Genomic DNA, 57,671 nt, shown 5'->3' with positions numbered 1-57,671 from the left:
TGAAGGGGTGGAAAGAGTGGAAAGAAGGCCGCTATGGGCCTTCATTTAGTAATGAAAAATTTCCCTTACGATAAGCTTGGTCTTTATACCAACCTACATAAATATTTGATCAGTCTTGCTGGTTAAAATCGCTGTTCTCTGCGTTAGATATTTTGTAATTAGAGCCACTAGTGACTGCAATATCTGCCTTGATAACAACGACTTTTCCAGTGCAAATACTTGATCAACTACTTATCCAGATTGGTATTAGCGTTCTTTATGGGTCAACTGGCTAAGCAGATCTTTACGAATTTCACTCAGCTTAGGCTGCTGCTCGGGTTGCCATGGCAGCGGACGCATCAGGTTAATTGCCTTGAGTCCTAACCTGCCAGTCAGCAGACCAACACCGACACCTTGGGCAACGCGGGTCGACATTCTGCCCGCCAAGTCCATCGAGAGCATATCCATACCGCTATCAGCAATGACTTCACTGGCACCAGCTACCGCCATATTGGCAAGCACTAACTTTACCAACTTGATCCGCGACCAATACCCCAACTCGACGCCATAGACCTTAGAGACTTGGTCAATCAATCGGAAATTTCTCCATGCCACCAGCAACATATCCGCCAAGGCCAACGGACTGACCGCCACCATAACGGCGGCTTCACTGGCATATTTCGCCACCAGTTTACGTGCCAGCTTATCTTGTTGCCCCAGTACCATACGATCATAAAGCTGCATCACCTCACGGTCATTATGGGTGGCCGCCAATGACTGCAACCATTTGTCATAGCCAGCATGCTCTTCCATCACCTTGCCCTGCTTGGCTAGCCGGGTACAAAACGCTTTGGCTTGACCGATACCATCGGCCTCAAGCAAGGCTTGCGCCTGCTCTCGCTCACTCTGACGACGCTTAAGGCGACGCAAGCTCATTAGCTCACGTCCCAGTGCCGTGATCCCCGCACTGGCAATACCGGCAACAATGACACTCCAGCCCAAGGCAAGCCAATCACCGCCCTGATAGGCCGTCACGACATAATCCACCGTTTGCCAACCCACCATGGCTGCACCGCCAACCATTAAGCCTTTTAGCCAACCAGAACGGCGCTTGGGCTTACTGCGCAGGGCTCGGTCGAGCTCTGCTTCAACATCCGGTTGTTCGGTATCCATTGCCTCGGGTAAGAAACTCTTGTCCTGCTCGGCAAACTGCAACTGTGACGTCAACTCAACCTCGACGGTATCCGCCTTTGGCTTTGATGGCTCATCAAAAACGATCTTGCTTTTTAACGACTCACTCATCGCAATTTATCTCCCAGCAGGTATTCCATTGCTTTATCCATCCGGATATGTGGCAATGGTTCGTCGCTTTGCATTTCAAGCGGACGGAAATTAATAAAATCAAAGCCCGATTGCTGCCAGAAAGTGTCGTTTGGCAAACGGCGTGGCACTTCACCAGGAAATAAGGTCTTGGCATCACCGTCAATTTGGTGCCCTCGCAGGGCTGGCACCTGTCGACCGTGATAATCGACGAAGCCCGGCTCGGTGGCCTGAATCGAAGACAGGCTGACACAATCCATCTTGATCCCCTCAAATGATGCGGTTTGCCATGCTTCATTGACAAGCTGCTGTAGCAAACTCACCAAGTTAGGATGTTGCTCAGGCGTGACATGATCGGCTTTAGTTGCCGCAAACAGTACCTTATCGATTCTGGGTGAGAACAAACGTTTTAGCATTGAGCTACGACCGTAACGAAAGCTCTGCATCAGCTGGTCTAGCGCCTGGCGCATATCATTGAATGACTCAGGCCCAGCATTGAGCGGCTGCAAACAGTCAACCAAGATGATCTGGCGGTCGAATTTGGAGAAGTGCTCCTTATAGAACGCCTTCACAACATGCTGCTGATAATAACGGTAGCGGCTTTTAAGCATACCGAGATTGGTCTCTTCATTGGCATCAGCCCATTGCTGCTCGGTGATTTTTTCGAGCCAGACCATCGGGAAGAACTGCAATACCGGTGCACCCGCCAGCTCACCCGGTAGAACAAATCGGCCCGGTTGCACCCAATGTAATCCACCTTCTGCTTTGCACTTATACAAATATTCGGTAAAACGCGCCGAGACCTGTTCAATCAACGTCTCGTCTGCCGGCGCCAATGGGTCGAAAGATTCGGCCATCGCCAACCAATCCGATGCCAACTCGGCACGCTTACCTTTCAGGATCTGGGCCTGCTGACGTGACCACGCCATAAAATCCAGCTCTAACAACGGTAAGTCCAATAACCATTCACCTGGATAATCGACAATATCCAAATACAATGTTGCCGTCTCTTGCAACAGCTTCATCGGCCCACGCTGGGGCTTGTAACGCAGTGCCAAACGGGTCTGGCTAACATCGCGCGTCGGCTCGGGCCAACTTGGCGGTGCCGAGAGCAGTGCGCCCATCCCTTCTTCGTAAGCAAATTTAGGCACATGCATATCAATTTGTGGCACCCGCTTGGCGCCCAGAAGTTGATCATCCCTAACGGCGGTGAACAGCGGCAATCGCGGGTTAGTACTCACATGCATAAGCTGATTAACCAGTGAAGTAATGAAAGCGGTCTTGCCCGCCCGGGACAGGCCCGTCACCGCCAAACGGACATGGCGGTCTAGACTCCGGTTCACCAATTTATTCAACTCATTGCTAAATCGATTCATAAACTTTCCTGAAAATGTCAAACACAGCACAGAGTGGGAAACGATAACCCTGACTATAAACCCCGGCTTATTAACCTCTGATGAATTGGCTTGTTAACCACATAGACACCAAGTTAACATCATCGAACCAAGTCAACCTCGTGCCCTCCGCCTTGGTTGGAAATGGTTTGCTGGAGACAAGAAAAGCAGGCCATTGCCTGCTTTTCTGGTTACTCATTAGTTATAGGTTGCGAAACTCTCGGTCGACTTTGAACGCCGAAGAGGTCACATAGGCCTCCATATCGCGCAACTCATGTTCCATATTGTCGAGCTCATTCTCGACATTCTGTAAGATTTGGCCTGCTGGTTTTCCTGCTTGCCATGGTTTTTGCTTAACCTGATGCTCGCGAAAAACCGTCTGTTGCTGAATGCGCTCCTCGGGCATTTTGTCGAGGATCAGCCAAGCGGCAACATAGGCCAGGGTGACGATGAATCCCACCCCGAGTAAAAAAGCTGACACAGTGAGGATCCTCACTAACCAGATTTCCATACCAAAGTATTCGGCAACTCCGGCACAAACGCCACCTAGCTTGCCGTTTTTCGGGTCGCGAAAAAGGGTCTTATTCATGACTTGCGCCTCCACTGCGGAACTTCCGAATCCAAGATACGCTCCAAAGTCACAATACGATCTTGCATCTGCTCTGCGCGAGCCACCAGCTCCTGTAGTTTCTGCTGATCATCACCAGACAACCCTTCACTTGCGTGCTTCTTGCTACGATAGTGGAGGATCAACCACAGTGGGGCAACAAAGATCATGAATACGACTAACGGCCCTACAATAAACCCCATAGACATTACTTTTCTCCTTTTATCCGCGCAGATTCAATTCATTAGATTGTCATAATAGCCACTGCCATCATAACAACCAATTTCTGTTAAGGTGAATTACTCTTTGTCCTTGAGGTTGGCTTTCATGCGCTCAAGCTCTTTTTCGATTTCATCTTGCGCCTGCAGATCAGCAAACTCATCATTCAAGTTCTTGCCGCGTCCAATGCTGTAACTGTCAGCTTCTGCTTCCATCTCATCGATACGGCGTTCGTACTGCTCGAATTTCGACAACGCTTCATCAACCTTACCGGTATCCAATTGACGGCGCACATCACGACGAGTATCGGCCGCTTTATGACGCATCACTAACGCCTGCTGGCGGGCGCGGGTCTCTTGCAGCTTACGCTCTAACTCAGCCACTTCCGTTGCTAGCTTCTCGATGGTCGCTTCCACCAGTTTGTACTCTTCATTTAATGTCAGCGCGACATCGTTAAGCTTCTGCTTTTCAATCAGTGCAGCACGAGCGAGATCTTCACGGCCTTTCTGAATGGCCAGGCTAGCTTTATCTTGCCAGTCACGGCTCTGAGCCTCAATCGCCTGAATACGGCGCTGAAGTTCTTTCTTGTCAGCCAATGCACGCGCAGAAGAGGTACGCACTTCAACCAGCGTATCTTCCATTTCCTGAATGATAAGACGGATCATTTTCTGCGGATCTTCAGCCTTATCCAACAGTGAGTTGACGTTGGCATTCACAATATCGGCAAAACGAGAAAAAATACCCATAATTACATCTCCTAAATATATTTGCGTTCTGTTCCAAAACAGTAACTATGTTGACTATTACAACAAACATGCCAACTTTATGTCTTTTATATATCATACACTTAGCTTTGCACCTCAACAGTCGCCCTGCTAAGGTATAAGTAATTACGCTAACTATTAGTGAGATTTACCATGCGAAAGACAGATAACCTCATCGGCGAATCCGAGGCGTTCCTCACGGTACTGGATCAAACGTCACGTCTTGCACCGCTTGATCGCCCTATCCTGATCATCGGCGAACGAGGAACCGGTAAGGAGCTCATCGCTCAACGCCTGCATTATCTGTCGCGCCGGTGGGACCAGCCCCTCGTCTCGCTAAACTGCGCCGCGCTGAGTGAAGGCGTAATTGACTCCGAGCTGTTCGGCCACGAGGCCGGCTCATTTACCGGCGCTAAAGGCCGACACCAGGGGCGGTTCGAACGCGCCGAGAACGGGTCCTTGTTCCTCGACGAGCTAGCAACAGCACCGATGGGAGTACAAGAAAAACTGCTCAGGGTGATTGAATACGGCGAATATGAACGAGTGGGGGGCAGCAAAACTTGCCAGGCCAATGTCCGGTTGATCTGCGCTACCAATGAAAACCTGCCGCAACTGGCCGCAGAGGGTAAGTTCCGTTCCGATTTGCTCGACCGCCTTGCCTTCGACATCATTCACTTACCGCCATTGCGCGAACGACAAGAAGATATTTTACCCCTTGCCGAATACTACGCCGTGAAAATGTGCCGCGAGCTCAACTTCAGCTTTTTCGCCGGGTTCAGTCAGCAAGCCCAGCAGCAACTGCAAACCTACCCCTGGCCCGGCAACATCCGTGAACTTAAAAATGTGACTGAACGCTCCGTCTTTCGCCACAGCCTCGAGAATGAGCCGGTCAATACCATTATTTTTGACCCGTTCACGCCACCTTGGCAACAAGAGAAAGACAATGAGAGCAGCAATAAAAACCATACCGAACCCAGCTCTTCCACTCAAGAGCTAGCGACCAGCAACGGCAACGGCAACGGCAACGGCATGTGGGAACTCCCCATTGATTTTCGCCAGTGGCAACAAGATCAGGAGGTTGCCATTCTTCAACAGGCTCTCGAGCAAGCACAGTATAATCAGCGTAAAGCCGCTGACTTACTCAGCTTGAGCTACCATCAACTGAGGGGACTGCTGCGCAAGTACCAGTTGGTCGGAAATGACTAAAGCAATGATCTGTACACTTTCTGGCCATAAAGAACCTAGAAATAACAGGTATTTTAATGAGGTGACTTGGTGGCAGGCTGGGTTAATGGTAAATTTATAATCTTGTTTCCAAAAAATTTCTTATCCTATGAGCGCCTATACTCGTCTTTTGCTTTTGTGCGTCAGCCTTGCCGGCCTGATTGGCTGTAGTGATGACCCGCAGCAGGATAGCAATATTCGCAGCCGTGGTTTCGTCTATTGCGGACAAGATAAGCCAACAACCTTTAATCCACAGCTAATCGATGGTGGATTGACGGCTGATACCTTGGCTGCGCAACTTTTCGACCGTTTGTTACTCCTCGATCCTGTTAGTCACCAGCCTCTTCCATCGCTCGCCGATGGCTGGAGTAGCAGTGATGATGGCTTAGTCTATACCTTTAACTTAAGACAAGGTGTTGAGTTTCAAACCACTGATTGGTTCAAACCTACACGCCAGTTCAACGCTCAGGATGTGGTGTTTAGCTTTAAGCGAGTCATTCAACCGGATCACCCTTTCCATGCGATCTCCGGCGGTCGCTACCCTTGGTTCGACAGCCAGGGGTTTGCCAACCTGATTGAAGATATTGAGGTTGTTGCCCCTCTCACAGTAAGGTTTACCCTAAGCCGGCCTGATAACGCTTTTTTGTCCAATTTGGCAACGACCTATGCGGTGATCCACTCGCAGGAATATGCCCAGCAAACGCTTCGCGCAGGCAAGCCCGACCAACTGGACTCCTTACCCGTTGGTACCGGGCCGTTTTTCCTCGATAGCTACCAAGCCAATGATTTTGTTAGGCTTAACCGCCACGAAAACTACTGGCAGGGTAAAGCGGCGATGGAGCAAGTGGTGTTCGACATTGCCAGCCGTGGTACAGGCACACTGGCCAAACTGCTGAGCAACGAATGTGACGTACTGTCATCACCCGTTGCTAGCCAACTGCCCGTTATCAGTGCTGACGATAATTTTAGCCTTGATGCCCAAACAGGTATGAACGTGGCGTTTCTGGCCTTGGATAGCAACCAGCCAGAGCTGAGTGATATTCGGGTTCGTAAAGCCATCAACCATGCCATCAACCGTGAAAATCTGCTCAATTCAGTCTACTACGGTACTGGCACCAAGGCCCGCAGCCTCTTGCCGCCAATGTCTTGGGCTTACAACCATGGTAGCCAGGCGCTGGATTATGACCCAGCAAAAGCACTTGACCTACTTAAAGAAGCCGGTTATGACAAAAACTTAGCACTGACTTTATGGGTGCCGCTTGAGCCACGCCCGTATAATCCAAGCCCTCGCAAAACGGCAGAATTAATCCAAGCGGATCTCAATGCTGTCGGGATCAAGGTAGACATCATCACCCAAGATACCGTCAACCGCTTTAGTGCGATTGATAAGTACAACAGTGATTTGATCTTAACGGGCTGGGTTGCCGATAACGGCGATCCGGATAATTTTCTGCGTCCGCTGCTATCTTGCGATGCCAAAAAAGCCGGCCTGAACGTGGCCAACTGGTGTAACCTCAGCTTTGATAATCTACTCGAGCTGGCATCCAGAACCCCTAAACTGAACCAGCGGCTTAATTATTATCACCTTGCCCAAGATATCTTGGATACCGAGGTACCGATTGTCCCATTGGCCCATGGCGTCCATTTCCAAGTTCACCACAAGTCCCTGGAAGGCTTGCAGATGAGTCCGTTTGGCACCCGCTCCTTCTCGACAGTCTTCCGGAGCGAGATCTAATATGTTTATCTATACCATTCGTAGGCTAAACCTCTTTCTGATCACCCTGCTGATCCTAACCTTGATCGGCTACAGCATTTTGCGGCTAGACAATGCGCCACTGTGGAGCACCGGGTCATTCTGGTCTGGTTGGGTGATATACCTCGAGAACCTAATGGCCGGCCACTTAGGCATGAACCTCCAAGGCGAGCCAATCGTCAACGAAGTGATGGCGGTTTTCCCTGCCACACTAGAACTGAGTTTCTTTGCTTTTGTGCTTTCACTGATCATTGGTATCCCTGTGGGTACCCTTGCAGGAGTCAAGCGCGGAAAATTCATAGACACCACCATCTCATCCATCACTCTTGTGGGTTACTCAATTCCACTATTTTGGTTGGCGATGTTGCTTATTATGCTGTTTTCTTTGAAATTAGGCTGGCTCCCCGTCTCTGGCCGCTACAGTTTGCTGTACGAGATTGACCATGTCACCGGTGTTGCCCTAATCGATGTGATGCTATCTGACAAGCCTTACCGTGCTGAAGCCCTGATGGATACCATCAGACACCTTGTACTGCCCACTGTGGTGTTAGCAATGGCACCGACCACCGAGGTGATCAGGCTGACCCGTGCATCGGTGTCAGATGTCATGGATCAGAACTTTATCAAAGTTGCCCAGACCAAGGGCCTGTCGATGTTTGAAATCATTATCCGGCATGTGCTGAGAAATGCCATTCCACCGATCATCCCGAAACTGGGTATGCAATTTTCGACCATGATGACCTTTGCAATGCTAACCGAATCCATCTTCAACTGGCCGGGGATCGGCCGCTGGTTACTTGATGCCATTTCAACTCAGAACTATGTCGCCATTCAAGCCGGTGTGATCACCGTGGGTACCTTTATCCTGATTGCCAATATCCTGTCTGACTTGACCGGTGCCCTTGTCAATCCCCTCGTACGGAAGGAATGGTATGCTATCAAATAACATCTATCAGGAGACCAAGATCCCAACCCAGCGTGAGCGGGCTTGGCAAAATTTCAAAAACAACTCCTTGGCGATGTTTGGTCTATGGTGCTTGGCTCTCCTCAGTGTCATTACATTGCTGGCATCTTGGCTCACGCCCTACGATGCCTTCAGTCAGGTCGGTGAGCTGCTCATGCCACCGTCATGGGATACCACAGGTAAAGTCGAGTACTTCTTCGGTACCGACGACCTTGGCCGTGATATGCTGAGCCGCTTACTGCTCGGTTCGCGTCTGACTTTTGGCTACGCCGTGTTGGTGGCGATTTGCTCCGCGACGATTGGGATATTGATCGGCGTATTGGCCGGTATGACCCGAGGCTTAAAATCAAGCTTCCTCAACCACGTTCTTGATACCGTACTGTCTATCCCTTCTCTGCTGCTGGCAATCATCGTTGTCGCATACATGGGCCCGGGCGAGATCAATATCCTGCTGGCTATTTGGCTGGCACTCATCCCGCGCTTTATCCGTGCCGTGTATACAGCAGTACACAACGAGGTAGAAAAAGACTACATCATGGCGGCACGCCTTGATGGTGCCAACAACTTCTACCTGCTGTACAACTCTATTTTGCCCAATATCCTGACCGTGCTGACCAATGAGTTCACCCGGGCAATTTCGATTGCAATTCTAGATATAGCTGCACTGGGTTTTCTTGGCCTTGGCGCTCAGGCACCGATGCCGGAATGGGGTGCAATGCTGGGTGACTCCATCGAGCTGATCTATCTTGCTCCATGGACGGTTACCTTGCCAGGACTGGCCATTACATTCAGTGTTTTGGTTGTAAACTTAGTAGGAGAAGGACTCCGCCAAGCCATCAATGCGGGGATTGACTGATGCCACTCTTAGATATTCGTAACCTGACCATTGAGATCGATACGCCGCAAGGCATGGTCAAAGCCGTTGAACGGATGAGCTTAACCATTAATGAAGGCGAGATCCGTGGCTTAGTAGGCGAATCTGGCTCGGGTAAAAGCTTGGTTGCCAAAGCCATCGCTGGTGTGGCCAAGAGCAACTGGCGGGTCAGTGCCGACCGCCTACGCCTCGGTGATGTTGACTTGCTGACCCTATCTGCGCGCGAGCGTCGTCGCGTTGTCGGCCGGGAAATCGCGATGATATTCCAAGAGCCGTCCTCATGCCTTGATCCGTCTGAGAAAGTCGGTGCGCAGTTGGAAGAAGCGATTCCCTCTGCGTCATTCGATGGCTATTTCTGGCAGCGGTTCTACTGGCGTCAGAAACAGGCTATCGCCCTGCTGCACAAAGTCGGGATCAAAGATCATCGTCGAGTGATGCGGAGTTACCCTTACGAGCTGACCGATGGGGAATGCCAAAAGGTAATGATTGCCATGGCTATCGCCAACCGTCCACGCTTGCTGATCGCCGATGAACCAACCAATGATCTGGATCCGATCACCCAAGCACAAATTTTCCGCTTATTAAGCCGAATGAATCAGCTGGGTAATACCACCATCTTACTGGTCAGCCATGATCTGACCACCGTGACCCAATGGGCAGACCGGATCACTGTTATGTACTGTGGTCAATCTGTCGAATCCGCCAATCGACAACAACTATTGGAATCGCCGCATCATCCCTATACCGAAGCTTTGCTGCGGGCCATGCCGGATTTCAACCTCGATAAGCTGGCCCATAAAAGTAAGCTGGAAACCCTACCGGGATCGATTCCTCCGCTTCAGCACCTTCCTATTGGTTGCCGACTTGGGCCCCGCTGCCCGCATGCACAACGTAAGTGTGTTGAAGTGCCAAAACGCAGGAAGATCAAAAACCACAAGTTCAGCTGTCATTTTCCGCTGAACATGGAGAGAAATACCAAATGAGTGCGTTACTTGAAGTCGAGAATCTCAAAAAAGACTACCATTACCGCTCAGGCTTGTTTCGCCGCCGCACCATAGAAGCAGTAAAACCGGTCTCGTTTAGCTTGGAAGCCGGGGAAACCATCGCTTTTATGGGAGAAAATGGCTCAGGTAAGTCCACCTTAGCGCGTATGCTCTCTGGGGTGGTCGAGCCTACCGAGGGAGTGATCCGGGTGAATGGCGAGCCGCTAACGCACCGAGATTATCAGACCCGCTGCAAGCTGATCAGGATGATCTTCCAAGATCCCAACACATCGCTCAATCCGCGGATCCAGATCGGTAAAATCCTCGAAGGGCCGCTGAAACGAAATACCAACATGACACCGCAAGCCCGTGAGCGCCGGATCATGGAAACCCTAAAGCGTGTGGGTTTGCTGCCTGAACATGCTTATTTTTACCCGCAAATGCTGGCGACAGGCCAAAAGCAGCGCGTATCACTGGCACGAGCCTTGATTCTGCAGCCTTGTATTATAGTGGCGGATGAAGCACTTAACGGCCTCGATATGTCGATGCGCTCTCAGATCATCAACCTGCTGCTTGAGCTTCAGGAAGAAATGGGTCTGTCATACATTTATGTGTCGCAGCATATGGGGGTGATCAAGCATTTCTCAGATAGGGTTATCGTGATGCAACACGGTATGATTGTTGAGGAAGGCAAAACCAATGAGGTGTTCGACAACCCGCAACACGCACTGACCCAAAAGCTGCTCGACAGTCACTTTTCCGCCCCATCCCATGACAGGAGCAACCGTATTAGCCGGTCAACCCCGAAAATAGAATGCTAATTCTGTGCTATCAAACGGGGCACTGCACTGGGCGATCAAAAACGGGCCTCTCGCCCGTTTTTATCTCTACTTGGTCTGATATTGGCTAAGCCAACATCACCGCCAAGCCACCAAGCATCACTGCACTGATCACAGGCAAAGCAACATATTTTCGTAATCCAGGCTCGCCGACAAACCACGCCATCCCCATTTTTACCAAGCTGTTCACAGCAGCTGCGATAAAAATCCCCATCGATGCTGTTGCTAACATCTGGCCACCGGCACTGGCACTCTGCCGGCCCAACGCCAGAGTGATAGCATCGACATCAGTGATCCCTGAAATAGCCGCCAGCAACAAAGTCCCGGTATTACCAAACCACTCCTGCAACCCGTTAGCCAGCAAGATAATCAGTAGCAATATAAGCCCAAAGCCCAGTGCTGACGTCAGCGCCAGCGGGTTTTGCTTCATCTCGGGGTTGGTCTGGTTATCGACTTTGTTCCGCTGCCATATCCACCACGCCGGCAAGTAGAAGCCAAGCATCATCAACAACATAGGTATCCACAGCAACTCGACCAGCTGCCGGTTTACCACTGAGCATACAAAGAGAATACGAGGAAACATGGTCCCACAGCTGAGCAAGATCCCACTGCCTAGCAAGCCATTAAGTTGAGGCTGCTGCTTCGACAAGTGGGAAAACTGTAATGTCAGCGCGGTCGACGAACTGAGCCCGGCAAACAGGCAGGTCAGCAAAATACCTTTTTGTGTCCCGCCGATTTTCATTGCAAAGTAACCGACAAAGGAAATACCGGCGATCAATACCACCATCCACCAAATTTCGTAGGGATTGATGGCTCCCCACGGTCCCATCGGTTCATTGGGTAGTAATGGCAGCAATACAACAGAGATAAGCAACAAACGGAGGGCGGCATCCAGCTCATACTCCTGCAACCGCTGCAGGGCTGCGTGCAGCTCTTGTTTGTTATCAAGAATGATCGCGGTGATCACCGCAGCAGAGACAGCCAAAGTAGGGTCACCAACAATCGCCAGTACCCCGAGCAGAAAGGTAATTAACGCCCCCACCAAACCAGTGATACTGAGGTTAGTTTTCCACTTTAGACGCTGGGAATAAGCGACGGACAAGACAATGGTCAGTGCAACAAACGACAAGCCGAGAAATAGTTCAGAGAAATGCTCAGCCAGCAGCCCGCAAATACCACCGAGCAGACCCACTAGCGAATAGGTACGGATCCCGGCAATTCGGCTCCCTGCCGCTTCATTACGATCGACCCATCCACGCTGGATACCAATGATAGCACCAAGTAGCAAGGCAATAGCCAACCGAATATAAGGGGACGTTAACGCTAAATCCGAGTCCATAGACCACCTAAACTAGATTTCCTTAATCTAGTTTAGGATGAGCAACGACGAGCAACCGTCTGCTCTATCACGAATTTTATATTGATATATAAAAAAACAGGCCCTCATGAGGACCTGTCTTTACAAAATAAGCAGCTGTCAGTTAAGCAAGTGTTTTGTTGATTTCAGCTAGAACCGCTGCTGGATCAGCCGCTTTGGTAATTGGTCGACCGATAACCAAGTAGTCAGAGCCAGCCTGCACCGCTTCAACTGGGGTCATGACACGGCGCTGATCGCCTGCTGAGCTACCTGCAGGGCGGATACCCGGGGTAACCAGCTTAAACTCGCTTCCCAGTTCCGTTTTCAGCATAGTTGATTCATGGGCAGAGCACACTACACCGTCAAGGCCGCTGTTCTTCGTCAGACGAGCAAGATTCAAAACATGATCTTTTGGCTCAGCTGTAATGCCGATACCTTGCAGATCTGAGGCTTCCATACTGGTCAGTACCGTCACACCGATAAGCAGCGGGCGATCTTTGCCAAACGGCTCAAGAATTTCGCGTGATGCTGTCATCATCCGCTCACCACCACTGGCATGAACATTCACCATCCATACGCCCAGATCAGCAGCCGCAGCCACTGCGCGTGAGCAGGTATTAGGAATATCGTGGAATTTCAAATCAAGAAATACAGAATGGCCCCGATCATGCAGTTTACGCACAAAGTCAGGGCCAAAAAAAGTAAACATCTCTTTGCCAACTTTCAATCGGCAACTTCCCGGTTCAATCCGGTCAACAAAGGCGAATGCTTCGTCTTGGCTTGGGTAGTCGAGAGCGACAATTACTTTTGGATCTAACATGGCATCTCCTGCTTAGTTATAAGGTCAAACTGGCCCAGCTTGCTGAGCGCGCTCAGGATTGTACAGCAAAATAGTTTTTTTTCGAGTACTAATTGAAAAATAGCACCAAGCAGCCAAAATATGCACTCAATACATTTAGCAATCGTTTATTTAACTCACTAAAATTTTCACCACCATTTTCAGAGTCAAAATGAGCGTCAAAAAAATTAACTTTCAATATTTAGTCTAAAGTAGCCGACTTTAGTTATAAAAAAGCCCACTTGAATATCAAGCAGGCTTTTTATAATCATTTTAACACGTAATGAAGGTAACAGCCCTTAGGCTTATTCACCATCCAAACCTCGGATAGGTTTTATTGCGCCCCACCCCTTGCAAGATGGACACTGCCAATACAAAGAGTGCGTTGCAAAGCCACACTTACGGCAACGATAGTGAGGCTTAATTTTAAGTTGCTCCCCTACCAATCCACGTAACGTGGTCAAGCTGTCTTTTGCCCTGCCGTCCTCAGCTTCGTCCAAATGATAGTCCATCAGTTGATAGAAGCCCTTCATCGTCGGGTTTTTCTGCAACTGACGGGTCATGAACGTCTGGGCCATGGTTGGGCCTTCCCGCTTGGCTATCTCATCGGCCAACATCAGCTCAGCTGTTGAACCGGCTTTTTGCTCAACACAGTAACGCAAGTACTTAAGCCAACCAGATTCGTTGTCCATCGCTTCGTAGCACTGCAACAGAAGTGGCAACGCCTCACCGATAAATTCGAGATCCTGCTCAGCAACACGCTCAAGCTGTTTAGCAGCCGCTTTAAACTCTTCTTCGGCTATAAAAATTTTCGCCAGCATGATACTGGCCCTGACACAGGTTTTATCAGCCGATAAAGACTTCTTGAGCAGCTGCTTCGCTTTATCTGGATTCTGCGCACTCATTTCAAGCATCGCCATTTCACACCAGTAATGAGCAATATCATGCTTGAGCTTACTCTTACCCATTTTGACCAGGTGGGTAGCAATATTGATTGCCTTTTCCCATTCACGGGTCTGCTGGTAGATGGTCAGAAGTTGCTGCAAGGCTCCTTTGCGATGATCAGGTTCGTCTAGCAGCTGCTCAAAGATTTTTTCGGCGCGATCAAAAAAGCCTGCAGCCATGTAGTCCTGCGCTAATTGCTGCAAAGCGAGGTTACGCTGGTCGATGGTGAGGTTTGGGCGGGCAATTAAATTCTGGTGAATGCGAATCGCACGATCAACTTCTCCCCGGCTTCGGAACAGATTTCCCAAAGCCAGGTGTGTATCAATAGTTTCGCTATCAACCTGAAGCAGCTCAATAAACACATCGACTGCTTTATCGGACTGATCCGATAACAGCAAGTTCAAACCTGTCACGTACTGACGTGACATGTGATGAGACTGCTCTTGTTGCTTATTACTAGCGCTCCTGTTACCCATATACCAGCCGTAAGCGGCTGCGATAGGCAATAGCAGGAACAACAGTTCTAGCATTAAATGTTATTCCTTAACTGGTTCGGCTCGCAGCTGATCCAATTCTTGTTTCTGCTTTTGTACTTTCTTGCTCAGGCGGTTTTTGGTGAAACGGGTCTTGAGGTATAACAAGCCACAAATCAGCCAGCCGATCACAAACCCGGAACCGAAGGCGATACCCAGCAAAGTAGAAAGCTGGAATTCTCCCTGGGCTAACAGAAAGTCAAAGTTAACCAACTGCTGGTTTTGGGCACCCAGTGCAAGGGTAACCAAGAAACATGCAGCCAGTAAGAGTACAGTCAGTATCTTCATCGTGAATCCTTCTCACTTGAACGAAATGGAGATGATACCTATCTGGTAAAGGCAATGCCCCAAAACAGAAAAACATCTGGTATAAACACAGAAGGGTATGGCCTGATTATGCAAGATTTTACCTCATCAGACCATGATCAATACGCATAAAAAAACGGCATACTTAACAGCATGCCGTTTTTTTGTTCTAAACGCGGTTAACTAGCAATTGACAAGTTAACACGGTCGCGTAATTCCTTACCAGGCTTGAAGTGAGGAACGTACTTGCCGTCCAACTCAACTTTGTCACCTGTTTTCGGGTTTCGACCTACACGTGGAGCGCGGTAATGCAACGAGAAGCTACCAAAGCCACGGATTTCGATCCGGTCACCCTCGGCAAGTGTCGTAGCCATATGCTCAAGGATTTCCTTAATTGCATCTTCTACCTGTTTGGCAGAAAGATGTGTTTGTTGACTACATAGTCTTTCAATTAATTCAGACTTTGTCATAAACACTCCGTTTTTAGTATGTTTCTCAATAGTATAACCGCTTGGGAGGAAAAGTGATCCCCCCTCGCTCAATTATTCGCCTTTAGCCGCTTTGAAAGCGTCAGCCATTGCGCTACCGAAAGAAGCATCATCTTGCTTGTTCAGGTTAGCCATAGCTTCTTGCTCTTCAGCAACGTCTTTAGCGCGTACAGATAGGTTGATTACGCGGTTCTTACGGTCAACGCCTGTGAATTTAGCTTCAACAGAATCGCCAACAGAAAGAACTAGAGTTGCGTCTTCAACACGGTCAACAGATGCTTCAGAAGCACGTAGGTAACCTTCAACACCTTCGATTAGCTCAACAGTTGCGCCTTTAGCATCAACTGCAGTAACTGTACCAGTTACTAGTGCGCCTTTCTTGTTAACAGCAACGTAGCCGTTGAACGGGTCTTCTTCGATCTGCTTAACACCTAGAGAGATACGCTCACGCTCAGCGTCAACCGCTAGAACTACAGCAGAGATCTCGTCGCCTTTCTTGAAGTCGCGAACTGCGTCTTCACCAGCAACATTCCAAGAAATGTCAGATAGGTGAACTAGACCGTCGATGCCGCCTTCAAGACCGATGAAGATACCGAAGTCAGTGATAGACTTGATCTTACCAGTTACGCGATCGCCCTTAGCTTGCATTTCTGCGAATGACTGCCATGGGTTAGCTTTACACTGCTTAAGACCTAGGCTGATACGACGACGTTCTTCGTCGATATCAAGAACCATAACTTCAACTTCGTCGCCCACGTTAACAACTTTAGATGGGTGGATGTTCTTGTTAGTCCAATCCATCTCAGAAACGTGTACAAGACCTTCAACGCCTTCTTCGATTTCAACGAAGCAGCCGTAGTCAGTTAGGTTAGTTACGCGGCCAGAAAGCTTAGTGCCTTCTGGGTAACGCTTAGCGATAGCTACCCATGGATCTTCGCCTAGCTGCTTAAGACCTAGTGATACGCGAGTACGCTCACGATCGAACTTAAGAACTTTAACGTTGATCTCGTCGCCAACATTAACGATTTCAGATGGGTGCTTAACGCGCTTCCAAGCCATGTCAGTGATGTGTAGAAGACCATCAACACCGCCAAGGTCAACGAATGCACCGTAGTCAGTAAGGTTCTTAACGATACCTTTAACTTCCATGCCTTCTTGTAGAGAAGCAAGAAGCTCATCACGCTCAACGCTGTTTTCAGATTCGATAACTGCGCGACGAGAAACAACTACGTTGTTACGCTTCTGGTCTAGCTTGATTACTTTGAACTCTAGCTCTTTGTTTTCTAGGTGAGCAGTGTCACGAACTGGACGCACGTCTACTAGAGAACCTGGTAGGAACGCACGGATGCCGTTAAGTTCAACTGTGAAGCCGCCTTTAACTTTACCGTTGATGATACCAACAACAGTTTCAGCGTCTTCGTAAGCTTTCTCAAGAACGATCCAAGCTTCGTGGCGCTTAGCTTTCTCACGAGATAGCTTAGTCTCACCGAAGCCGTCTTCTACTGCATCTAGTGCAACGTCAACTTCAGCGCCAACTTCGATTTCAAGTTCGCCAGCAGCGTTCTTGAATTCTTCAGCTGGGATAGAAGACTCAGACTTAAGGCCTGCGTCAACTAGTACGTAACCGTTTTCGATAGCTACAACAGTACCTTTAACGATCGCGCCTGGACGTGTTTCTAGTTCGTTTAGAGACTCTTCAAAAAGTAGAGCAAAAGATTCAGTCATTATTTAATCTTCAATGTGATTAACAACCATGGGTATCCTACCGCATGGGGTTGGTAGTAATGTCAGTTATCATCCGTGACACCGACTCCATCTGCCGAATTATTCGGCTGATAATTTCGTTTCAATATGGGCCAATGCCAGTTCAATGACTTGGTCAATAGACATCTCTGTAGAGTCTAGCACCAAAGCATCAGCCGCGGGACGTAACGGTGCGACCGCACGGTTGCGATCTCGATCGTCACGTTCCTGAATTTCTTTCAAAAGGTGGTCAAAGTTAACATCTAACCCTTTCTGTTGCAACTGCTTCATGCGACGACTCGCACGTTCTTCAGCACTGGCATCAAGAAAGAACTTGACTTCTGCCTGAGGAAAAACAACGGTGCCCATATCGCGACCATCCGCGACCAAACCCGGAGCCTCACTGAAGGCTCGCTGGCGACGAAGCAACGCTTCACGAACACGTGGCAGCGCTGCCACCTTAGAGGCTGCCATACCGGTTTCTTCTTTACGAAGCTCACCCGACACATCTTCCCCTTCAAGGATCACCTTTACCAACTCGCCTTCGGCCACGAACTGCACATCCAAGTGGGCTGCCAAAGGGACAAGTGCGTCTTCAGACTCAAGATCAACACCATGGTGCAACGCCGCAAGGGCCAGCACGCGGTAAATAGCGCCAGAGTCCAATAGCTTCCAGCCCAGTTTTTCTGCCAATAGCATACACAGCGTGCCTTTACCGGCTCCGCTTGGTCCATCGACAGTGATCACTGGTGCGTGAGTAGACATAGGTAATCTCCAAACTTGTTTAAACCAAAGCAGTAATACCCATCGCCACGCCATCAAGGACATACCGATACTTATTACCACTCTCAAACGGGGGCATATTATACGAGAAAAAAGTTGTGATACCAATCAGTAATCAGACTTAAAACCAAATCCCCTTTGGGAAAAAGAAAAAACCCGCCAGCAAGCGGGTTTTCTTTATAGATTGACAGACACCGTAACTAGTTGCTTAACGCAGCCAATTTTTCGAAGTAATCCGGGAAGGTTTTGGAGGTACACTTCGGGTCATTAATGGTCACCGGTGTATCACTTAGCGCCACCAGCGAGAAACACATCGCCATACGATGATCGTCATAGGTATCGATCGCAGCATGAGTAAGCTGTGCTGGCGGGGTAATGGTAATAAAATCCTCACCTTCGAGAACCTCAGCTCCGACTTTACGCAGTTCGGTCGCCATCGCCGCCAAGCGGTCCGTTTCTTTCACGCGCCAATTGTAGACGTTTCGGATTGACGTCGTACCTTCTGCAAACAAGGCCGCGGTGGCGATTGTCATTGCTGCATCGGGGATATGATTGAAGTCCAAATCGACCGCTTTTAGTTCACCGCGGCGGGCAATCACATAGTCATCACCCCACTCAACGTCAGCACCCATCGCTGCCAGTGCATCGGCAAACTGAACATCCCCCTGAATACTCTTCTTACCAATACCTGTTACTTTGACTTCACCGCCTTTAATCGCCGCAGCGGCAAGAAAGTATGATGCGGAAGAGGCATCGCCTTCCACCAAGAAATCACCCGGTGCCTGATAGGTCTGGCCGCCTTTCACCACAAATTCTTGGTAATCGCGGTTTTCCACCTCAACACCGAACTGGGCCATGATGTGCAAAGTAATATCAATATAGGGTTTCGATACCAGTTCCCCTTTAATACGGATCACCGTATCTGCCGATGCCAGCGGAGCAGACATCAAAAAGGCCGTTAGGAACTGACTCGAGATTGAGCCGTCGATTTCGACTTCACCACCTTTCAGGCCAGTGCCTTTGATCTTGAGTGGTGGATAATTGTCGTTTTCCAAATAAGTAATATCGGCACCCGCGGTACGCAGAGCATCAACCAAGTGGCCAATTGGACGCTCTTTCATCCGTGGCTCGCCGGTCAGGATATATTCGCCAGTCCCCAAGCATAGCGCCGCCGCTAATGGACGCATTGCGGTACCGGCATTACCCAAGAACAATTCCATTGCTTCGGCCGGCTTGAACACGCCGCCTAGGCCAGTGACTTCACAAACGTTTTTGTCTTCAGACAGTTGATAGCTTACTCCCAGCTTGGTCAAGGCTGTTAGCATATGACGGATGTCATCACTATCAAGGAGGTTAGTCAGTCGGGTCTTACCGCTTGCTAACGCTGCCAATAGCAAAGCTCGGTTCGAGACGCTTTTGGAACCAGGCAAATTTACGGTGCCATTAATTTTACTGATCGGCTGTAACGTTAAACTTTCCATCTGTTATTTCATTAATCCTGTTTGGTCGCAGTCATTGCAGATTAACCAATAATGCCTCAGTTCGCTAGTACTGAATTGAGTTTCTAAGCGACCATTTTGCTATGCTATTTAAAGCCACCAAGGACGGAGGAACCATGAAGAAAAAACTCATTACCATTACCCGAGCAATGTTCGCGTTATTATCATCTATTCTACTTGCAGGCTGTACCGGCATGCCCCAATCGGTCGAGCCTGTCTCTCCCTTCAGTGTCGATAAGTACCTTGGCACCTGGTACGAAATTGCCCGACTCGACCATAGCTTCGAGCGTGGCCTAAGTCATGTCAGTGCCGTCTATACTCTCAATGATGACGGCTCAATAAAAGTTATCAACCGAGGCTATGACACAGAAGAACAACAATGGCAGCAAGCTGATGGCCGGGCTGTCTTTGTTGATGATACCGACAAAGCGCACCTCAAGGTCTCTTTCTTCGGCCCCTTCTACAGCAGTTACGTGGTGTTCTTTCTCGAACCAGACTATTCGATTGCCCTCGTCAGCGGTTATAACACCGATTATCTATGGCTACTCGCCAGAGAGCCCGTCATGGATGAAGCACGAATCGACCGCTATGTTGCCATCGCTGAGCAAGCGGGGTTCGCAACAGACAAACTGCTATACCCTGACCAGTTGCAGAAAATGTAGCAACTCATACCAATCTGGATAAGTAGTTGATCAAATATTTATGCCGGCTGGTATCAAATAAGGTACCTATGAAAAAGCCGCTTCATCAAAGCGGCTTTTTCGTTTTAATTAGCGGCGGTGATCATTCCCTGCCGCTTAGGCATTTTCGTGCTCGAATTTTTTCATAAAATCGACCAGTGCTTGCACGCCTTCAAGCGGCATCGCATTATAAATAGATGCACGCATACCACCAACAGCGCGGTGACCTTTGAGCGCTTTCAAGCCTGCTGCATCAGCTTGCTCTAGGAACAACCCATCTAGCTCAGGTTTTTTAAGCTGGAAAGGGACATTCATCAAAGAGCGGTTGTCGGCATGAACCTCATTGCGGTAGAAGTCGGATTGGTCAATGTAGTCATACAGCACATTGGCTTTGGCGACATTACGTTGCTCCATCACCTTCACACCACCAAGCTCCTTCAGCCATTTGAAGACTTCGCCAGCAAGATACCAAGCGAACGTTGGCGGGGTATTGAACATCGACTCTTTGTCTACCTGCACGCTGTAATCAAGAATACTCGGTAGAATAGACTGGGCCTTACCCAGCAAGTCGTCACGAACAATAACAATAGTCAGTCCAGCAGGGCCGATATTTTTCTGGGCACCGGCGTAAATCACACCGTACTTCGATACGTCAATCGGGCGCGAGAGGATAGTTGATGACAGATCCGCCACAATCGGCTTATCCGTCACTGGCAAATCACGGATTTCCAGCCCATCAATGGTTTCATTCGGGCAGAAATGGACAAATGCCGCATTATCAGACAAAGGCCACTCTGCCGCAGGCAGAATCGCTTTTTTACCATCGCGATCACAAGTGATATCCACCACATTCGGTTGACAGTACTTCGCGGCTTCCTGGGCGGCGCTGTGAGCCCAATAGCCCCCATCCATATAATCGGCACTGTCAGCAACTCCCAACAAATTCATCGGTACTGCGGCAAATTGGGCACGCGCACCACCGTGGCAGAACAGAACATGGTAGTTATCAGGAATGGAAAGCAGGTCACGTAAGTCTTGTTCGGACTGTTTGGCCACAGCAATGAATTCTTTGCCTCGGTGGCTGACTTCCATCACCGACGTACCTAATCCATTCCAATTGATCAGTTCTTGTTGGGCCTTTTTCAATACGTCTGCCGGGACCATCGCTGGACCGGCACAAAAGTTATAAACGTTGTCCATGGTGAAAGACTTGCTCCTGCTGGAAAAACATAGGGTTGTGGTCATGTATGTGACCCATGTCTTTTTTTACACCTTTATGACGATGCTGAAAAGAGGCTATCGGAAAATACTGATACTTTGTCTTCGCTATTATGTTTAGACATAAAAAAACGCAGCCTAAAGGCTGCGCTTTTATCAGATTAACTAACTAGTTAGTTATTCTTGTTCAGAAGAGTCGTCTGCAGGAGTGTCCGCAGCTGGCGTTTCACCCTCAGCCGGAGCTTCTCCTTCGACCAGTTCCGCGTCTTCGATAAACTCGTCTTCTTCCGGCTCATCGATACGCTGCAGGCCAACAACCAGCTCGCCTTCAGCGGTACGGATCAAGGTAACACCCTGGGTATTACGACCGACACGGCTCACTTCTGCCACACGAGTACGAACCAGCGTACCACCGTTGGTGATCATCATGAACTCATCGCCGTCTTCAACCTGAACAGCACCGACTACGCTACCATTACGGTCTGAAACCTTGATCGACACAACACCTTGAGTCGCACGGCTCTTCGCTGGGTATTCCTCAAGCTCTGTACGCTTACCGTAACCATTTTCGGTTACTGTTAGCACATCGCCATCGTTATGAGGAACGATCAAGGAGACAACCTTATCGCTGTCAGCCAACTTGATACCACGAACACCGGCAGCCGTTCGGCCCATGCCACGTACCTGCTCTTCCGAGAAGCGAACCACTTTACCCGCTTTCGAGAACAACATGATGTCATCGCTACCTTTGGTGATATCAACACCAATCAGCGAGTCACCGTCACGTAGGTTCACCGCAATGATACCCGCGCTACGAGGACGGCTGAAGTCAGTCAGCGGCGTCTTCTTAACGGTACCGTCTGCGGTAGCCATAAAGACAAACTTGTCTTGCTCGTATTCTTTCACCGGAAGGATCGCAGTAATACGCTCACCTTCTTCCAGCGGAAGGATGTTCACAATTGGCTTACCACGGGCGGTACGGCTAGCCAGTGGCAACTGGTACACTTTCAGCCAGTACATACGGCCACGGCTTGAGAAACACAGGATAGTATCGTGGGTATTGGCCACCAGCAGACGCTCGATGAAGTCTTCATCCTTCATGCGCGTTGCAGCCTTACCTTTACCACCACGACGCTGTGCTTCGTAATCGCTCAGAACCTGGTATTTCACGTAACCTTCGTGAGAAAGAGTCACAACAACATCTTCTTGGTTGATCAGATCTTCCAAGTCGATATCGTGGCTAGCAGCTGTGATTTCAGTACGACGGACATCGTTAAACTGCTCTTTCACCGCTTCTAGCTCTTCGCGAATCACTTCCATCAGGCGTTCAGAACTACCAAGGATATGCAGCAGCTCTGCAATTTCTTCAAGTAGTGTCTTGTATTCGCCAAGGATCTTCTCGTGCTCTAGACCAGTCAACTTGTGTAGACGAAGGTCAAGAATTGCTTGTGCTTGCTGATCAGTCAGGTAGTACTGACCATCACGGATACCATACTGCTCTTCCAGCCATTCTGGACGAGCGGCATCGGTCCCTGCGCGCTCAAGCATTGCAGCAACATTACCAAGCTCCCAACCGCGCGCAACCAGGCCGGCTTTCGCTTCGGCTGGTGTTGTCGCGTTTTTGATCAGTTCGATAATCTCATCGATGTTGGCCAGTGCCAGTGCCAAACCTTCAAGAAGGTGAGCACGTTCACGGGCTTTGCGTAGCTCATAGATAGTACGGCGAGTCACCACTTCACGGCGGTGGTTGACGAAGCACTTCAACATGTCTTTCAGGTTGAATGTCTTCGGCTGGCCGTTGTCCAGTGCCACCATGTTGATACCGAATGTGGTCTGCAGCTGAGTTTGCGCGTAGAGGTTATTTAGAACCACTTCGCCCACAGCATCACGCTTACATTCGATAACAATGCGCATACCGTCTTTGTCAGACTCGTCACGCAGGGCACTGATACCTTCAATCTTTTTGTCTTTAACCAGCTCGGCGATTTTTTCGATCAGGCGAGCTTTGTTAACCTGGTAAGGGATCTCGGTGACAATAATGGTTTCTTTACCATTCTTCTCAACTTCGATATTCGCTTTTGAGCGCAGGTAGATTTTACCACGACCTGTCTTATAGGCGTCGATAATACCTTTACGGCCACTGATCATCGCTGCAGTCGGGAAATCCGGACCTGGGATATACTCCATCAGCTGATCAATGGTGAGACTCTCATCATTGATATAAGCCAAACAGCCATCAATGACCTCACCAAGGTTATGAGGCGGAATATTCGTCGCCATACCAACCGCGATACCCGATGAGCCGTTAACCAGCAAATTCGGGACCCTAGTTGGCAGTACCGCAGGGATCTGCTCGGTACCATCATAGTTAGGAACGTAATCTACCGTCTCTTTGTCAAGATCCGCCAACAATTCATGGGCGATCTTGGACATACGCACTTCGGTATAACGCATTGCAGCGGCAGAGTCACCGTCAATCGAACCGAAGTTACCCTGACCATCTACCAGCATGTAGCGTAGAGAGAAAGGTTGCGCCATACGTACAATCGTGTCGTAAACCGCGCTATCACCGTGCGGGTGATATTTACCGATTACGTCACCGACCACACGGGCAGATTTTTTATATGCTTTATTCCAGTCATTGCCCAGCACGTTCATCGCGAATAAAACGCGACGGTGTACCGGCTTAAGGCCATCACGCACATCAGGAAGAGCACGACCCACGATAACTGACATCGCGTAGTCGAGATACGAGCCTTTCAGCTCCTCTTCAATGTTTACGGGCGTGATCTCTTTTGCAAGATCGCTCATGGAGCCAATATCCCTCAGGTAATTTCTGTCGTATACGTATACCAAACGGCATAGTTAGCGCTAAAACGGGCTGAGAGCCAATTTAAGGCGATATCTATAACGTCTGGTACCATACGTGCAAGGTGCGAGAATATAGCATATTTCAGCCCAGATAGGCACACCTTTCACTATTATGTTGTGAGTAATTTAGCTGATTGAAAAAAAATCGAAAGCACTAATCTAACTATTACCTTTCCGATAGCCTGTTTTTTACTCAAAGCTTGTTTTTTATTACTTTTCTTGGTTTTGATTCTGGCACGCTTATTTTGCAACCAATTGTAAATTATTGACCAAGATCGTAATTACACCAGTTCTTCAAAATCCTGACCAAAAGCTGAACGGAAAACTGATCATTATCAATTTTGTGTCCAAGCAATTAGGTACAATTGAACCCGCAAGAACAAAAACTAAGATTTCAAAAATAACCAGTTAAGCGAGGTCAATTATGTTAGGCAGAGTAATCACAACACTAGGTATGTGTATCATTGGTGGCAAATATCTTCTCATGCTCATTATCGCAGGTATTGCGATGACATCAGGTGGCGTACAGCCTGATATGATGCAGTTAGCTATGCTAGAACCAACTGAGTAAAACCTATGCAAACACGGATTGTTTATCAGGCTTAGAAGTCGTAATGCAACACAATGCGTCACTGCTTTTGAGCCTGAATTGTTTATAAGGGCAGCGAAACACATTTTATTCCTCCTTTTTCAAAACTGTTCGCCTCTCTTATTACTGCATATGGCTAATTCTGTCGCTCTACCTCCTTTCAGAGCGACAGCCACTCCCCTAGACATCATTTTCTTTACATGCCAATAATTTTCCTCTAACACCTGCATCTTCAATAAGCTTGGGTATATAATGCCGCTATCAAAAAGGAATATGGCAAAGATTCATGACCAAGCAGTTGAATGTAGACCCAGCAGAAATTAGCAAATTCGAGGAAATGGCGTCCCGTTGGTGGGATTTGGAAGGTGAATTCAAGCCGTTGCATCAAATCAACCCTCTACGCCTCAACTACGTGATTGATCGTGCCGAAGGGATCTTTGGCAAAAAGATACTCGACGTCGGGTGCGGCGGTGGTATTTTGGCCGAGAGTATGGCCGTTGAAGGCGCTGAAGTGACGGGGTTGGATATGGGTAAGGAGCCGTTGACCGTGGCTCGCCTCCACGCACTGGAAACGGGCACCAAACTTGAGTATGTCCAGCGTACGGCGGAAGAGCATGCCGAGCTTTATCCAGAAACCTACGATGTGGTGACCTGCATGGAAATGCTGGAACACGTACCGGATCCGGCATCAGTCATCGCCTCTTGTGCCAAAATGGTAAAACCTGGCGGCCACGTGTTTTTCTCGACACTCAACCGTAACTTCAAATCATACCTGTTTGCCATTGTCGGCGCCGAACAGCTACTGAAGCTGGTTCCCAAAGGGACCCATGACCACGAGAAATTTATCCGCCCGTCAGAATTATTAGACATGATTGACGCCACACCGTTGCAAGACCGCCATATTACCGGCCTGCACTACAACCCGCTGACCGACCGCTACTGGCTAGGCAACAATGTCGATGTAAACTACATCGTTCATACCACGATGTTGTAGCTTCTTTTCGCTAGGGTGGTTCCACCCTAGCGACTGCGATTTCCCGCACTCTTTATTCATTACGCACTAACCTCAGTGCCCGCCTTACGCCGCTTGGCTATCGACAGAACAGAAATTTATTGCAATAGATCGCACTGATCGCTTTTTCCTCTATCGCCACGTATATACTTATTGAAGCCCCTTTTTCGATACAAGGACATGTACATGGCGATGACAAAAAAAGCGATATTGTTCGATCTGGATGGCACCTTACTCGATACGGCTCCGGACATGGCGGATGCGGCTAACCGAGTACTTGCCGATCACAACCAACCACCGCTGACCCATAAACAAATCCAGGCCAACACCAGCATGGGCGCCAAGGGGTTGCTGACAGCCGGGTTTGGAACCATTCCTGCACACCTTGATATCATGGCGTTAAGAGAAGATTTTTTGCGCTATTACCAAGACAACATTTGTGTCAATACATCCCTCTACCAAGGCGTGGTCGCCCTGTTAGAGCAACTGGATGAGAAAGAGATAAATTGGGGGATCATGACCAACAAACCCGGCTTTTTGACCGACATGCTGCTCCCCTTTTTTCCCGAACTGCTCCGCGCCAAAACGGTTGTCTGTGGTGATACTCTTGCTGTCGCCAAACCTCACCCCGAACCATTACTCCATGCCAGCAAGCAAATGGGTGTGGATCATCGCGACTGCATTTACATTGGTGATATTGAAAAAGACATGATTGCCGCCAAAGCAGCCAACATGGCAGGCTATGTTGCGGGTTGGGGATATATTGGCGATGAGCACACGCCCTCAGACTGGCAGGCGCTTGGTGTACTGACCCACCCAAGTGAGATATTAACGGTCGTCAGCAGCTAGAACGACGAGGTCAAACCACTAACAACGTGCCACTAACTAACCAATAAATAACCAAAAGATATGAACCTTGTCAGTACGTATAATGCCTGCAAGAAATCAAGAATTTTTTTTTTGCAGGCGCTTTTTTTGACCTCAAAAAATTTTGATTTTTCTTATGATATTGTCACAACTGCGCAAATCAGTTAGTAGGTACTAACTTAAATTTATGAATCCCCATGTTATCCACAGCCAGTTAAAAATTACCGCCTTGCATTACCCCGCTCCCACCACTATCTTGTAACACCATAAGCTCAACACCCCAATATATAGTGTTTTAACAGGCAATCAGAAATCCAACAAAGATCACAATCTTTGCTAGCCTTATTGCTAAAAGATACAAAAAAACACTGCTATTGATGGAAATCCGGGAAAACGACCAAAAATGAATCAACAGCTCACTGTTACCAAGCGTGATGGACGCACAGAAAATATCGACCTCGACAAAATCCACCGAGTCATTACTTGGGCCGCCGAAGGCTTAGAGAATGTCTCGGTTTCGCAGGTCGAACTCAAATCTCATATTCAGTTTTATGAAGGGATCAAGACTGAAGACATTCACGAGACCATCATTAAAGCTGCAGCTGATCTGATCTCTGAAGAAACACCAGATTACCAATATCTGTCTGCTCGCCTAGCTATCTTCCACTTACGTAAGAAAGCCTATGGCCAATTCGAGCCACCAAAGCTGTTTGACCATGTAACGAACCTTGTCAGTAAAGGTAAGTACGACAAGCATTTGCTTGAAGACTACAGCCGCGAAGAATTTGATTTGATGGAAGACTACATCGATCACTGGCGTGATATGAACTTCTCTTACGCTGCCGTGAAGCAGCTGGAAGGTAAGTATCTGGTTCAGAACCGTGTTAGCGGTGAAATTTTCGAAAGCGCCCAGTTCCTATACATGATGATCGCCGCTTGCCTGTTCGGCAAATACCCGCGCGAAACCCGTATGGGCTATATCAAGCGCTTCTACGATGCTGTGTCTCAATTCAAGATTTCACTGCCGACACCAATTATGTCAGGTGTGCGTACACCAACTCGCCAGTTCAGCTCATGTGTACTGATTGAGTGTGATGACAGCCTAGATTCAATCAATGCCACAGCAAGTGCGATTGTCCGTTACGTATCCCAGCGTGCCGGTATCGGTATCAACGCTGGCCGTATCCGTGCGCTAGGTTCAGAAATCCGTGGCGGTGAAGCTTTCCACACAGGCTGTATCCCATTCTACAAATACTTCCAAACAGCCGTTAAGTGTTGTTCGCAAGGTGGTGTTCGTGGTGGTGCTGCCACCTTGTTCTACCCAATGTGGCATGGTGAAGTAGAGTCACTGCTGGTACTTAAGAACAACCGCGGCGTTGAAGAAAACCGTGTTCGCCACATGGACTACGGCGTACAACTCAACAAATTAATGTACACCCGCCTGATCAAAGGCGAAAACATCAGCTTGTTCTCACCGTCTGATGTACCAGGGCTGTACGACGCATTCTTTGCCGATCAAGTCGAATTCGAGCGCCTGTACGTGAAATACGAACAGGACAACAGCATCAAACGTAAGACAATTAAAGCCATCGAGCTATTCTCGCTACTGATGCAAGAACGTGCATCAACTGGCCGTATCTACATTCAAAACGTCGACCACTGTAATACCCACAGCCCGTTCGACCCAAGTGTAGCGCCAATCCGCCAGTCTAACCTGTGTCTGGAAATCGCACTGCCAACCAAACCACTGAACAACGTGGAAGACGAAAACGGTGAGATCGCCCTGTGTACGCTATCAGCGTTCAACCTTGGCGCCATTGATACACTGGACGATCTGGAAGAACTGGCTGACCTAACGGTACGTGCTCTCGATGCGCTTCTGGATTACCAAGACTACCCATTACCAGCGGCTTATCGTTCAACCATGAACCGCCGTACTCTGGGTGTGGGTGTGATTAACTTCGCTTACTACTTAGCGAAGCACGGCGTACGCTACTCTGACGGCAGCGCAAACAACCTGACACACGAAGCGTTCGAAGCGATTCAGTACTACTTGCTCAAAGCCTCTGTTGGTTTGGCAAAAGAGCAAGGTGCTTGCCCGCTATTCAACGAAACCACTTACGCACAGGGCATTCTACCTATCGATACTTACAAGAAAGACATCGATAAAGTGTGCACCACCGAGCTACGTTACGACTGGGAAGCGCTGCGTGAAGAAATCAAGACCCACGGTCTGCGCAACTCAACCTTGTCAGCCCTTATGCCATCAGAAACCTCATCGCAGATTTCAAACGCGACCAACGGTATTGAGCCACCTCGTGGTTTTGTCTCTGTTAAAGCGTCGAAAGACGGTATTTTGAAGCAGGTTGTACCGGAGTACAGCAAATACAAAGACAACTACGAGCTGCTTTGGAACATTGGCAACAACGACGGTTACCTACAACTCGTTGGTATTATGCAGAAATTCATCGATCAGGCGATTTCAGCAAACACCAATTACGACCCGAGCCGACAGCAAGGCGGGAAAGTGCCGATGAAACTGTTGCTAAAAGATCTGCTAACAGCGTATAAACTCGGTGTGAAAACCTTGTACTACCACAACACCCGTGACGGCGCATCTGATAGCCAGGGCGATGTAGGCGCAGACGACTGCACAAGCTGCAAGATTTAATGACTTTAAACGGTGGGAGCTTCGGCTCCTATCGATGTTGAGGATAAGATGGCATATAGCACTTTCTGTCAAACAAATAACGACCAACTTAAAGAGCCAATGTTCTTTGGCCAGCCTGTCAACGTTGCGCGTTATGACCAACAAAAATTTGAGATTTTCGAAAAGCTGATTGAAAAACAACTTTCTTTCTTCTGGCGACCAGAAGAAGTGGATGTCTCTGGCGACCGTATTGATTACAACAACCTGCCAGATCACGAACGCCACATTTTCATCAGCAATCTTAAGTACCAGACGCTACTTGATTCAATCCAAGGCCGTAGCCCTAACGTTGCCCTGCTTCCGATCGTATCGATCCCTGAGCTGGAAACTTGGATTGAGACGTGGTCGTTTTCCGAAACGATCCATTCCCGCTCGTACACCCACATTATCCGTAATATCACCAATGATCCTGCTATTGTGTTTGATGATATCGTCGGTAACGAACAGATCATCAAACGTGCTGGTGACATCTCCAAGTACTACGATGATCTGATCGCAGCGACCAACGATTACCACCGACTAGGTGAAGGCGCTCACACTATCAACGGCAGCACTATTACGGTGAACCTGCGTAACATCAAGAAAAAGCTCTATCTGTGCATGATGTCAGTGAACGCACTAGAAGCGATCCGTTTCTACGTTAGCTTCGCTTGTTCATTTGCCTTTGCTGAGCGTGAATTGATGGAAGGCAACGCCAAAATCATCAAGCTGATCGCCCGTGATGAAGCCTTGCACTTAACCGGAACCCAGCACATCCTGAACCTGCTGCGCACCGGACAGGACGATCCTGAAATGGCTGAAATTGCTGAAGAGTGCAAAGAAGAATGCTTTGCGATTTTCCGTGATGCCGCCGAGCAAGAGAAAGAGTGGGCAGAGTACTTGTTCAAGGACGGTTCAATGATCGGCCTGAACAAAGATATCCTGTGCCAATACGTCGAGTACATTACCAACCTACGCATGGCTGCTGTGGGTCTTGAGCATGCCTACCCGGGCGCGACTCAGAATCCAATCCCATGGATCAACTCTTGGTTGTCATCTGACAATGTTCAGGTTGCTCCTCAGGAGGCTGAGATTAGCTCCTACTTAGTCGGCCAAATCGATAACGATGTCAGTGCCGATGACCTGGGTGACTTCGAGCTATGAGTCGAGTCGCCATTTGCGTCAATGGTATCGAGGTTCACGGCAATAGCCGTGAGCCTCTGCTCGACCAACTAGAAAAAGCAGGCTTTCAACCCGAGTACCAATGCCGCAACGGTATGTGTGGCGCTTGTCGTTGCAAGCTAAAATCGGGTGCAGTCGACCAACAAGACGCCATGGCATTTATCGCCCCAAGCGAAATCTTGGCGTGTTGCTCAACCCCTAAAAGTAATGTTGATATCGAGTTTGAATACCAACTCCAGCTGCAAGATCAGCACGTTAGCATCTAATACCAATCTGGATAGATAGTTGATCAAGTATTTATGTAGGTTGGTATTACTCCATATCCATGTCGGAATACCTAATATTAATTCCCCACCTGGGCGATACGCTGAAGCGACTCCGAATGACCAAAAATCGGTTTGTCTTCCAACCAGCGGCGAAGCATATCTAGTCCTAACGTTGCCAGTACATAACGATAATCACGTGAGCTATAACGGCGTTTAGTCGCCACTTGCTGCGCCCATTCCCCTTCGGGTGTCACCAGCGCCACGACCACGTACCCGTCTTGTTCAGCCCCTATTGCCAGCCCAATATCCGCCCGGTTTTTATCCCGCGCGACCTGAGCCATCGACAACGAGGCCTCAATGGGTGCCTTTGCATCACCTTCGATAACACTGTCACTCCCCAGTATCCAAGATTGGGAAATAAACCCAGCTAAGCGTTCGTCATCATAGAGCCAACTGGTCAGGAAGCCACCGGTATACTGCTCAGCAATGGCGATTTTATGCCCTTTGCCTTCAACAAGTTCACCAACAGCCGCGAGCAAAGGCTGATTGTGACCGACCAGGTTGTCCCCAAGTTCACTGGCAATTGCTTCGACCAAAACAGGTGTTTGCTGATGGCCTTGCGGACAAAAGACTTTCACTTCTATAAAAGGGATCTCCGAACGATAGCCGAGCTCGAAGCCGTCCGGCAGACAAATGGATTGCAGTGACTGCCCTATCCCTGACTCCGATAGACCAAACGTATAAAGGCGGATACATTCTTGAGCACTGTCATTGGCATAGCTACTTTCCAAGCGCGGCAATATTTGCTCATGGGTCATTTTCTTGAATTCACTTGGCACACCCGGCGTGAAGAAAATCCAAGCCCGATTAATCTGCATCGCAAACCCACAGGCTGTCCCTACCGGGTTATCCAACACTTCTGCGCCTTCCGGCAGCATCGCTTGTTTAAGATTGGTTTCGGGCATCACACGGCCGAGCTGAGCATATTTTTCTTCCATTGCCACGACCCACTCATCAACCAACTCCAACCCTACGTCGGCAGCTACGGCTGCCGCCTGCGCAGTCAGATCATCGGTTGTCGGCCCTAGACCGCCGTTAACGATCACCACATCGGCAGTTAGGCTACAGTGCTCAATTTCTTTGGCTAACATATCGAGCTGATCGCCGACTGTCGTCCGCCGAGACAGGGGAAACCCCCGCTGAAAGAACAGTGCCGACATCCACGCTGCATTAGTGTCGGTAATGTCTCCGTGAAGGACTTCTTCACCCGTACTTATCATTGCTACTTTCAGCATATCTTTTCCCCATTATGCCGACCTGCGACACCCTTTTTCTATACCAAGTCTCTATCTGCACATTCAAGCATATCTCTATCTATTTCAGCACGTTATTTTTTACTTAATCAATCATCATCAACCAGACATCACTCTATGACATATCAATCCGCAACAAGTGTAAGATTAAGTTTACACCAAAAAACACAAAAGTTGACAGTCAAATGCAATACCTATATTGTTCACAACCAGAAGCAAGCGTTAGCAAACACGTAAAAGCCACCATTTATCACTATAAAAAATGGATCAAACCATGAATAATCACCAAGCAAGCATTTTCTATCGATAGCCACAGTGGCTACATAAAGTGTAAACAATTACTGACACTTCATTGCCATTGTGGCCCTCTTTAAAAAAGAAAGGGAGTAACCACAGGTGCAAACACCACCTCCCGAGCACCAACACATTGAATACTCGGAGCAATTGACCCCATGTCTATGAACAAGACTTTCGGCAGTATGCTGATCATCGCCGGTACAACCATTGGCGCTGGCATGCTCGCCCTTCCACTGGCCTCTGCCGGGCTCGGCTTTACCACGGCGACTTTAATTATGATTGCGAGCTGGTCATTGATGACCTACACCGCATTCTTGATGCTTGAAGTTCACCAGCATGCCGATCACCAAGCGACACTTAACTCATTGGCCCGTGATTTGCTGGGCAAAAAAGGTCAGTACTTAGCCAATTTTGCAGTGTGTTTTCTGATGTACTCACTGTGCGCAGCCTACATTGCAGGCGGGGGCGGCCAACTCAATGACAAGTTGACTAACTGGATCGGTTTGGACATCTCAGCACAAACCAGCACGGTAATGTTTACGATCTGCATTGCCAGTGTCGTCGCCATTGGTACCCACTCGGTAGACATGGTTAACCGGGTGCTGTTTACCCTAAAAACCATTGCCCTGATCGTCATGCTCGGCTTGCTGGCACCAAACGTTGAAGGAGGCTACCTGGTCAACATGCCGGTAGAAAAAGGTCTGATCATTTCAGCCTTGCCAGTCATCTTCACGTCATTTGGCTTCCACGGCAGTATCCCATCCATCGTTCGCTATATCGGGTTGGATATCAAAGCGCTGAAGAAAGTCATGATCATCGGCTCTTCCCTGCCACTCGTCATCTACATTTTCTGGCAATTGACAAGCCAGGGCGTACTCAGTCAGCACGATCTGATGGCAAGCAACAGCCTTGGCTCATTTATTGGCTCGCTGAGTGAATTGCTACATAACCCAATGGTTAGCCAGTCCGTTTCTATTTTTGCTGACTTGGCATTGGCAACCTCATTCTTGGGTGTCAGCCTCGGCCTGTTCGACTTTGTTGCCGATAGCTTCAAACAGCATGATAAGAAGTATGGTCGACTGCAGACAGCGGCAATAACATTCGTTCCACCGCTGGCCTTTGCTTTGTTCTACCCGCAGGGCTTTATCATGGCATTGGGTTTTGCTGCTATCGCTCTGGTTATCCTCGCTATTTTCCTGCCAGTCGCCATGGTAAGTGCACAGCGCAAGCAGTTTGAAAAAAACAGCGGTCAGCAAAACATTGGCTATCAAGTCGCAGGCGGCAAACCCGCGATGCTCGCCGCAACGGGTGCCGGTGTGCTGATCATCACCGCCCAATTTCTGCAAATGGCAGGGGTGATCCCTGCTGTAGGCTAACGAAAACCTGAGCGGCAAGCACGCGAGTCTTGCCGCTCGTCCTACAACCGAATGCATCACTAACACTACAAAAGTTTGAACAATGTTGTTAATACCAACAATCATTCATAAAAATTGCTAATCTTTACAAAAATTTTGCACAAAATTGCCTAGTAATGGTGAATGAATACTAGGAATTTTTTTTCATTTCAGTGATACTTCCCGCACTTTTTTATCCTATCCACCTTGATCTATTGCGGAGCGTATCTTGCGCACTTCACTTCTGTCACCACTTGTTCTGGGGATTGCCGTCAGCACCCCTGCATTCGCATGGAATGAGAATGCCAATGTTGGTTCATACCAACAGTCAACGTTTCTGAACAACTATGCTTCTCAGCCTAGCCAACAGCTTGCTTTCACCAGCGAAGATCAGTATACAGCCATGGATCAAGGCTTTTCGCTGCAACCGGTTAGCACCGAGCCAACCACCAATACGCTACCCAAGCACTTGTCCGTCGCACCGGAAAAAGACTGGGAGTACCTGATTGAGCAGTCATATACCATTTTGGGGCTAAGTGTGGCAACGGTTGGTCTCATGACATTGCTACCGGAAAGTGTTACCAACTGGGACCCAGAGGATACAAACCTAAAAGGTCTGGGACAAAAATGGTGGGACAATGTTAAAGAAGGCCCTGTTTGGGACAAGGACGATCACTACCTTAACTATATAATGCACCCATACTTCGGTGGTGTTTACTACACCGCAGCCCGACATTCAGGGTTTAACGAATGGGAGTCATTTCTGTACTCTGCGACGATGTCGACATTCTTCTGGGAATACGGTGTAGAAGCCTTCGCTGAGGTGCCGTCGATTCAAGATATTATCGTCACCCCACTGTTTGGTGCCGCTGTCGGGGAATGGATGTTCCAGACAGAAATGGAAATCACCGCCAACCGCGGTAAGGTCATGGGATCGCAAACAATGGGGGATGTCAGCCTGTTCCTGCTCAACCCTGTTGGGCATATCCACTACTGGATAACGGACTGGTGGCATGACGATGCCGATGTTAGCTTCACTTACACACCATGGTTCGGTAATGCCGACGCGGCTAGCTTTGCACTCGATGCAGGTGCCGCCTATGATCCCGTTTTCGTTGGCTTAGAAGTCAAACTAGCTCTGCAATAAAGCCAGTAATAGTAGCAATAAAAGCGCGATTCACCGATCGCGTTTTTTCATAATTTCAAGATATTATACGTTTTATTTCAGTTTTCATGAATAAAGCTCACGATTTTATCCTATATGCGTATTTAAAACGCCGTTTTTATTATAGCATCTGACAACTATCACAATAGATAACAAAGCCTTGGTGATGAACCAAAATTTTTCTCTCTTTGAGTTCCTGCAGACCCCTGTTTGGATTTTCGATATTCACCAAAAACGTATTCTTTGGGCCAACGCTGCCTCCCTTTCCCTATGGGAAGCGGAAACGACCAGTGAGCTTACCGCTCGTGATCTCAGCCTTGACATGTCAGAGGCTGTCGATGCCATTCTGGACGGCTATCTCAGCCGATTCCATCAAGGTGAAAAAATCAAAACTTGGTGGTACTTCTCCCCCAATGACATGATCAAAAAAGCATTATGTTACTTTTCGGGCATGCCAGGTCCTGACGGCTCGACCGTCATGCTCGTTGAAGTGATCGCTGAAGAAGCAAGCCTGCGCCGTGAGCTGGCTTTCTCTGGCAGCTCTAACCTCGCGTTGCTGTTTGAAGAAGACGGTCACCTGATCAGCGCCAACAACTCTTTTACCCACTCTTTTGGAGAAGATCTTAACGATCTTGCTAGCTTTCTCGGTGATGCCCAATTAGCTGAAAAATGGCTAGCCACCGCCAGATCTGAGGGGGTATTGAAATCCAAGCGGCTATGCTGGACCGGAAAAAGCCACAACTGGCTCAACATCGACGGTAAGTGGCTGTCTGATAAACATCAGCTGTTACTGAGCCTCATCAATATCAGCCAAGAAAAAGAGCAGCTTCACAAAGCCAAATACAATGCCGAGCATGACTTCCTCACCGGGTTGCTAAACCGCCGCGGCATCACCAATGCCATTATCGAAAACCAGCACAGCCAGCATCCTTATAGCTTGTTGTTCCTCGATATCGACGGCTTCAAGCTAGTCAATGACACCTATGGCCATGCAATTGGTGATAAGTTGCTGCGCGCTATCGCTATTCGTCTGCAAGAAGAAGTTAAGTTCAAAGGACTTTTAGCACGCTTTGGCGGCGATGAATTCATTGTCCAAGCCGAACACCGAAACATTGATAATTCGGCTCTGTTTGCCAAGCAACTTATCAAAGCCCTAAACCGCCCCTTCCACCTAAAGGAAGTGGGGGAACTGTCGATTGGTTGCAGTATCGGTACATCGGATTACCCAACCGATGCAAAAGATATCGAAACCTTAGTGACCCAAGCTGATATGGCGATGCACCGCGCCAAATTACGCGGCCGCAATCGCAGCCATCACTTTTCACCAGATATGGCCGATGCGCTATATCGAAAAATGACGCTGCGTCATCACCTGACGCTGGCCTTGGAAGCAGAAGCATTCGAGCTTTACTACCAACCGATTGTTGACATGAACTCGAAGTCTCTCAAAGGCTTTGAAGCGCTGATCCGCTGGCATGATGAAGAGCTGGGACAAGTTTCCCCGGGCGAGTTCATCCCACTGGCTGAAGAAACCGGTCAGATCGTACCGCTAGGTAAATGGATCCTAAAAACGGCCTGTAAGCAGCTTGCACTGTGGGAGAAAAAGTACGGCAAGTCGTTCATCATGAGTGTCAACCTATCGCGTGCCCAGCTGCAGTCAAGCTTGGCACCGACCATCGAGGGGCTTCTGAACCAATACCAGATCCCATCATCACAACTTGCGCTTGAGCTCACCGAGTCCACTATGCTGCAAGAGTACGATGAAGCAAAACAGTGTCTCGATGATCTTGCCTCGTTAGGCCTTGAACTTTACCTAGACGATTTTGGTACCGGTTACTCATCCTTATCACAGCTACAGGACCTGCCTATCAGTACCGTCAAGCTTGATCAAAGCTTTGTTCAGGGTGAACACAAAGGGAGCCAGGCTATTATCGAAGCAACTCAGGCTATCTGTGAGAAGCTGGCGCTTAAAGTCGTGGCTGAAGGCGTCGAAACCAAGGCGCAACTGCGCTATTTACAGCAATGCGGTTTCGACTTCTGCCAAGGGTATTATCTCGGCCGGCCGCTGCCCGCTCACGAGCATGAGGAACGTAATTTCTCCCTGCTCAACGAGATCCCGGAACTCAGCCCCGAAATCGTCTAATCACTCTCTCAGGGATAACTCGCGCAAGAAAACAAAAAAGGCCAGTCACGGCAAATGACTGGCCTTTATATTAAGCCTGAGATGTAACACCAACCTGGATAATACCAATCTGGATAAGTCGTTGATCAAATATTTATCTAGGTTGGTATAAATACACGCTTCTAGATTAACTTCGGTGCTGATTTCACTTTAATCCTTTAACTGCGCATGAATCATAATATTGCGAGGAGTGATCGGCTTATCGCAAAATGTCCCAACGGTGACATCATAGCCGGACTCTTCCATAAAACAGGCCCGGTCATAAACCAGCCACATCTCCAACGGTCGACGGAATAACTGACGCAACAATTCTAGCCGCTCCACCCAATCAAACCGCTGCTCACCGACATGCTGCCAATGGGAAAAATCGATATTGTCCGGTAATGCCAATCCCTTTTGCTTCGCCGCCCATCGGCTGAAAGCCGCAAAACCGTCGTTGAGCAAAGCCTTTTGAACATTAGGCACTGGCAAGTACACATTCTCTCCGGTCACACTGCGCTGCAGGCTGTCAAAACCCAGCCGGAAGCTCACCTCCACAAAACGCAGGTTGCGTACCCGATTACCTGCCGTTACCGTCTCCTGCAAAGGCAAACGGAGATCGTGCTTGCTGAGCCTTAACCCGCTGTGCTTCGCGAGGGTAGACATCGGCTGATACACCTTGTCCCTGATCAGGTGATAGCAGCACGGTGAAACACTCACCGCTTGTCCCTTACGTTCGGCAACCCGTTGCAACAGCGAGACATGAAGATCACCACATGCATGCAAAGCAACTGCATGCTGCTGCGATAGAATAAATTTACCGCTATCTGGTGAAAACGCATCACCATGGACAAATGTCATCGGTAAAGCCAACTTACGGGCGGCAGTTTCGCCACTTTCACACAACGCCTGCTGCCATTCCAAACTCGTTACCGGCGTCTTGTGGGTTGCCGCTAGCACTCGGCCAAGGAAACCTTTCCCGGCACACCACTCCAGCCATGGTAACGACAATGCCGGCAGCACACCGTTAAAAGCTTGCAGCTGCTGCCACTTACGACCGGGAATACCGGTATCTAAACCACGAGGCGTAATGCGCTTTACCTGCGGCAAAGCGTCTAAGGCTGACAATGCCTGCATCGCTCCGGCCTGCGGAATCCAATGACTCAATGCCGTGGCCAGCTGATCGGGGTTTTCCCGGAGGCTAGCCAATTGCGGTTCATCCAACCCAAGCAACCAATGTGTCAGTGCCGGGTGACGCTGCTCCCATTCCGCCTGTGAAGTGGAGAAGGGCATGAACTGCCACAATTCACGGGTATCCGTCAGTAAGCGATCGAGTTGGGAAAAGCGCGGGGCGTGCATGGTGTACTCTTGAGTTAATCAGAAAAAAATCATCGGTATTGTAAACGCAAATAAAGCAAATGGGCTAATACTTGATTTTGATTGATGTGACAAGAAACAAACAGGCTGCCAAGGGGCAGCCTGAGAAGGGTCATTTAACCGGTAGCGGTATTTTGTCAAACATCGCTTCGATTTCCGCATTGGTTTTGAGCGTTACCGCCTGATCAACCACCTCGCGCGTAAGATGGGGGGCAAAGCGTTTGATAAAGTCATACATGTAACTGCGCAAGAACGTTCCCTTCTTGAAACCGATCTTAGTCGTGCTCGCTTCAAAAATATGGCTGGCGTCAATCGCGACCAAATCACTGTCAGTGGCCGGATCCATCGCCATGCTGGCGATCACCCCAACGCCAATGCCCAAGCGCACATAAGTCTTGATCACATCAGCATCGGTTGCCGTAAACACGATTCTTGGGGTGAGACCTGAGCGATTAAAGGCACTATCAAGCTCGGAGCGGCCCGTAAAACCAAACACATAGGTGACTAATGGATAAGCCGCCAAGTCGTGGATAGTGATTTCTGATTTTTGCGCCAAAGGATGATCAGCTTTAACGACTATCGAACGATTCCAATGATAACAAGGTAGCATGATCATATCTTGATAGAGGTGCAATGCTTCAGTGGCAATGGCAAAGTCAGTCGTCCCCTTGGACACTGCATCAGCAAGCTGATTAGGTGTACCTTGGTGCATATGCAATGTCACTTTAGGATAGCGGGCAGTAAAGCCCTGGATCACTGGAGGGAGTGCATATCTTGCTTGGGTATGGGTCGTTGCAATATTCAGGGTGCCCATTTCAGGATGAGTATGCTCGCCCGCCACCGACTTGATACTTTCAGCTCGTGACAATATATCCCGTGCAATCTTAACGATAGACTCACCGGCTGGTGTTACCTGGGTCAAGTGCTTACCACTTCGCTCGAAAATCTGCACACCAAGCTCATCTTCAAGCAGCCTGACTTGCTTACTGATCCCGGGCTGAGACGTATACAAGCTCTCTGCCGTTGCAGAGACATTCAGGTTGTGATTGACGACCTCGACGATATACCTTAATTGCTGTAGTTTCATGGTTCCGCCTAGTGATAGTCCATTATCATCTTTATCCTGCCTCAGGGTGTTTCCCTAAGCTGTTTTCTGCAGGGCTTTATAACATAATGTTATATAACTTATAGACCTAGTTTCCCAGTCTTAGGTGTCTAATTTCCGACAGTTAAGCGACTTTTACCACAAAATGCCACTTAAGCAGCTCATTGGTAGCATTTTCATACTCCGACACGGCAGGGATGTGATAGAAACCGCTCTCGCGGCTATGACCCATTATCGATATGGTGTATCTTATAGGGCTTCATGTAAGCACGGATGGTCCACTACCCCATGAGCATGCCTCTAATTATTGGCCTGGTAAGCCTGTTGCTGATCTTGATTGTTGGTTACAACATCATTATTCAGTACCGACAAAAACTGGAAAGCGCGAAGCAGCAGGAATTAGCCAAATTCATCGCGATTATTGATGCAACTGAAGAATTGATCAGTAACGCCCATCACCTTCCTTACAGCAAAGAACTGTTGGTTTGTCTCAACAAACGAGTACTGTTCTCATTGGAAACAATGAAGGCAACGGATCCAACAGATAAGTCACTGCCTCAACGTATTAGTAATGTCGCCGAGCAGATCAACCAACTTCAAGCCAATTATTCGCAAGCTGATGTAGCAAGCTTCAAAGTCCCAAGCACCGACAAGCAAGCGCTCGGCATGCTGCAGCTTGTTAAACGCCTAAAAAACGTTGTCAAAAGCGAGCACAGCAAAGGGCGTATGCCCACTCAGGCCTTTGTAACCGAGAATGCCCGCCTGGAAGGTATCCAGCTCAGAATCAACATTGAGAACGTGATCAAGCGAGCTAATGAAGCCTGTGTCAAAAGGCAATTGGGTACGGCAAAGCAGTTGCTGAAAAAAGGGATTGATGTCTTGGCCAGCAAAAATGATGACTATGCAAACCAGGCCCGTGAAAAACTTCATAAAATGCTCAAAGACATTGATAGCAGCCAGAATATGACCAATGAACAACAGCGCCAGCAGATGCTAGAAAAAGATCAAGACGAGCTCGATGTGCTGTTCCAGCCGAAGCGGAAATGGTAAGCGCTTATCAGGCCCCTGTATATAGTTCTGTCTCCTCTTCCAAGGTCACCATACGGTGGCCTTTGTTTTTTCTGCCATTACCACTCACTTTACCCACGAGCATTGGTATACTGGGCAAAAATAAACAATAAGACTCAACAAACCTAGCCCATGAATACAACCCAGTACATGATCGATACCTTGCTTGAGCCGATCAAACAGTTCCTGCAATGCGATACGCCTGACGCCTGGATCACCGAAGCCAAAAAACCAGAAAACCTGACGGCGCTGTTGGTTGACCATTGTAACTGCGAGCTAAAAGCCAGCCAAACCGCCATGTTTCTGATCCGCAAATATGCCATTGACGCAGAAAGCGGCAAGGCGTTGCTTGCCTGGGCCAAGCCTTATGAAGAGTTCGTCTATGGCATCGAACGGGATGCCCGTAGCTTCCACGGCAAAAAAAACGGCCTTGCTGCCGAACTGACACCCAAAGCCGGTTTTGCCCACGGCGAAGAGCTGATCGACAAGATGGTTCGCCTGATCAAAGAAGAGTTCCATCACTTCGAGCAGGTACTGGAGATCATGAAAAGCCGGGGGATCCCCTACTCCAACCTGCATGCGGGACGTTATGCCAAAGGGCTGATGAAGATTGTTCGTACCCATGAGCCGAGTACCTTAATTGACAAGCTGATCATCGGTGCCTATATCGAAGCACGATCGTGCGAGCGATTTGCCAAGCTTGCCCCTTTCCTCGATGATGAATTGAAGAAATTCTATATTTCCCTGCTACGCTCCGAAGCCCGCCATTACCAAGATTACCTTAAACTGGCCGAGCAAATCGCCGGTGAAGATATCAGCGAGCGCATCCGTACCATTGGCGCCCGAGAAGCTCTGCTCATCAACACCCCTGATGATACCTTCCGCTTCCACAGTGGTGTGCCGGCTTTCGCTACCGCTTAAGGCGATTGGTATAAGGCGATGGCCTCTAGCCAGAAAAACAAAAAACCGCCTTTCGGCGGTTTTTTTATCTGTTATTCATCAGCCTTTTCTTTCTTCGGCTTTTTACGCTTGTCGGTAATTTCCCACTTACCGTCAATGAACAGCCCCGTCCAGCCTGATGGTTTACCATCAACTTCCGAGCGAATGTAGTTTTCCTTAGTCTTACGGCTAAAGCGAACCACTGTCGGGCGACCATCCGGATCTTCTGTCGGTGCATCAGCCAAATACGTGAACTTCGGCGACAGACGGTCTTTGAAGCGAACCAACTCTTCTACCAACGGCGCACGTGTCTCGCGCGATTTAGGGAAAGTACTTGCCGCCATAAACAGACCGGAAGCACCATCACGCAATACAAAGTAAGCGTCTGGATCCTGTGAACAAGGTAGCTCTGGTAGATGTACCGGATCTTCCTTCGGTGGCGCAATCTCGCCGTTCTTCAGAATCTTGCGGGTGTTCTTACAGGTTTCACTGGTACAGCCCATGTACTTACCAAAGCGACCGTTCTTTAGCTCCATATCAGAGCCACACTTGTCACATTCGATAACCGGACCGTCGTAGCCTTTTAGCTGGAACTCACCTTTCTCAACCACATAGCCATCACAGCTTGGGTTGTTACCGCACACATGCAACTTGCGCTCGGCATCAATCAGGTAGGCATCCATCGCCGTGCTACATTTCGGACAACGCTTCTTGGCACGCAGGGCGGCCGTTTCAACGTCCTCTTCCAACACGTTGATGATACCGTCTTCATCACCCAGGTTGATCGTTGTCTTACAACGTTCCTTAGGCGGTAGTGCATACCCTGAACAGCCAAGGAATACACCAGTCGACGCGGTACGGATCCCCATCGGGCGTTCACAGGTCGGACACTTGATATCGGTCAGTACGATATTGTTCGGCTTCATGCCGCCTTCAGTTTCATCCAGCTCAGCTTTCTCAAGCTCACCAGTGAAGTCGCTGAAAAATTTATCGAGTACTGATTTCCAACTCGCATCACCTTCGGCGATTTTGTCGAGATTACCTTCCATACGGGCAGTAAAGTCGTAATCCATCAAATCGGCAAAACTTTGATCAAGGCGATCGGAAACAATCTCACCCATTTTCTCGGCATAGAAACGGCGTTGGTCAACACGCACATAACCACGATCTTGGATCGTCGAGATGATCGATGCGTAAGTTGAAGGACGGCCAATGCCTCGTTTTTCTAACTCTTTAACCAATGCCGCTTCAGTAAAGCGTGCCGGTGGCTTGGTGAAGTGCTGTTTCGGCTCCAACGACTCAACCTTGAGCGTATCGCCCACATGAACCATTGGCAGCGTCGTATCTTCATTTTTACCAGACGGACGCTGAACTTGTGTCCAACCCGCAAAGCGCAGGGTACGGCCCTTGGCTTTCAGGGTAAAGTCACCCGCTTCCACTGTAATCGTGGTGGAGTCGTACTTCGCCGGAACCATCTGACAGGACACGAACTGGCGCCAGATCAAATCGTACAACTTGATGGCATCTTGCTCCATGCCTTCAAGGTTTTCCGCTTTCACGTCAACACTAGAAGGACGGATCGCTTCGTGCGCTTCCTGAGCATTACCCTTGCTACCGTAGACATTCGGTGATGACGGTAAATAGTTATCGCCGTACTCGCCAGCAATAAACTCACGTGCCGCTTCAACCGCTTCCTTAGACAGGTTGGTCGAGTCGGTACGCATATAGGTAATGTAACCGGCTTCATACAAGCGCTGGGCCAAGCCCATGGTACGTTTAACACCGTAGCCTAGACGGGTACTGGCCGCCTGCTGCAACGTTGAAGTGATGTACGGCGCTGACGGCTTGCTGCTGGTTGGTCGGTCTTCGCGGTCTTTAACCGTAAAGGCAGCCTTCTCCAGCAGCGATTTTGCCGCCATGGTGTCAGCTTCGTTTTCCGGACGGAATGCCTTGCCTGCCTGTTGTGCCACCATCAAACGCAGTGCATCGTTGCCTGCTGTTTGGGTGTTGGCATGCATATCCCAGTATTCTTCAGGGTCGAACGCTTTGATTTCGCGTTCACGCTCAACAATCAGCTTAACCGCAACCGACTGTACGCGGCCCGCAGAAAGACCACGTGCGACTTTCTTCCACAACAGAGGGGAAACCATAAAGCCGACCACACGATCGAGGAATCGGCGTGCCTGCTGGGCATTCACACCATCCATGTTCAGCTCACCCGGCTGCTCAAAAGCCTGCTGGATAGCATTTTTGGTGATTTCGTTAAAAACCACTCGCTTGTAACGTGCATCATCGCCGCCGATGATCTCACGAAGGTGCCACGCAATAGCTTCTCCTTCGCGGTCCAAATCGGTTGCGAGATAAACAAAGTCAGCATCTTCCGCTAGCTTCTGTAGTTCGTTGACCACTTTTTCCTTACCAGGAAGCACTTCATATTGAGCCTCCCAGTCATTGTATGGGTCCACGCCCATTTTATTGATCAGCGATTTGCGGTCTTTTTCTTTTTTGATGCGCGCTTTTTCTTCGGCGCTCAAGCCCTTGGTTGAAGTAGCCGCCGCTTTCTTACCGGTGCTACGAGCACCAGTCGGCAAATCACGAACGTGACCGACGCTTGACTTAACCACAAAGTCCTTACCCAAGTACTTATTGATCGTCTTCGCCTTGGCTGGGGACTCCACAATAACGAGTGATTTACCCATAATAATTCTATTACGTCCTCGTGCTCACAAAACTTAAAATTAAAACAACTAGTTGCACGCTAAAAAAACTAGAGCTAGCACGGCAACGCTGGTACACCAAACTGATTAAGTAACTATTTAAATCGCGAAATCCAACCGGTTGAGGACAGCTCCGGATAACTAGTTACGTAATGTGATTGGTATTTACATATTGGGCTACAATCGGAGAAGGTCAACTGCTTTTTAACAAAACGAGACCGTTTGGTTGTCCCTTCCCCACTTGTTAACAGATAGTTACACCACTAAATGAATAGGAAAAAAACGTGCCGACAAGTTCGGTTGCCACGCGATATTCCTCTCATTTATGCCGTAAGACTGAAAAACATCTACCACAATGGGCGCTAATCATTACCACCTCAGCACCGGTTTGACTATAAAAAACCACTATTTTTTGCCATCGCTCACAATTTTTCGGCAATTCATAAGGTTAATGCCTAATCTTTATACCCTACAAATTTACCCTTTAAGCGCACAAAAACCATCACGGCCTTTCTTTCAAGATATAGCCAGTCACCGCGAAAAATCAATAACACCACGAAAATGGCATCCGATATAGCCTGCAAAATTTGTCATCCCGAATCAACTCAAATACACTTAGCCACCTTGGCCGGAGACTCAAACCGGCGAACTGCTATGAGATGAGAGAGACACAATGAGCACCAAAGAATCCATTGCAAATGATGAGCTGCTGATGATTGCCAACCAGCTAATCCAAGATCATGAAGCCTACATTGACGGTATGCGCGCCGACTCCGTTGAAGAGCGTGCCGGAGTATTGATTTTCAAAGGCGAGTATTTCCTCGATGACAACGGTCTGCCGACAGAAAAGACCACGGCAGTATTCAATATGTTCAAATACCTTGCCCACCAGCTTTCGCCGAAATTCACCCTCGGCAAGTAATGGTCCAAAACAAAAAATCAGCCCCGTCAAACGGGGCTGATTTATTTTAGCAATACAACATTTCTAGTGATGTAAAACGATTACATATCAATGGTCATCGTATCTTTGTCATCCTTGGACTCGTTGTCCGGCCCCGACGGCGGAGCACCGCGGCCCTTAGGGTCGGCACCAAACTGATTATCACCTATAGTGCCATCTAAGATACCCAGTTCAACAATCACAAAGATCGGCCCTATCAACGGCAAGAAGGTCAGAATGATCCACCACGCGCTTTTATTGCGATCATGTAGACGCTTTACATTCAACGCCGCTGAGGCCCAGAACACAAAGACCAAGACAATAATCGACAGAATATTAAGCAGCGGATTATCCGCGTTCTCCGGTGTGGTATAGAGAAACACCGGCAGCGATACCAGCAGCACGGGAATGCTATACAACCAATAATCCCGACGACGCATCCGTCCCTGAAATGAAAACAAGGCCCACTTTTGACCCATCGTAACCTCTTTATACAATTGGACGTTTAAACAATTGGACGCTGACCACGGCTGATCCATTTCAGCAATACATTATCAGCGGCGTCGCCTGTTGCACCAGCCAGTTTTTCAGCCAGTTTCTTGCGCTGAACATAACGAACCTGCAGCACTTCGCGATCTTTACACGATAGGCTGATGTAGTCATCGCTAGTGCCAATCTCGTCCACCAAGCCCAGCTCAAATGCCTGCTTACCGAACCAGTGTTCCCCGGTGGCCACTTTAGCCAAATCTAGCGCAGGGCGGTGCTCAGACACGAATGCTTTGAACAGCCCATGGGTCTCTTCAATCTCGCTCTGGAACTTTTCGCGCGCTTTATCCGTGTTTTCTCCAAACATTGTCAAGGTACGCTTGAACTCGCCTGCGGTGATCTGCTCAAATTCAATATCGTTCTTCTTCAATATTTTATTGAAGTTTGGTAGCTGGGCTATCACCCCGATAGAACCAACAATCGCAAACGGTGCCGAGATAATTTTGTCGGCAATACACGCCATCATATAGCCACCGCTGGCAGCGACTTTATCGACAGAAATAGTAAGTTTAATCCCGGCAGCTTTTAGACGATCAAGCTGAGAAGAAGCAAGGCCGTAACCATGTACCATACCGCCGCCGGTCTCCAGGCGCAGCAAGACTTCATCGCCTTCCATTGCCACAGCCAGAATAGCGGTAACCTCTTCGCGTAGTGAGGTCACTTCGCGGGCATCAATGCTGCCATGGAAATCCAAAACGAACAGGCGAGGTTCACGTGAGTGCGACAAGTCGCCTTCTTTGGCCGCTTTCTTCACTTCATTCTGCCTTGCCTTGTGCTTTTCTTTATCTGCTTTCTTTTCAGCCTTGTCGCGAGCTTTGAGCAACGGCTTATCAAATAAGTGAGACTCCAGTTGATGCACCGTGTGCTTGTACTGCTCAGTCAGATCAGTAACCTCTAGCTCACCTTTCTGGCTACTATGATGGCCTTTCACACTTTTAGCCACCACCAGAATCGCGATGAATGCGACAACCACTGTGGCAATCTTGGCTAGGAACAATCCATAATCAAACAAAAAATCCAATGTCGAGTCCTCATTTATTGGCATTCAACCATTGTAACCAAGTTGTCACCCATACCGCTATCGCAATATAGCCAAACAGCTGCAATATAGACACTTTTTGAAAGGGAGCATCATTACTGTAAACCTTCTTCTTGGATTGAATGCACTGACAACCCTCTGAATCCTGCACCTTGAGGTAACTTGGGTATATGTGCGTTTAAGCGAGAATAATTTGGGTATACAATGAGCTGACGAAAAAACCAATAAGGAAGTACACAGTGGATTATCAAGTCGCTGAAAACTCACTGAAAGATAGAGTTATTCTGGTAACCGGAGCGGGTGATGGAATAGGCCGCCAAGCTGCCATCAGCTATGCTGCCCACGGTGCAACCGTTATCTTGCTCGGACGCACCGTAGCCAAATTAGAAGCCGTTTACGATGAAATCGAATCGCAAGGCTATCCGCAACCCGCGATCATCCCAATGGACATGATGGGGGCCACCAAGCAGAACTATCTCGATATGGCCGAAACGATCGAGGGCCAGTTCGGCCGCTTGGACGGTGTGTTGCACAATGCCTCCCTGCTGGGCGTGCTCAGCCCATTCGATCAGCTTGGTGAAGATTCTTTTGATGATGTCATGCAGGTCAACGTCAAAGCCCAGTTCCTGTTGACCCAAGCCATTATGCCACTGGTCAAGAAAGCCGAAGACGGCCGCATTGTATTCACCTCATCGACCGTTGGCCATCAGGGCCGCTCCTTCTGGGGTGCCTATTCGATGTCTAAGTTCGCCACTGAAGGAATGATGCAGATTTTGGCCGACGAAATGGCCAATACCGCTGTGCGCGTCAATGCTATTAACCCGGGCGGTACTCGTACCGGTATGCGTGCCAAAGCCTTCCCGGCAGAAGACCCGTCATTGTTGAAAACGCCAGAGCAAATCATGCCGCTGTACCTCTACCTAATGGGCCCTGAAAGCAAAGACGTCAACGGCCAGTGTATTGATGCTCAGCCCAAGCGCAAACCGGGCGCCGCAAGTTAATTATCCATTGCGACTAATAACAGCAAGCTCCTACCTGGAGCTTGCTAACCCCACACCATATTCATGCCGTTACCTCAGGTGATAGACACGAACCCAATAGGAAACTTAGCTGGCGTGAAGCATTGCTAGTAAGCCATTAATCAAAGCCGTGTAAGCACTCATACTTTAGCCTACATTTTAGAGCTGCCATCTAAGCTGAGGCCATCCTCGTGTTATCGCTTCGGACTGTAACTTGGGACAACCATTAACAACCACAGGGTAATCCACTTCGAGCAACAGTGGCAGATCGTTTATTGAATCGGAATAGAAATGGATCGGAGTATAACTACCGTCATTCGCTTCTAACCAGCGTTGCAGGCGAATGACCTTACCGTGTTGATAACTCGGAATGCCATCAATTTTTCCAGTGTAATAACCATTATCAACAACAAGATCGACACCTTCTGCATATGGAATACCTAGATAACGCCCCATCGCCTTGACTAAAAACGACGCACTCGCTGAAATAATCATGCAGGTAACATTTCGCGTTCGTAGATCCGCCAACAAGGTTTTGGCTTGCGGGAAAATGTACTGCGCAGCCTGTTCACTCACATAACGGTCAGCCAACGCATCAACCTGCTCAGCCGTCAGTGACATCAGCGGTGACAGACTAAATGCCATGTAAGCATCGAGATCCATTTTCCCTTGATAATAAAGATCCATCATCTGCTTGTCCTGAGCCAAAAAGCGGTCATCAGCCAATCCCAGCTCACTAACCACAAAGGCATGCCACAATACCGTGAGATCGTTGCCGATTAAGGTTTCGTCCATATCAAAGACAACAAGCTCCGTCGCCGCTTCAGGGGTTTTCATATTCATAAGGGTATACCTAACCGGAGGCAGCTATTTTACCTGCCTCGGTATCTAAAATTAGAGGGTTATTAGCGCATTGATACAATACGCTAACGGGGGGAGTGTTTAGCGTGTACGCCAGCGCTGGGTGCGCTTAAGTAGCAGATGGCTAAAGGCGCCATGGATCAATCGAGCGATAGCTGAAGTCAGCATGATCATCACCGCCATGGCTGCTGCGGCCGCAGTATACCCCATCTCATCGAGGTGCATCACAGCAATCGACGCCAGTACATTATCTGTGGTGTACAGGAATATCACTCCAGAAGTGGTAGTCATCGCATTAACAAACAGGTAGCTACCTATATCTAGCAGAGCAGGTAGACCGACCGGAATAGAGATCTTCAAGAATGCCTTGTACTGCGGGATTTTTAGTGAAGCCGCCACCGCTTCGATTTCCGCTGGGATCTGTCGCAACGCTGTTAGTGCGGTCATATGACCGACTGTATAAAGGTGAACGACGGTACACACCACCAAAATAGTCATGGTGCCGTATAAATTGTTCATTGGATTAGTCGGCGAGTTGAAGAAGAAAATATACCCCAACCCCAGTACCATACCTGGTACCGCCATCGGCATCATTGCCATAAGGTGTAGAGCACTACGCACCGACCGCATTTCACGTCCTTTTTCGACACAGTATGCGACCAAAAAAGTAAACAAGGTACCAATCAAAGCCACCAGCAGAGCCATTTTCACTGAGTTGTAGAACGGCGCCCAACCATAGCTAATAAACCGGCCGAAATCATAGTTACCCAAAGTCAACGCCTTGTTGTAAGGCCAAAAACTAATCAGAGAGCCATAAAACGCCATCCCGATCACTACCATAATGGCGGTAGCAACAATCAGGCAGAACACAAATGCACCTCTATCTCGGACTTTATTTGGCGTTGGCTGGTAGATCACTGAGTTGGCACTCATCATGCTCTGCTGCTTTTTACGAATACGCGTTTCAAGAGCAAAAGATAACAGTGCAGGTAACAGCAGAACCACCGAGGTTACCGCCCCCATAGCAAAGTTATGCTGGCCAATCACCTGCTTGTAAATATCGGTCGCTAAGACGTTGTATTGTCCACCAATCACTTTAGCTACACCAAAATCACATACCACCAAAGTGAAAATCACCACCATGGCACTCATCAAACCGTATTTCGCGCCCGGTAAAGTAATGGTAAAGAAGGTGCGGATCGGTGAGGTGCGCATCACTCTTGCCGCTTCATACAGGCGGGCATCAGCAGTAGACAACCCAGTACTCATGATCAACAACGCATGCGGAAAACACCAGAAAACCAAGCCAAGCACTATCCCGATAGGACCATATATGCTGCTGCCCATCAGCCACGACTTCCAGATCCCCTGATTACCGAACAGGTAAACCAGGGAGATGGCCGGCAACAGTGACGGAGCCAATATCGGCAAGCTACCGACTAACTTGAACAAACGTTTCGCCGGCATACAGGTCCGAGTCAACGCATAGGCGTAGCAAAACGCCAGCAGTCCAACAACCGCCGAAACCACGATGCCGATAAATAAGGTGTTATAAATAGACTGGGTCAGCGCCGGATTATTCAAATAGTTTACGTAGTTCGCAAAACCAATGTACTCACCACTGCGATCCTGCACACTTTTGACAAACATCGCACCTAACGGGGCGATAAGACCAATGATCATCAGTAAGGCTGCCAATATCAACACGCCCCCCATCACCCATTGGTCAGTACTCATGCGGTTAAAAATCCCTTTAACCCGCTCAAACAGAGGCGTGGATGTCGGTGTAATTAGGTCGGACTCAACACTTATGACACTTTCGACACTCATGCTACTTCCCCCTCAAATACCTGACTATTTACGACATCCCAACTCAACGTGCACATTTCGCCTCGCGCAGGCAAGCCTTGCTTGGCCCGTTCTGCCGATATATCAACCTGTAATAACGATGAGTTATCACGCAGTTGACACTCTAGACGCACGAAAGAGCCCATAAATTCTATCGTCTTTACTGTCGCACCTAATCCTGGCTCAGACGGCTTACCTATACGGATTTGCTCTGGGCGCAATGCCAGTGTTGCATGACGGCCTTTAACATCCTGTGGAGAAGGTACAGTAATCCCCTCGATCTTAAGTTGGTCGCCATCGACCACATTTGCTGGCAGGAAGTTCATGGTTCCGACAAACTGAGCAACAAACTCAGACGCCGGGTTGTTGTATATCTCTTCCGGGGTGCCAACTTGCTCAACCACGCCGTGGTTCATCACCACAATACGGTCAGCCATCGTCAAGGCTTCTTCCTGATCATGGGTCACCATTATGGTGGTGATCCCTAGCTTACGCTGCAACTGGCAAATTTCGTGGCGCAGGTGGATACGTACTTTGGCATCCAGTGCTGATAACGGCTCATCAAGCAACAGTAGACCGGGAGAAAGCGCCAAGGCACGCGCCAGAGCAACACGCTGTTGTTGACCGCCTGACAACTGGGCCGGGAATTTGTCTTCATAGCCGTCAAGGTCGACAAGGCAAAGCCATTCGCGCACTTTTTCCATTGCATGGTTTTTTTTCATGCCACGGTTAATTAAGCCAAAGGCTATATTGTCGGCCACGGTCAGGTTTGGAAATAAGGCATAAGACTGGAATACAATACCGAAATCACGCTGCTCAGGAGGCAGCACTGTCACGTCCCGACCGTTTTGCACGATTTGGCCTTCACTTGGTAATTCCAAACCAGCAATTGCGCGCAGTAAGGTGGTTTTGCCACACCCTGATGGGCCGAGGAAACAAACAAACTCACCCTCTTTGATATCTAGAGAGATCCCTTTAAGGGCGGTGAAGTCGTCAAAGCGTTTTATTAGACGGTCAATATGCAGGTAACTACTAGTCATTTCGGTATTAAACTCTCTTTAAATACTGCATCCGACCCTACAGTCGGACACAGAGTAGACCGCCATCAAAAACAGCGGCCTTGAAATTGTTTCATGGAATTTAAGGTTTATTTGGCGTCAGACTTCCCATCGAAGCGCTTAACCCACTCGCCGATAATTCGCTCGTAGTTGTCAGATGCCCAAGCAAAGTCATTCTCAATCATGATCTCAGTGGCGTTATCAGGGTAAAACGCAACCGCTTCTGCTAGATGCGGCTTAGCAATAACTGGGTAGAACTTGTTGTACTGACGGTTAGCTTCTGCAGAAGCTGCAAAATCAATCAACTTCTGTGCGGCCGCCACTTTTGGCGTACCATCAACAATCGCTGCTGCTTCCATATCCCAGCCCACGCCTTCGGTTGGGAAAATCATCTCAATTGGCGCGCCTTGTTGTTTCAACGTCGCACCGCGGAATGCAAACGAGATCCCCATTGTTGCTTCGCCAGTTGCTGCCAAATTACATGGCGCAGATCCTGAGTGCGTGTAGCGAGCGATATTGTCATGAAGGCCTTCCATGAATTCCCAGCCCTTTTCTTCACCGAACTGCTGCAGCCAACCTGAAACATCAAGGAACCCCGTACCAGAAGAAGCCGGGTTAGGCATTACAATGTGACCTTTGTACTCTGGCTTAGTCAGATCAGCCCAAGTTTGTGGCATCTCTAGACCATGTTTTTCTGCTTCTATCGTGTTAAAACAAACACCAGCAATCCATGCGTCCATACCAATCCAGTGCGGTACTTCACGGCTATCACGGAATTTCTCGTCCAGCTTTTCCAGACCTTGTGGCGCATAAGGAGCCAGCAATTCGTCTTTATCAAGCACCATCATGGACGTTGCTGCCAACCCCCAAATAACATCTGCCTGAGGGTTGTTTTTTTCTGCCAACAAACGGGCAGTCACAACGCTGGTCGAATCACGCATGAAGTTCAGCTTGATATCTGGGTACTCAGCATTGAATGCCGTTTCCAGTGCACGGATCTGCTCAATTTCAAAAGCGGTATAAACAGTCAGTTCTTCTTGAGCAAATGCAGCGGCACTAAATGTCGCGGCAACCATTGAAGCTAGCAAAATCTTTTTCATGACAATCTCCAGAAATAAATATTTCATTGCCACCATCAACCTAGGAAGCAATTAAGTTGATGCATAAGTTAACCATCAATAATTAAGGCAAAGTGACAGTAAAATGATTATTTCGACCTTTTTAGTTAAGCTAGGCTTAAATATCGAGTCATCGACATGTCACACACTTAAGTAAAACTATCTTCATCATTCGGTCATATTTATGACACTTACTCTTCTTACTGTGCTGACAGTTTATTCTCTGGAGTGTTGTTACTATGTTGCCCCCGCTAAAATCTCTGGTTGCATTCGAAGCTTGTGCTCGCCACCAGTCAATTACCAAGGCTGCGCAAGAATTGCACGTCACTCAAGCTGCGATCAGTCAGCATATTAAGGCTCTTGAGCAATATTTGGGGTTTGCATTGTTTAACCGTGAAAACCGTCGGCTAAAACTCTCTATTCGTGGTCAACAGTACTACCCTACTGTTCACCAGTCGCTACGCGCGATCAGTCACCAGACCAAAGCGCTAACCCACCGTAATGAACCTCAACAGCTTACGGTGAAGGTTAATACTTCATTCTGCTACTACTGGCTGTTACCACAACTGCAAGACTTCTGCCAACGCTATCCATTTATCCAGGTGAAGTTACACACTGAAGATTGGCCACAATTACAAGCCAACCAAACCAAAGTCGATATCGAAATCGTTAACGGGCAACCCAGCAAAGAGCTTCATTCTGAGCTACTTTGCAAAGAGTATTGGATAGCGGTATGCAGCCCTGAATTTAAAGCGCAACACAACGAAGAACTGACGCAATGCGCTTTAGAGCAATTACCAGGGATTTATGTACGTGGCTACACCGAAGGCTGGCATGAATGGCTAAGCAGCAACACACTTTCTAGCTCCCCGCCATTACAACAATACGAAGTAGATAGTACTATGATGGGTTTGGAACTCGCGGCACAAGGAGCGGGTATAATGCTTTGTCGCTCACTCAATGCCTTGCCGCTGCTGCAGAACAAACGCATCGTTGTATTTAATGACAGCACTATTTCATCCACTGATTGTCACTATCTGCAATATGAGCGCAACCATGCACCACCGAAAGTCACCCTGTTTACTGGTTGGCTACAACAACGCTTTTTGGCGCTACAACCTGAAAAAGCACTAATCGATGCGCTGCAGCGCTAAATCTTTATTCAATGTGCAGGAGAAAATGATATGCACTACTTATTTTTGGCTGTTGCTATTATCGCCGAAGTTGCAGCGACCAGTGCCCTGGCAAAAACCGCTGGTTTTACCAAGCCTCTGCCCACGCTGCTTTGTCTTGGCTTCTACGCACTGGCATTTTCTTGCCTGGCCCAAGTCGTCAAGTTTATGCCTATCGGCATTGCCTATGCCATCTGGTGCGGGGCTGGAATCGTCCTGATCGCCGGTATCGCTTGGCGCGTCTACGACCAACGGCTCGACATACCAGCAATAATCGGTATTAGCTTTATTTTAGTGGGGACGGTAATTATTAATGCCTTTTCTAGCAGTGTGAGCCATTAAACACTTTCAAGCCTGATGTTTTAATAATAATGTCAGGCTCACTGATAAAAGCCGTGATAAATATTCCACACTTAAACTTGACGGTTAAAAATTGACATCCTTGTACGCTAGCAATTAATTATTTCGATTGCTTTTTAATCACCGTTTTCGTCTACGTTGACCTCCTTTCCTTAATCACGTATCTCGGTACCTATATCACAGCCCATACTTCTCACTCGCGTGATTACGGAGACTAAAACTACAATAACAACAACCAGTAACAGCCAAGTATTAACACACAAGCAAAGAAAACCATCTGATTATAAAATAGTAATACGTACTCTTTTTCTTATACATAAAAGAGTTATGACAGCCTGAGCATTAGTTTTTCTTAACCAAATGTATACAAACACTGAGAGGCAAAAACTCTAAATTGTAAACAATAGTGATTAATATAATCGCAAGCGACAAACGTTTATTTGATGCGCTTGTTATTTATTCTGCTTATTTAATCAGGCTTTTCGATGAAAAATAAAAACTTCAATAATTCCCGACGTAATTTTTTTCGCACAGCAAGTGGCGCGATCATATTGGGAGCCAGTGCTACAACATTAGTTGGTTGCGGAAGTAGCTCAAGCGACAATGATGACGGTGACACCGGCGACAACACTCCGTTACTTACCCCTAAAGTAAAACAGCTAAGCGGTCGCTACATTGGTGCGCAAACAATTTACTTTGAAGATGTACCTGAGAATGTCGAGATTCGTTACACCCTAGATCGTTTTGAGCCAAGTCGTAGCGACAAGCTTTATAATCCTGCAGAAGGGATTACCCTTACCGAATCAAAAACTATCTGTGCTCGCGCATTCCGTGATGAAGAAGAGAGCGAGATGGTTGTTCATAATTACCTCGTCAAAACAGAGGAAGAGCCGCTTTTTCGTATGATAGCGATGTCGGATACTGAGTTTCGTAATCTTTATGAGCCTGGCGTCGTTACTGGCTGGAACTCCCATTTTGACGTACTGCAACACTATATGCCTAACCCAGACTTAATCATCAATGCGGGTGATTTAATTGCCGATAATGACAAGACAACCGGTTGGACCCACTCACTGCTTCGCAACGTATTTGAGCAAAACATGAATCGTGTTGGCATGATCGATACACAAGTGCTCTTGGCTCGAGGAAATCATGATGCTTACACAATGGATATGGTTAATAACTACCCTAAATCATGGTTCCCTATTGAGGATGAAAGTGAAAATGGTGGCTTCTATCATACAATGGTTAAGAATATTCATGTGATTGGCTATGACTCAAACCTCAGCAATACGCATGAGGCTCAGAACAGCTTTGTCGAGCAAGCGTTGCAGGACATTAAAAACTCAGCAGATTATAACGGCGAGCCAATTATCGTCCAAGCACACCACCCATTGCCAGGTGGCGTCTGCGGTGGCGCTTGGAATGGCGGAAACAGCATAATCAGAGACATTTTGAGTAAGCACCCTGAAGTCATTCACTTCTCTGGTCACTCACACTACCCACTGACCGATGATCGCTCCATCTTCCAAGATACATTTACCCATGTAAATTGTGCATCCCCATCCACTTATAACTGGCTTGACGGCTCAGGGGGTATCCACAAAGATGATCATCTTCGTGGTTACAACTATCATCCAATCTGGTCTTTACTCTTGGTTGAGATATACGAAGACCGCGTTGAGTTCGACCGTATTGCAATGGCTGCAGACCCTTATTTTATGGTTGATGTTGGTCGTCCTGATGCAGACTATAGTGACAACGAGTTGTCTCCATTATCGTTCCGCTCCGCTGGCGCACTATTAGGTGAGGCGTGGACATTTCAGTATCGTAACGAGGGGCTACAACAAACCGTTGAACTAGATAAATATAATCAGGCACGCCTGGATGTTTTCAAAAACACCAAGTTCCCATTCGAGCACAATATCAATCTTACAGCGAGCGACGGTGTGGCAAGGCTGTGGTTTAATAATGTACGCGGCCATATTACAGCCCCTCAGATGTATTATATTCGAGTATCTAAAGTAAATAGTGAAGGTAACGAAGGCGACCGCGTATTCGCACAAAGCATACTTTCTGACACCCAATTTGTGGGTACCCGTCAACGCTTTGAAGGCGTCCCTTTGCACACGAACAACACCAACTTAGAGTACGGCGTTGAGTACTACTTAGTGCTGAATCCACAAGATTCTGCATCTAACTGGCATGATGATAGTGGTGTTCATGCTAAGTTTACCCTTGAGGGACTCGAGCAAGGTGAGTTTGAAGTGGTTCTCGGTGGGATTGCAGCAGCAACCGAAGCTTAGGCTAAATACCAAATTTCATCCTTTTCCCTATAAAATAAACGTATCACGCCTTTAATAATGGCCCTATATGGGCCATTTACCTCCAGCTATGAGTGATTAGCTCATAGACGACCCTTAATTCTGGTAAGCGACGAACAAAAAAGCAGCCATAGGCTGCTTCAGATTGATGACAAAGGCCTGGCTTTTAAGCTAGGCCTTTGATCTAATAGAGGTATCGAAATATGGATATCTCGACATGTTAAAAGAACCCTTACCCCAACAGTACGAACTCGAAATGGTCACAATGGAACAGCTGGTTCCGAAGCATCATCTCGTGCGTAAAATTGACCAAGTTATAGATTTCGAATTTATTAGAGACGAAGTCGCTCACCTATATTGCCAAGACAATGGCCGACCTCCTGTTGACCCCGTCCGCTTGTTTAAAATCATCCTGCTGGGCTACATCTTTGGCATCAAGAGCGAGCGTCAGCTAGTCAAAGAAATCGAGGTCAATGTGGCCTATCGGTGGTTCCTTCGCATGTCACTGACAGAGAAAGTTATCCATGCCTCGACGCTCAGCCAAAACCGCATCCGCCGCTTCAACGGTACGGATATTTTTGAACGCATCTTTACCAATATCGTACTCCAGGCCATGGATAAAGGGCTTGTCGCCGGGAATGAATTATTCACTGACAGCACCCACCTCAAAGCCAATGCTAACAAGAAGAAATTTACCAATGAACAGCAAGCTGTCCGCACCAGTGCCTACCTTGAGATGCTCAACGAAGATGTGGCCAAGGAGCGGGAAGCCGAAGGGAAAAAACCTTTAGCTGAGCGAAAATCAGAGCCTAAGCTCAAAAATACCAAAGTGAGCACGACTGATTCTGAAAGCGGCTTTATGACGCGGGATAACAAGCCGCAAGGGTTCTTTTACCTTGACCACCGCACCGTCGATGGCATGCATGGGATTATCGTCGATACCTATGCGACCGCAGGTAACGTCAATGACTCCCAGCCTTATATCAAGCGGCTGGACCCGGAGGTGGTGGTAAAGCCGCCATCGACACTAGGTTCAAGGCAATAAGGGCTATCGAGGCAGGTTT

General features: G+C 48.4%; 48 protein-coding genes and 1 pseudogene. 24 read left to right on the top strand and 25 right to left on the bottom strand.

Going from position 1 to position 57,671, the window contains the following annotated elements; all coding sequences use genetic code 11:
- Nucleotides 1-246: 246 nt before the first annotated feature.
- From NHN17_RS06580 to pspA, 5 genes are all read right to left on the bottom strand, one after another.
- Nucleotides 247-1,281, bottom strand: coding sequence for a YcjF family protein (locus NHN17_RS06580; RefSeq protein ID WP_255041372.1), 1,035 nt, complete (start codon nucleotides 1,279-1,281; stop codon nucleotides 247-249).
- Nucleotides 1,278-2,675 (bottom strand): YcjX family GTP-binding protein, encoded by a 1,398-nt coding sequence (locus NHN17_RS06575; RefSeq protein WP_255041370.1) that lies wholly within the window; start codon nucleotides 2,673-2,675, stop codon nucleotides 1,278-1,280. The genes NHN17_RS06580 and NHN17_RS06575 overlap by 4 nt, the downstream gene beginning before the upstream one ends.
- A 220-nt stretch (nucleotides 2,676-2,895) precedes the next feature.
- Entirely contained in the window at nucleotides 2,896-3,282 is a 387-nt protein-coding gene (gene pspC, locus NHN17_RS06570; RefSeq protein ID WP_255041369.1) for an envelope stress response membrane protein PspC, read from the bottom strand.
- Nucleotides 3,279-3,509, bottom strand: a complete 231-nt coding sequence (pspB, locus tag NHN17_RS06565) for an envelope stress response membrane protein PspB (RefSeq protein WP_255041367.1) — start codon at nucleotides 3,507-3,509, stop codon at nucleotides 3,279-3,281. Before pspB ends, pspC begins: the two co-directional genes overlap by 4 nt.
- Nucleotides 3,510-3,599: 90 nt before the next feature.
- Entirely contained in the window at nucleotides 3,600-4,265 is a 666-nt protein-coding gene (gene pspA / locus NHN17_RS06560; RefSeq protein ID WP_255041365.1) for a phage shock protein PspA, read from the bottom strand.
- Nucleotides 4,266-4,436: 171 nt separating this feature from the next.
- On the opposite strand from pspA, the gene pspF reads away from it, so the two are divergent.
- From pspF to NHN17_RS06530, 6 genes are all read left to right on the top strand, one after another.
- Nucleotides 4,437-5,489, top strand: coding sequence for a phage shock protein operon transcriptional activator (pspF, locus tag NHN17_RS06555; RefSeq protein WP_255041364.1), 1,053 nt, complete (start codon nucleotides 4,437-4,439; stop codon nucleotides 5,487-5,489).
- Between the two features lie 127 nt (nucleotides 5,490-5,616).
- Nucleotides 5,617-7,242 (top strand): ABC transporter substrate-binding protein SapA, encoded by a 1,626-nt coding sequence (sapA, locus tag NHN17_RS06550; protein WP_255041362.1) that lies wholly within the window; start codon nucleotides 5,617-5,619, stop codon nucleotides 7,240-7,242.
- Nucleotide 7,243: 1 nt separating this feature from the next.
- Entirely contained in the window at nucleotides 7,244-8,206 is a 963-nt protein-coding gene (locus tag NHN17_RS06545) for an ABC transporter permease (RefSeq protein ID WP_255041361.1), read from the top strand.
- A complete protein-coding gene (gene sapC, locus NHN17_RS06540; protein ID WP_255041360.1) occupies nucleotides 8,193-9,080 on the top strand; it encodes a putrescine export ABC transporter permease SapC in 888 nt (295 codons plus the stop codon). Before NHN17_RS06545 ends, sapC begins: the two co-directional genes overlap by 14 nt.
- Nucleotides 9,080-10,081 carry a peptide ABC transporter ATP-binding protein gene (locus NHN17_RS06535; RefSeq protein WP_255041358.1) on the top strand — a complete coding sequence of 334 codons (1,002 nt, stop codon included), beginning with the start codon at nucleotides 9,080-9,082 and terminating at the stop codon, nucleotides 10,079-10,081. Before sapC ends, NHN17_RS06535 begins: the two co-directional genes overlap by 1 nt.
- Nucleotides 10,078-10,902 carry a peptide ABC transporter ATP-binding protein gene (locus tag NHN17_RS06530; protein WP_255041357.1) on the top strand — a complete coding sequence of 275 codons (825 nt, stop codon included), beginning with the start codon at nucleotides 10,078-10,080 and terminating at the stop codon, nucleotides 10,900-10,902. Before NHN17_RS06535 ends, NHN17_RS06530 begins: the two co-directional genes overlap by 4 nt.
- Before the next feature lie 85 nt (nucleotides 10,903-10,987).
- Here the strand turns inward: NHN17_RS06530 and NHN17_RS06525 are convergent, their stop codons facing one another.
- From NHN17_RS06525 to aroA, 8 genes are all read right to left on the bottom strand, one after another.
- Nucleotides 10,988-12,259: an MgtC/SapB family protein gene (locus tag NHN17_RS06525; protein ID WP_255041355.1), complete on the bottom strand. Its 1,272-nt coding sequence runs from the start codon at nucleotides 12,257-12,259 to the stop codon at nucleotides 10,988-10,990.
- A 142-nt stretch (nucleotides 12,260-12,401) separates the two neighbouring features.
- Entirely contained in the window at nucleotides 12,402-13,097 is a 696-nt protein-coding gene (pyrF, locus tag NHN17_RS06520) for an orotidine-5'-phosphate decarboxylase (protein ID WP_255041354.1), read from the bottom strand.
- Between the two features lie 323 nt (nucleotides 13,098-13,420).
- A complete protein-coding gene (gene lapB, locus NHN17_RS06515; RefSeq protein WP_255041353.1) occupies nucleotides 13,421-14,590 on the bottom strand; it encodes a lipopolysaccharide assembly protein LapB in 1,170 nt (389 codons plus the stop codon).
- 6 nt (nucleotides 14,591-14,596) lie between these two features.
- Nucleotides 14,597-14,881 (bottom strand): LapA family protein, encoded by a 285-nt coding sequence (locus NHN17_RS06510; protein WP_255041352.1) that lies wholly within the window; start codon nucleotides 14,879-14,881, stop codon nucleotides 14,597-14,599.
- A 197-nt stretch (nucleotides 14,882-15,078) separates the two neighbouring features.
- Nucleotides 15,079-15,369: an integration host factor subunit beta gene (ihfB, locus tag NHN17_RS06505; RefSeq protein WP_107349510.1), complete on the bottom strand. Its 291-nt coding sequence runs from the start codon at nucleotides 15,367-15,369 to the stop codon at nucleotides 15,079-15,081.
- Nucleotides 15,370-15,441: 72 nt separating this feature from the next.
- Nucleotides 15,442-17,112, bottom strand: a complete 1,671-nt coding sequence (gene rpsA, locus NHN17_RS06500; RefSeq protein ID WP_107349509.1) for a 30S ribosomal protein S1 — start codon at nucleotides 17,110-17,112, stop codon at nucleotides 15,442-15,444.
- A 99-nt stretch (nucleotides 17,113-17,211) separates the two neighbouring features.
- A complete protein-coding gene (gene cmk, locus NHN17_RS06495) occupies nucleotides 17,212-17,895 on the bottom strand; it encodes a (d)CMP kinase (RefSeq protein WP_255041351.1) in 684 nt (227 codons plus the stop codon).
- A 218-nt stretch (nucleotides 17,896-18,113) separates the two neighbouring features.
- Nucleotides 18,114-19,394, bottom strand: coding sequence for a 3-phosphoshikimate 1-carboxyvinyltransferase (aroA, locus tag NHN17_RS06490; protein WP_255041350.1), 1,281 nt, complete (start codon nucleotides 19,392-19,394; stop codon nucleotides 18,114-18,116).
- A gap of 134 nt (nucleotides 19,395-19,528) precedes the next feature.
- Here aroA and NHN17_RS06485 point away from each other — a divergent pair, with 134 nt between their 5' ends.
- A complete protein-coding gene (locus NHN17_RS06485; RefSeq protein WP_255041348.1) occupies nucleotides 19,529-20,074 on the top strand; it encodes a lipocalin family protein in 546 nt (181 codons plus the stop codon).
- A 135-nt stretch (nucleotides 20,075-20,209) separates the two neighbouring features.
- Here NHN17_RS06485 and serC read toward each other — a convergent pair whose 3' ends face one another.
- Both serC and gyrA read right to left on the bottom strand, forming a co-directional pair.
- A complete protein-coding gene (gene serC / locus NHN17_RS06480; protein ID WP_255041347.1) occupies nucleotides 20,210-21,292 on the bottom strand; it encodes a 3-phosphoserine/phosphohydroxythreonine transaminase in 1,083 nt (360 codons plus the stop codon).
- A gap of 195 nt (nucleotides 21,293-21,487) precedes the next feature.
- Nucleotides 21,488-24,121, bottom strand: a complete 2,634-nt coding sequence (gyrA, locus tag NHN17_RS06475; protein ID WP_255041346.1) for a DNA topoisomerase (ATP-hydrolyzing) subunit A — start codon at nucleotides 24,119-24,121, stop codon at nucleotides 21,488-21,490.
- Nucleotides 24,122-24,605: 484 nt separating this feature from the next.
- Between gyrA and NHN17_RS06470 the strand changes: the two genes are divergently transcribed.
- The 6 genes from NHN17_RS06470 (at nucleotide 24,606) to yfaE (ending at nucleotide 30,786) form a co-directional block, all read left to right on the top strand.
- The gene (locus tag NHN17_RS06470) at nucleotides 24,606-24,752 is read left to right on the top strand and encodes a hypothetical protein (RefSeq protein ID WP_255041345.1); all 147 of its coding nucleotides are present in this window, start codon (nucleotides 24,606-24,608) and stop codon (nucleotides 24,750-24,752) included.
- A 304-nt stretch (nucleotides 24,753-25,056) separates the two neighbouring features.
- Nucleotides 25,057-25,764 carry a bifunctional 2-polyprenyl-6-hydroxyphenol methylase/3-demethylubiquinol 3-O-methyltransferase UbiG gene (ubiG, locus tag NHN17_RS06465; protein WP_255041344.1) on the top strand — a complete coding sequence of 236 codons (708 nt, stop codon included), beginning with the start codon at nucleotides 25,057-25,059 and terminating at the stop codon, nucleotides 25,762-25,764.
- Between the two features lie 204 nt (nucleotides 25,765-25,968).
- Complete coding sequence (locus NHN17_RS06460; protein WP_255041342.1) at nucleotides 25,969-26,631, top strand: HAD family hydrolase; 663 nt, start codon at nucleotides 25,969-25,971, stop codon at nucleotides 26,629-26,631.
- A 421-nt stretch (nucleotides 26,632-27,052) separates the two neighbouring features.
- Nucleotides 27,053-29,320 (top strand): class 1a ribonucleoside-diphosphate reductase subunit alpha, encoded by a 2,268-nt coding sequence (nrdA, locus tag NHN17_RS06455; protein ID WP_255041341.1) that lies wholly within the window; start codon nucleotides 27,053-27,055, stop codon nucleotides 29,318-29,320.
- Between the two features lie 48 nt (nucleotides 29,321-29,368).
- The gene (gene nrdB, locus NHN17_RS06450) at nucleotides 29,369-30,502 is read left to right on the top strand and encodes a class Ia ribonucleoside-diphosphate reductase subunit beta (RefSeq protein ID WP_255041340.1); all 1,134 of its coding nucleotides are present in this window, start codon (nucleotides 29,369-29,371) and stop codon (nucleotides 30,500-30,502) included.
- Nucleotides 30,499-30,786, top strand: a complete 288-nt coding sequence (gene yfaE, locus NHN17_RS06445; RefSeq protein WP_255041339.1) for a class I ribonucleotide reductase maintenance protein YfaE — start codon at nucleotides 30,499-30,501, stop codon at nucleotides 30,784-30,786. Before nrdB ends, yfaE begins: the two co-directional genes overlap by 4 nt.
- Nucleotides 30,787-30,863: 77 nt before the next feature.
- Here yfaE and NHN17_RS06440 read toward each other — a convergent pair whose 3' ends face one another.
- Entirely contained in the window at nucleotides 30,864-32,081 is a 1,218-nt protein-coding gene (locus NHN17_RS06440; RefSeq protein ID WP_255041337.1) for a CinA family nicotinamide mononucleotide deamidase-related protein, read from the bottom strand.
- Between the two features lie 470 nt (nucleotides 32,082-32,551).
- Here NHN17_RS06440 and NHN17_RS06435 point away from each other — a divergent pair, with 470 nt between their 5' ends.
- The 3 genes from NHN17_RS06435 to NHN17_RS06425 all read left to right on the top strand — a co-directional run bounded on the left by NHN17_RS06435 (nucleotide 32,552) and on the right by NHN17_RS06425 (nucleotide 37,098).
- Nucleotides 32,552-33,772 carry an aromatic amino acid transport family protein gene (locus tag NHN17_RS06435; protein ID WP_255041335.1) on the top strand — a complete coding sequence of 407 codons (1,221 nt, stop codon included), beginning with the start codon at nucleotides 32,552-32,554 and terminating at the stop codon, nucleotides 33,770-33,772.
- Between the two features lie 247 nt (nucleotides 33,773-34,019).
- Entirely contained in the window at nucleotides 34,020-34,937 is a 918-nt protein-coding gene (locus tag NHN17_RS06430) for a DUF3943 domain-containing protein (RefSeq protein ID WP_255041334.1), read from the top strand.
- A gap of 184 nt (nucleotides 34,938-35,121) precedes the next feature.
- Complete coding sequence (locus NHN17_RS06425; protein WP_255041333.1) at nucleotides 35,122-37,098, top strand: putative bifunctional diguanylate cyclase/phosphodiesterase; 1,977 nt, start codon at nucleotides 35,122-35,124, stop codon at nucleotides 37,096-37,098.
- A 189-nt stretch (nucleotides 37,099-37,287) separates the two neighbouring features.
- On the opposite strand, the gene NHN17_RS06420 is transcribed toward NHN17_RS06425, so the two are convergent.
- Together NHN17_RS06420 and cysB are read right to left on the bottom strand one after the other, a co-directional pair.
- A complete protein-coding gene (locus NHN17_RS06420; protein WP_255041331.1) occupies nucleotides 37,288-38,475 on the bottom strand; it encodes a methyltransferase in 1,188 nt (395 codons plus the stop codon).
- Nucleotides 38,476-38,605: 130 nt separating this feature from the next.
- Nucleotides 38,606-39,580 carry an HTH-type transcriptional regulator CysB gene (gene cysB, locus NHN17_RS06415; protein WP_255041330.1) on the bottom strand — a complete coding sequence of 325 codons (975 nt, stop codon included), beginning with the start codon at nucleotides 39,578-39,580 and terminating at the stop codon, nucleotides 38,606-38,608.
- 306 nt (nucleotides 39,581-39,886) lie between these two features.
- Here cysB and NHN17_RS06410 point away from each other — a divergent pair, with 306 nt between their 5' ends.
- Nucleotides 39,887-40,648 carry a DNA repair protein gene (locus NHN17_RS06410; RefSeq protein ID WP_255041327.1) on the top strand — a complete coding sequence of 254 codons (762 nt, stop codon included), beginning with the start codon at nucleotides 39,887-39,889 and terminating at the stop codon, nucleotides 40,646-40,648.
- 150 nt (nucleotides 40,649-40,798) lie between these two features.
- Nucleotides 40,799-41,587, top strand: a complete 789-nt coding sequence (miaE, locus tag NHN17_RS06405) for a tRNA isopentenyl-2-thiomethyl-A-37 hydroxylase MiaE (protein WP_255041325.1) — start codon at nucleotides 40,799-40,801, stop codon at nucleotides 41,585-41,587.
- Nucleotides 41,588-41,658: 71 nt separating this feature from the next.
- Here the strand turns inward: miaE and topA are convergent, their stop codons facing one another.
- On the bottom strand, nucleotides 41,659-44,304 hold the full coding sequence (gene topA, locus NHN17_RS06400; RefSeq protein WP_255041323.1) for a type I DNA topoisomerase: 2,646 nt from the start codon (nucleotides 44,302-44,304) through the stop codon (nucleotides 41,659-41,661).
- Nucleotides 44,305-44,995: 691 nt separating this feature from the next.
- On the opposite strand from topA, the gene NHN17_RS06395 reads away from it, so the two are divergent.
- On the top strand, nucleotides 44,996-45,244 hold the full coding sequence (locus NHN17_RS06395; RefSeq protein WP_255041321.1) for a YciN family protein: 249 nt from the start codon (nucleotides 44,996-44,998) through the stop codon (nucleotides 45,242-45,244).
- A gap of 80 nt (nucleotides 45,245-45,324) precedes the next feature.
- Here the strand turns inward: NHN17_RS06395 and NHN17_RS06390 are convergent, their stop codons facing one another.
- Together NHN17_RS06390 and sohB are read right to left on the bottom strand one after the other, a co-directional pair.
- A complete protein-coding gene (locus tag NHN17_RS06390) occupies nucleotides 45,325-45,741 on the bottom strand; it encodes a DUF805 domain-containing protein (RefSeq protein WP_255041319.1) in 417 nt (138 codons plus the stop codon).
- 26 nt (nucleotides 45,742-45,767) lie between these two features.
- Nucleotides 45,768-46,829, bottom strand: a complete 1,062-nt coding sequence (gene sohB, locus NHN17_RS06385; RefSeq protein WP_255041318.1) for a protease SohB — start codon at nucleotides 46,827-46,829, stop codon at nucleotides 45,768-45,770.
- Nucleotides 46,830-47,086: 257 nt separating this feature from the next.
- Between sohB and NHN17_RS06380 the strand changes: the two genes are divergently transcribed.
- Nucleotides 47,087-47,848, top strand: a complete 762-nt coding sequence (locus NHN17_RS06380) for a YciK family oxidoreductase (RefSeq protein ID WP_255041316.1) — start codon at nucleotides 47,087-47,089, stop codon at nucleotides 47,846-47,848.
- A 177-nt stretch (nucleotides 47,849-48,025) separates the two neighbouring features.
- Here the strand turns inward: NHN17_RS06380 and NHN17_RS06375 are convergent, their stop codons facing one another.
- From NHN17_RS06375 to NHN17_RS06360, 4 genes are all read right to left on the bottom strand, one after another.
- Nucleotides 48,026-48,709, bottom strand: a complete 684-nt coding sequence (locus NHN17_RS06375) for an HAD family hydrolase (RefSeq protein ID WP_255041314.1) — start codon at nucleotides 48,707-48,709, stop codon at nucleotides 48,026-48,028.
- Between the two features lie 99 nt (nucleotides 48,710-48,808).
- Nucleotides 48,809-50,557, bottom strand: a complete 1,749-nt coding sequence (locus NHN17_RS06370; protein WP_255041312.1) for a putative 2-aminoethylphosphonate ABC transporter permease subunit — start codon at nucleotides 50,555-50,557, stop codon at nucleotides 48,809-48,811.
- The gene (locus tag NHN17_RS06365; protein ID WP_255041310.1) at nucleotides 50,554-51,615 is read right to left on the bottom strand and encodes a putative 2-aminoethylphosphonate ABC transporter ATP-binding protein; all 1,062 of its coding nucleotides are present in this window, start codon (nucleotides 51,613-51,615) and stop codon (nucleotides 50,554-50,556) included. The genes NHN17_RS06370 and NHN17_RS06365 overlap by 4 nt, the downstream gene beginning before the upstream one ends.
- A gap of 107 nt (nucleotides 51,616-51,722) precedes the next feature.
- Nucleotides 51,723-52,733 carry a putative 2-aminoethylphosphonate ABC transporter substrate-binding protein gene (locus NHN17_RS06360; RefSeq protein ID WP_255041309.1) on the bottom strand — a complete coding sequence of 337 codons (1,011 nt, stop codon included), beginning with the start codon at nucleotides 52,731-52,733 and terminating at the stop codon, nucleotides 51,723-51,725.
- 257 nt (nucleotides 52,734-52,990) lie between these two features.
- On the opposite strand from NHN17_RS06360, the gene NHN17_RS06355 reads away from it, so the two are divergent.
- The 4 genes and pseudogenes from NHN17_RS06355 to NHN17_RS06340 form a co-directional block, all read left to right on the top strand.
- Nucleotides 52,991-53,905, top strand: a complete 915-nt coding sequence (locus NHN17_RS06355; protein WP_255041308.1) for a LysR substrate-binding domain-containing protein — start codon at nucleotides 52,991-52,993, stop codon at nucleotides 53,903-53,905.
- A 30-nt stretch (nucleotides 53,906-53,935) separates the two neighbouring features.
- Nucleotides 53,936-54,265: a DMT family transporter gene (locus tag NHN17_RS06350; protein ID WP_255041307.1), complete on the top strand. Its 330-nt coding sequence runs from the start codon at nucleotides 53,936-53,938 to the stop codon at nucleotides 54,263-54,265.
- A gap of 503 nt (nucleotides 54,266-54,768) precedes the next feature.
- Complete coding sequence (locus NHN17_RS06345; RefSeq protein ID WP_255041305.1) at nucleotides 54,769-56,589, top strand: metallophosphoesterase; 1,821 nt, start codon at nucleotides 54,769-54,771, stop codon at nucleotides 56,587-56,589.
- 235 nt (nucleotides 56,590-56,824) lie between these two features.
- Nucleotides 56,825-57,604, top strand: a pseudogene (locus NHN17_RS06340) (IS1182 family transposase); the annotation flags it as partial.
- Nucleotides 57,605-57,671: the final 67 nt, after the last annotated feature.

The organism is Photobacterium pectinilyticum (assembly GCF_024357955.1).
GTDB classification, from domain to species: domain Bacteria; phylum Pseudomonadota; class Gammaproteobacteria; order Enterobacterales; family Vibrionaceae; genus Photobacterium; species Photobacterium pectinilyticum.
Note: the sequence above shows the minus strand (reverse complement) of the source record. Positions and strands in the feature narration are given on the sequence as shown.

Coding starts and splice junctions, on each gene's coding strand:
- NHN17_RS06545 (WP_255041361.1), top strand. CDS start 7,244: ATGTTTATCTATACCATTCGTAGGCTAAACCTCTTTCTGATCACCCTG.
- NHN17_RS06470 (WP_255041345.1), top strand. CDS start 24,606: ATGTTAGGCAGAGTAATCACAACACTAGGTATGTGTATCATTGGTGGC.
- NHN17_RS06355 (WP_255041308.1), top strand. CDS start 52,991: ATGTTGCCCCCGCTAAAATCTCTGGTTGCATTCGAAGCTTGTGCTCGC.
- cysB (WP_255041330.1), bottom strand. CDS start 39,580: ATGAAACTACAGCAATTAAGGTATATCGTCGAGGTCGTCAATCACAAC.
- gyrA (WP_255041346.1), bottom strand. CDS start 24,121: ATGAGCGATCTTGCAAAAGAGATCACGCCCGTAAACATTGAAGAGGAG.
- pyrF (WP_255041354.1), bottom strand. CDS start 13,097: ATGTTAGATCCAAAAGTAATTGTCGCTCTCGACTACCCAAGCCAAGAC.
- topA (WP_255041323.1), bottom strand. CDS start 44,304: ATGGGTAAATCACTCGTTATTGTGGAGTCCCCAGCCAAGGCGAAGACG.
- serC (WP_255041347.1), bottom strand. CDS start 21,292: ATGGACAACGTTTATAACTTTTGTGCCGGTCCAGCGATGGTCCCGGCA.
- NHN17_RS06510 (WP_255041352.1), bottom strand. CDS start 14,881: ATGAAGATACTGACTGTACTCTTACTGGCTGCATGTTTCTTGGTTACC.
- NHN17_RS06460 (WP_255041342.1), top strand. CDS start 25,969: ATGGCGATGACAAAAAAAGCGATATTGTTCGATCTGGATGGCACCTTA.
- pspC (WP_255041369.1), bottom strand. CDS start 3,282: ATGAATAAGACCCTTTTTCGCGACCCGAAAAACGGCAAGCTAGGTGGC.
- NHN17_RS06575 (WP_255041370.1), bottom strand. CDS start 2,675: ATGAATCGATTTAGCAATGAGTTGAATAAATTGGTGAACCGGAGTCTA.
- miaE (WP_255041325.1), top strand. CDS start 40,799: ATGAATACAACCCAGTACATGATCGATACCTTGCTTGAGCCGATCAAA.
- NHN17_RS06360 (WP_255041309.1), bottom strand. CDS start 52,733: ATGAAAAAGATTTTGCTAGCTTCAATGGTTGCCGCGACATTTAGTGCC.
- sapA (WP_255041362.1), top strand. CDS start 5,617: ATGAGCGCCTATACTCGTCTTTTGCTTTTGTGCGTCAGCCTTGCCGGC.
- NHN17_RS06530 (WP_255041357.1), top strand. CDS start 10,078: ATGAGTGCGTTACTTGAAGTCGAGAATCTCAAAAAAGACTACCATTAC.
- cmk (WP_255041351.1), bottom strand. CDS start 17,895: ATGTCTACTCACGCACCAGTGATCACTGTCGATGGACCAAGCGGAGCC.
- pspF (WP_255041364.1), top strand. CDS start 4,437: ATGCGAAAGACAGATAACCTCATCGGCGAATCCGAGGCGTTCCTCACG.
- pspA (WP_255041365.1), bottom strand. CDS start 4,265: ATGGGTATTTTTTCTCGTTTTGCCGATATTGTGAATGCCAACGTCAAC.
- pspB (WP_255041367.1), bottom strand. CDS start 3,509: ATGTCTATGGGGTTTATTGTAGGGCCGTTAGTCGTATTCATGATCTTT.
- sapC (WP_255041360.1), top strand. CDS start 8,193: ATGCTATCAAATAACATCTATCAGGAGACCAAGATCCCAACCCAGCGT.
- NHN17_RS06345 (WP_255041305.1), top strand. CDS start 54,769: ATGAAAAATAAAAACTTCAATAATTCCCGACGTAATTTTTTTCGCACA.
- ihfB (WP_107349510.1), bottom strand. CDS start 15,369: ATGACAAAGTCTGAATTAATTGAAAGACTATGTAGTCAACAAACACAT.
- NHN17_RS06525 (WP_255041355.1), bottom strand. CDS start 12,259: ATGGACTCGGATTTAGCGTTAACGTCCCCTTATATTCGGTTGGCTATT.
- nrdA (WP_255041341.1), top strand. CDS start 27,053: ATGAATCAACAGCTCACTGTTACCAAGCGTGATGGACGCACAGAAAAT.
- NHN17_RS06435 (WP_255041335.1), top strand. CDS start 32,552: ATGTCTATGAACAAGACTTTCGGCAGTATGCTGATCATCGCCGGTACA.
- NHN17_RS06390 (WP_255041319.1), bottom strand. CDS start 45,741: ATGGGTCAAAAGTGGGCCTTGTTTTCATTTCAGGGACGGATGCGTCGT.
- NHN17_RS06580 (WP_255041372.1), bottom strand. CDS start 1,281: ATGAGTGAGTCGTTAAAAAGCAAGATCGTTTTTGATGAGCCATCAAAG.
- NHN17_RS06365 (WP_255041310.1), bottom strand. CDS start 51,615: ATGACTAGTAGTTACCTGCATATTGACCGTCTAATAAAACGCTTTGAC.
- NHN17_RS06375 (WP_255041314.1), bottom strand. CDS start 48,709: ATGAATATGAAAACCCCTGAAGCGGCGACGGAGCTTGTTGTCTTTGAT.
- rpsA (WP_107349509.1), bottom strand. CDS start 17,112: ATGACTGAATCTTTTGCTCTACTTTTTGAAGAGTCTCTAAACGAACTA.
- NHN17_RS06395 (WP_255041321.1), top strand. CDS start 44,996: ATGAGCACCAAAGAATCCATTGCAAATGATGAGCTGCTGATGATTGCC.
- NHN17_RS06370 (WP_255041312.1), bottom strand. CDS start 50,557: ATGAGTGTCGAAAGTGTCATAAGTGTTGAGTCCGACCTAATTACACCG.
- nrdB (WP_255041340.1), top strand. CDS start 29,369: ATGGCATATAGCACTTTCTGTCAAACAAATAACGACCAACTTAAAGAG.
- NHN17_RS06425 (WP_255041333.1), top strand. CDS start 35,122: ATGAACCAAAATTTTTCTCTCTTTGAGTTCCTGCAGACCCCTGTTTGG.
- NHN17_RS06410 (WP_255041327.1), top strand. CDS start 39,887: ATGAGCATGCCTCTAATTATTGGCCTGGTAAGCCTGTTGCTGATCTTG.
- yfaE (WP_255041339.1), top strand. CDS start 30,499: ATGAGTCGAGTCGCCATTTGCGTCAATGGTATCGAGGTTCACGGCAAT.
- ubiG (WP_255041344.1), top strand. CDS start 25,057: ATGACCAAGCAGTTGAATGTAGACCCAGCAGAAATTAGCAAATTCGAG.
- NHN17_RS06535 (WP_255041358.1), top strand. CDS start 9,080: ATGCCACTCTTAGATATTCGTAACCTGACCATTGAGATCGATACGCCG.
- NHN17_RS06420 (WP_255041331.1), bottom strand. CDS start 38,475: ATGCACGCCCCGCGCTTTTCCCAACTCGATCGCTTACTGACGGATACC.
- aroA (WP_255041350.1), bottom strand. CDS start 19,394: ATGGAAAGTTTAACGTTACAGCCGATCAGTAAAATTAATGGCACCGTA.
- NHN17_RS06440 (WP_255041337.1), bottom strand. CDS start 32,081: ATGCTGAAAGTAGCAATGATAAGTACGGGTGAAGAAGTCCTTCACGGA.
- lapB (WP_255041353.1), bottom strand. CDS start 14,590: ATGCTAGAACTGTTGTTCCTGCTATTGCCTATCGCAGCCGCTTACGGC.
- NHN17_RS06485 (WP_255041348.1), top strand. CDS start 19,529: ATGAAGAAAAAACTCATTACCATTACCCGAGCAATGTTCGCGTTATTA.
- NHN17_RS06350 (WP_255041307.1), top strand. CDS start 53,936: ATGCACTACTTATTTTTGGCTGTTGCTATTATCGCCGAAGTTGCAGCG.